The 57,671-nt window shown below is 35.9% G+C and carries 45 protein-coding genes and 3 pseudogenes (2 of these 48 running past the window's edge); 39 read left to right on the top strand and 9 right to left on the bottom strand.

Annotated features, from left to right (window positions below):
• From lepA to E8M05_RS07195, 11 genes are all read left to right on the top strand, one after another.
• Nucleotides 1–903, top strand: the 3' portion of a protein-coding gene (lepA, locus tag E8M05_RS07250) for a translation elongation factor 4 (protein WP_003065532.1). 933 nt of this gene lie to the left of the window's left edge; only the last 903 of its 1,836 coding nucleotides appear in the window; the start codon falls outside the window, past its left edge; the stop codon is at nt 901–903.
• Nucleotides 904–1,124: 221 nt separating this feature from the next.
• Nucleotides 1,125–2,408 carry a 3-phosphoshikimate 1-carboxyvinyltransferase gene (gene aroA / locus E8M05_RS07245; protein ID WP_041973120.1) on the top strand — a complete coding sequence of 428 codons (1,284 nt, stop codon included), beginning with the start codon at nt 1,125–1,127 and terminating at the stop codon, nt 2,406–2,408.
• The gene (locus tag E8M05_RS07240; protein WP_003065526.1) at nt 2,401–2,877 is read left to right on the top strand and encodes a shikimate kinase; all 477 of its coding nucleotides are present in this window, start codon (nt 2,401–2,403) and stop codon (nt 2,875–2,877) included. Before aroA ends, E8M05_RS07240 begins: the two co-directional genes overlap by 8 nt.
• Nucleotides 2,874–3,698: a prephenate dehydratase gene (gene pheA, locus E8M05_RS07235; RefSeq protein WP_003065525.1), complete on the top strand. Its 825-nt coding sequence runs from the start codon at nt 2,874–2,876 to the stop codon at nt 3,696–3,698. The genes E8M05_RS07240 and pheA overlap by 4 nt, the downstream gene beginning before the upstream one ends.
• Before the next feature lie 86 nt (nt 3,699–3,784).
• The gene (locus E8M05_RS07230; RefSeq protein WP_003065523.1) at nt 3,785–5,227 is read left to right on the top strand and encodes an LCP family protein; all 1,443 of its coding nucleotides are present in this window, start codon (nt 3,785–3,787) and stop codon (nt 5,225–5,227) included.
• Nucleotides 5,228–5,336: 109 nt separating this feature from the next.
• Complete coding sequence (gene rlmD, locus E8M05_RS07225; RefSeq protein ID WP_003065521.1) at nt 5,337–6,707, top strand: 23S rRNA (uracil(1939)-C(5))-methyltransferase RlmD; 1,371 nt, start codon at nt 5,337–5,339, stop codon at nt 6,705–6,707.
• A 630-nt stretch (nt 6,708–7,337) separates the two neighbouring features.
• Nucleotides 7,338–7,856 (top strand): ClbS/DfsB family four-helix bundle protein, encoded by a 519-nt coding sequence (locus E8M05_RS07220; protein WP_003065519.1) that lies wholly within the window; start codon nt 7,338–7,340, stop codon nt 7,854–7,856.
• Between the two features lie 647 nt (nt 7,857–8,503).
• Entirely contained in the window at nt 8,504–8,731 is a 228-nt protein-coding gene (locus E8M05_RS07210; protein ID WP_003065516.1) for a hypothetical protein, read from the top strand.
• Between the two features lies 1 nt (nt 8,732).
• Nucleotides 8,733–9,560, top strand: coding sequence for a MurR/RpiR family transcriptional regulator (locus E8M05_RS07205; RefSeq protein WP_003065514.1), 828 nt, complete (start codon nt 8,733–8,735; stop codon nt 9,558–9,560).
• Nucleotides 9,561–9,702: 142 nt separating this feature from the next.
• Nucleotides 9,703–11,583, top strand: a complete 1,881-nt coding sequence (locus E8M05_RS07200) for a beta-glucoside-specific PTS transporter subunit IIABC (protein ID WP_003065512.1) — start codon at nt 9,703–9,705, stop codon at nt 11,581–11,583.
• Between the two features lie 5 nt (nt 11,584–11,588).
• Nucleotides 11,589–12,989 (top strand): 6-phospho-beta-glucosidase, encoded by a 1,401-nt coding sequence (locus E8M05_RS07195; protein WP_003065510.1) that lies wholly within the window; start codon nt 11,589–11,591, stop codon nt 12,987–12,989.
• 124 nt (nt 12,990–13,113) lie between these two features.
• Here E8M05_RS07195 and E8M05_RS07190 read toward each other — a convergent pair.
• Both E8M05_RS07190 and E8M05_RS07185 read right to left on the bottom strand, forming a co-directional pair.
• Nucleotides 13,114–13,404, bottom strand: a pseudogene (locus E8M05_RS07190) (DUF5960 family protein).
• Nucleotides 13,391–13,684 (bottom strand): annotated as a pseudogene (locus E8M05_RS07185) (hypothetical protein). The pseudogenes E8M05_RS07190 and E8M05_RS07185 overlap by 14 nt, the downstream one beginning before the upstream one ends.
• Nucleotides 13,685–14,361: 677 nt before the next feature.
• On the opposite strand from E8M05_RS07185, the gene E8M05_RS07180 reads away from it, so the two are divergent.
• The 5 genes from E8M05_RS07180 (at nt 14,362) to E8M05_RS07160 (ending at nt 18,907) form a co-directional block, all read left to right on the top strand.
• Nucleotides 14,362–16,008, top strand: coding sequence for a peptide ABC transporter substrate-binding protein (locus tag E8M05_RS07180; RefSeq protein WP_003065508.1), 1,647 nt, complete (start codon nt 14,362–14,364; stop codon nt 16,006–16,008).
• 124 nt (nt 16,009–16,132) lie between these two features.
• Entirely contained in the window at nt 16,133–16,861 is a 729-nt protein-coding gene (locus tag E8M05_RS07175; RefSeq protein WP_003065506.1) for a pseudouridine synthase, read from the top strand.
• Nucleotides 16,862–16,942: 81 nt separating this feature from the next.
• The gene (locus E8M05_RS07170; protein ID WP_003065505.1) at nt 16,943–17,071 is read left to right on the top strand and encodes a DUF4044 domain-containing protein; all 129 of its coding nucleotides are present in this window, start codon (nt 16,943–16,945) and stop codon (nt 17,069–17,071) included.
• Nucleotides 17,072–17,156: 85 nt separating this feature from the next.
• Complete coding sequence (gene obgE / locus E8M05_RS07165; protein ID WP_003065504.1) at nt 17,157–18,470, top strand: GTPase ObgE; 1,314 nt, start codon at nt 17,157–17,159, stop codon at nt 18,468–18,470.
• A 254-nt stretch (nt 18,471–18,724) separates the two neighbouring features.
• Nucleotides 18,725–18,907, top strand: coding sequence for a hypothetical protein (locus E8M05_RS07160; protein WP_003065502.1), 183 nt, complete (start codon nt 18,725–18,727; stop codon nt 18,905–18,907).
• A gap of 127 nt (nt 18,908–19,034) precedes the next feature.
• Here the strand turns inward: E8M05_RS07160 and E8M05_RS07155 are convergent, their stop codons facing one another.
• The 3 genes from E8M05_RS07155 to E8M05_RS07145 form a co-directional block, all read right to left on the bottom strand.
• On the bottom strand, nt 19,035–20,537 hold the full coding sequence (locus E8M05_RS07155) for an ATP-binding cassette domain-containing protein (protein WP_003065499.1): 1,503 nt from the start codon (nt 20,535–20,537) through the stop codon (nt 19,035–19,037).
• Nucleotides 20,538–21,063: 526 nt separating this feature from the next.
• Entirely contained in the window at nt 21,064–21,804 is a 741-nt protein-coding gene (locus E8M05_RS07150) for an amino acid ABC transporter ATP-binding protein (RefSeq protein WP_003065497.1), read from the bottom strand.
• Nucleotides 21,804–24,023 carry an ABC transporter substrate-binding protein/permease gene (locus tag E8M05_RS07145; protein ID WP_003065495.1) on the bottom strand — a complete coding sequence of 740 codons (2,220 nt, stop codon included), beginning with the start codon at nt 24,021–24,023 and terminating at the stop codon, nt 21,804–21,806. The genes E8M05_RS07150 and E8M05_RS07145 overlap by 1 nt, the downstream gene beginning before the upstream one ends.
• A 188-nt stretch (nt 24,024–24,211) precedes the next feature.
• Between E8M05_RS07145 and uvrB the strand changes: the two genes are divergently transcribed.
• Nucleotides 24,212–26,203 (top strand): excinuclease ABC subunit UvrB, encoded by a 1,992-nt coding sequence (gene uvrB, locus E8M05_RS07140; RefSeq protein WP_003065493.1) that lies wholly within the window; start codon nt 24,212–24,214, stop codon nt 26,201–26,203.
• A 90-nt stretch (nt 26,204–26,293) separates the two neighbouring features.
• Nucleotides 26,294–26,758 (top strand): 8-oxo-dGTP diphosphatase, encoded by a 465-nt coding sequence (locus tag E8M05_RS07135; RefSeq protein WP_003065491.1) that lies wholly within the window; start codon nt 26,294–26,296, stop codon nt 26,756–26,758.
• Between the two features lie 113 nt (nt 26,759–26,871).
• Here E8M05_RS07135 and E8M05_RS07130 read toward each other — a convergent pair whose 3' ends face one another.
• From E8M05_RS07130 to E8M05_RS07120, 3 genes are all read right to left on the bottom strand, one after another.
• Nucleotides 26,872–27,708, bottom strand: a complete 837-nt coding sequence (locus E8M05_RS07130) for a sugar ABC transporter permease (protein ID WP_003065489.1) — start codon at nt 27,706–27,708, stop codon at nt 26,872–26,874.
• A complete protein-coding gene (locus E8M05_RS07125) occupies nt 27,708–29,075 on the bottom strand; it encodes a carbohydrate ABC transporter permease (protein WP_003065484.1) in 1,368 nt (455 codons plus the stop codon). Before E8M05_RS07125 ends, E8M05_RS07130 begins: the two co-directional genes overlap by 1 nt.
• A gap of 129 nt (nt 29,076–29,204) precedes the next feature.
• On the bottom strand, nt 29,205–30,461 hold the full coding sequence (locus E8M05_RS07120; RefSeq protein ID WP_003065481.1) for an extracellular solute-binding protein: 1,257 nt from the start codon (nt 30,459–30,461) through the stop codon (nt 29,205–29,207).
• 309 nt (nt 30,462–30,770) lie between these two features.
• Here E8M05_RS07120 and E8M05_RS07115 point away from each other — a divergent pair, with 309 nt between their 5' ends.
• The 8 genes and pseudogenes from E8M05_RS07115 (at nt 30,771) to rpsU (ending at nt 40,442) form a co-directional block, all read left to right on the top strand.
• A complete protein-coding gene (locus E8M05_RS07115; RefSeq protein WP_003065478.1) occupies nt 30,771–31,796 on the top strand; it encodes a LacI family DNA-binding transcriptional regulator in 1,026 nt (341 codons plus the stop codon).
• A gap of 165 nt (nt 31,797–31,961) precedes the next feature.
• Entirely contained in the window at nt 31,962–33,503 is a 1,542-nt protein-coding gene (gene malQ / locus E8M05_RS07110; protein ID WP_003065475.1) for a 4-alpha-glucanotransferase, read from the top strand.
• A complete protein-coding gene (gene glgP, locus E8M05_RS07105) occupies nt 33,493–35,757 on the top strand; it encodes a glycogen/starch/alpha-glucan family phosphorylase (RefSeq protein ID WP_003065473.1) in 2,265 nt (754 codons plus the stop codon). The genes malQ and glgP overlap by 11 nt, the downstream gene beginning before the upstream one ends.
• Nucleotides 35,758–35,925: 168 nt before the next feature.
• Nucleotides 35,926–36,756, top strand: coding sequence for an ABC transporter substrate-binding protein (locus E8M05_RS07100; RefSeq protein WP_231557394.1), 831 nt, complete (start codon nt 35,926–35,928; stop codon nt 36,754–36,756).
• Between the two features lie 11 nt (nt 36,757–36,767).
• Nucleotides 36,768–37,582 (top strand): annotated as a pseudogene (locus tag E8M05_RS07095) (transporter substrate-binding domain-containing protein).
• 85 nt (nt 37,583–37,667) lie between these two features.
• Nucleotides 37,668–38,780 carry an aminotransferase gene (locus E8M05_RS07090; protein WP_003065464.1) on the top strand — a complete coding sequence of 371 codons (1,113 nt, stop codon included), beginning with the start codon at nt 37,668–37,670 and terminating at the stop codon, nt 38,778–38,780.
• 115 nt (nt 38,781–38,895) lie between these two features.
• Nucleotides 38,896–39,717, top strand: coding sequence for an ABC transporter substrate-binding protein (locus tag E8M05_RS07085; protein ID WP_003065462.1), 822 nt, complete (start codon nt 38,896–38,898; stop codon nt 39,715–39,717).
• A gap of 548 nt (nt 39,718–40,265) precedes the next feature.
• Nucleotides 40,266–40,442, top strand: coding sequence for a 30S ribosomal protein S21 (rpsU, locus tag E8M05_RS07080; protein WP_000048058.1), 177 nt, complete (start codon nt 40,266–40,268; stop codon nt 40,440–40,442).
• Between the two features lie 62 nt (nt 40,443–40,504).
• On the opposite strand, the gene mscL is transcribed toward rpsU, so the two are convergent.
• Nucleotides 40,505–40,882, bottom strand: a complete 378-nt coding sequence (mscL, locus tag E8M05_RS07075) for a large conductance mechanosensitive channel protein MscL (protein WP_003065458.1) — start codon at nt 40,880–40,882, stop codon at nt 40,505–40,507.
• A 317-nt stretch (nt 40,883–41,199) separates the two neighbouring features.
• Here mscL and dnaG point away from each other — a divergent pair, with 317 nt between their 5' ends.
• From dnaG to E8M05_RS07005, 13 genes are all read left to right on the top strand, one after another.
• Nucleotides 41,200–43,008, top strand: coding sequence for a DNA primase (gene dnaG, locus E8M05_RS07070; RefSeq protein ID WP_041973164.1), 1,809 nt, complete (start codon nt 41,200–41,202; stop codon nt 43,006–43,008).
• Nucleotides 43,009–43,016: 8 nt separating this feature from the next.
• Nucleotides 43,017–44,126, top strand: a complete 1,110-nt coding sequence (rpoD, locus tag E8M05_RS07065; protein WP_003065454.1) for an RNA polymerase sigma factor RpoD — start codon at nt 43,017–43,019, stop codon at nt 44,124–44,126.
• A 22-nt stretch (nt 44,127–44,148) separates the two neighbouring features.
• A complete protein-coding gene (locus E8M05_RS07060) occupies nt 44,149–44,484 on the top strand; it encodes a metal-sulfur cluster assembly factor (protein WP_003065452.1) in 336 nt (111 codons plus the stop codon).
• 310 nt (nt 44,485–44,794) lie between these two features.
• Nucleotides 44,795–45,649 (top strand): dTDP-4-dehydrorhamnose reductase, encoded by an 855-nt coding sequence (gene rfbD / locus E8M05_RS07050; RefSeq protein ID WP_003065451.1) that lies wholly within the window; start codon nt 44,795–44,797, stop codon nt 45,647–45,649.
• A 210-nt stretch (nt 45,650–45,859) separates the two neighbouring features.
• Nucleotides 45,860–47,014, top strand: a complete 1,155-nt coding sequence (cps2T, locus tag E8M05_RS07045) for a beta 1-4 rhamnosyltransferase Cps2T (protein WP_041973126.1) — start codon at nt 45,860–45,862, stop codon at nt 47,012–47,014.
• Nucleotides 47,004–47,939, top strand: a complete 936-nt coding sequence (locus tag E8M05_RS07040) for a glycosyltransferase family 2 protein (RefSeq protein WP_003065447.1) — start codon at nt 47,004–47,006, stop codon at nt 47,937–47,939. Before cps2T ends, E8M05_RS07040 begins: the two co-directional genes overlap by 11 nt.
• On the top strand, nt 47,936–48,742 hold the full coding sequence (locus E8M05_RS07035) for an ABC transporter permease (RefSeq protein ID WP_013852021.1): 807 nt from the start codon (nt 47,936–47,938) through the stop codon (nt 48,740–48,742). The genes E8M05_RS07040 and E8M05_RS07035 overlap by 4 nt, the downstream gene beginning before the upstream one ends.
• Entirely contained in the window at nt 48,742–49,941 is a 1,200-nt protein-coding gene (locus E8M05_RS07030; protein ID WP_041973129.1) for an ABC transporter ATP-binding protein, read from the top strand. The genes E8M05_RS07035 and E8M05_RS07030 overlap by 1 nt, the downstream gene beginning before the upstream one ends.
• Complete coding sequence (locus E8M05_RS07025; RefSeq protein WP_003065443.1) at nt 49,938–51,284, top strand: glycosyltransferase family 2 protein; 1,347 nt, start codon at nt 49,938–49,940, stop codon at nt 51,282–51,284. Before E8M05_RS07030 ends, E8M05_RS07025 begins: the two co-directional genes overlap by 4 nt.
• Complete coding sequence (locus tag E8M05_RS07020; protein WP_003065441.1) at nt 51,281–53,041, top strand: rhamnan synthesis F family protein; 1,761 nt, start codon at nt 51,281–51,283, stop codon at nt 53,039–53,041. The genes E8M05_RS07025 and E8M05_RS07020 overlap by 4 nt, the downstream gene beginning before the upstream one ends.
• Nucleotides 53,038–55,506 carry an LTA synthase family protein gene (locus E8M05_RS07015; protein WP_052454797.1) on the top strand — a complete coding sequence of 823 codons (2,469 nt, stop codon included), beginning with the start codon at nt 53,038–53,040 and terminating at the stop codon, nt 55,504–55,506. The genes E8M05_RS07020 and E8M05_RS07015 overlap by 4 nt, the downstream gene beginning before the upstream one ends.
• Before the next feature lie 19 nt (nt 55,507–55,525).
• Nucleotides 55,526–56,995 (top strand): glucosyltransferase domain-containing protein, encoded by a 1,470-nt coding sequence (locus E8M05_RS07010; protein ID WP_003065435.1) that lies wholly within the window; start codon nt 55,526–55,528, stop codon nt 56,993–56,995.
• A gap of 118 nt (nt 56,996–57,113) precedes the next feature.
• Nucleotides 57,114–57,671, top strand: partial view of a glycosyltransferase family 2 protein gene (locus E8M05_RS07005; RefSeq protein WP_003065433.1) — the 5' portion only. It continues 369 nt past the right edge of the window; the window shows 558 of its 927 coding nt (coding positions 1–558); it begins with the start codon at nt 57,114–57,116; its stop codon lies beyond the right edge, outside the window.

The raw sequence follows: 57,671 nt of genomic DNA, 5'->3' as shown, positions 1-57,671 counted from the left end.
GAATCAAATAAATACAATGACCTCCGTGAAGCACTTGAAAAATTACAATTGAACGATGCTAGTCTCCAATTCGAGCCTGAAACATCACAAGCTCTTGGCTTTGGTTTCCGTTGTGGTTTCCTTGGTTTGCTTCACATGGACGTTATCCAAGAACGTTTGGAACGTGAATTCAACATTGATTTGATTATGACAGCACCATCCGTTGTTTACCATGTTAACACGACTGATGGCGAAATGCTTGAGGTGTCAAATCCGTCTGAATTCCCAGACCCAACTAAGGTTGCAAGTATAGAAGAACCATATGTGAAAGCACAAATCATGGTTCCGCAAGAATTTGTCGGAGCAGTCATGGAACTTGCCCAACGCAAACGTGGCGACTTCGTGACAATGGATTACATTGATGAAAATCGTGTCAATGTCATTTACCAGATTCCGCTGGCTGAAATTGTCTTTGATTTCTTTGATAAATTGAAATCATCAACACGTGGTTATGCAAGTTTTGATTACGAAATTTCAGAATACCGTAAATCAAAATTGGTTAAAATGGATATTCTCCTTAACGGTGATAAAGTTGATGCGCTCAGCTTCATTGTTCACAACGAATTTGCTTATGAACGTGGTAAATTAATCGTTGAAAAACTCAAGAAAATCATTCCACGTCAACAATTCGAAGTGCCAATTCAAGCAGCTATCGGTCAAAAAATCGTTGCACGCTCAGATATTAAAGCTCTTCGTAAAAATGTGCTTGCCAAGTGTTACGGTGGTGACGTTTCTCGTAAACGTAAATTGCTTGAAAAACAAAAAGCAGGTAAAAAACGTATGAAAGCTATCGGTTCTGTTGAAGTGCCACAAGAAGCCTTCTTGTCAGTACTTTCAATGGATGACGATAACAGTAAAAAATAAAATGATTAAACAGCTGAAACCTTTTCTTTCAGTTGTTTTTTTGAGAAATTTTAATGCTTCGAGCTAAAGTGAGAAAGAGGTTGGGGGGCGAAATGTCTTTGTTTTGAGATAGTTTCATAATGAATTTGCAAGCTTTTGTTAAGAGTAATTTTAGAGAACTGTTCAAATTTTCAGTTATTTTATGGTACAATAGAATTAAAACTATACCATGGGAGAGTTGTATGAAATTACTGACAAATGTGTCACAATTAAAAGGAACTTTGCGAGTTCCTGGAGATAAGTCAATCAGTCACCGTTCAATTATGTTCGGCAGTCTTGCCAAGGGAACAACAACTGTTCATGATATTTTGCGTGGTGAAGATGTGCTGTCAACAATGCAAGTATTTCGTGATTTAGGGGTTGATATCCAAGACGACGGTAACATCGTAACCATTACAGGTGTTGGCTTTGACGGGCTTAAGGCTCCAAAAAATAAACTAGATATGGGAAATTCAGGAACATCAATCCGCTTGATTTCTGGCGTGTTAGCAGGGCAAGATTTTACGGTTGAAATGTTTGGTGATGACAGTTTGTCAAAACGCCCAATGGACCGCGTGACCATTCCGCTTCGTCAAATGGGAGTTGAAGTGTCAGGGCAAACAGACCGTGATTTGCCACCGCTTACGATGCGTGGTAGCAAAGCACTTAAACCGATTCATTATCAACTTCCTATGGCGTCTGCTCAAGTGAAGTCAGCACTTATTTTTGCAGCTTTGCAAGCTGACGGTGAGTCTGTCATCATTGAAAAAGAAAAAACACGCAATCACACAGAGGATATGATTGTTCAGTTTGGTGGCGCAATTGACGTTAATGGCAAAGAAATTCGCATCAAAGGTGGTCAAGAATTTACTGGTCAAGATGTGGTTGTCCCAGGTGATATTTCATCAGCGGCTTTCTGGTTAGTCGCAGGGCTCATTGTTCCAAATGCTAAAGTAACCCTTGAAAATGTCGGTATCAATGAAACACGTACTGGTATCATTGATGTTATCAAGGAAATGGGGGGCAAAATGACCATTTTAAACGTTGATGAGATTGCTAAATCAGCAACGATTACCGTTGAAACATCTGAACTTCACGGCGTTGAAATTGGTGGCGAAATCATTCCGCGTTTGATTGATGAATTACCAATTATCGCTCTTCTTGCCACACAAGCTAATGGTACAACGATTATTCGTGATGCAGAAGAGTTGAAAGTGAAGGAAACAGACCGTATTCAGGTGGTTGTGGATGCTCTTAATGCAATGGGTGCTGACATTACGCCAACAGATGACGGTATGATTGTCAAAGGAAAAACACCTCTCCATGGCTCTAAAGTCAGTACTTTCGGTGACCACCGTATCGGTATGATGACTGCTGTTGCTGCGCTTTTGGTGTCCGACGGAGACGTTGAACTAGAACGAGCAGAAGCGATTAATACAAGCTACCCAAGCTTCTTTAATGATTTGGAGGTACTCTCACGTGGCTAGAATTATTATTGGTTTTATGGGGTCTGGGAAATCAACGATTTCATCATTGTTAGATGAAAATTACATTGATATGGATGCTTTGATTACAGAGCATATCGGCATGTCAATCGCAGACTTTTTCGCTAAAGAGGGTGAAGCTAAATTCCGTGAAATTGAGTCACAAGTGCTTGCGGAATTGGCTGATTCTGACCAAGTCATTTCAACTGGTGGCGGCGTTGTCATCAATCCGATTAACAGAGAGATTTTAGCAAGAAATCCAGAAACGATTTACCTAAAATCAGACTTTGAAACGCTTTATGACCGCATTGAGCATGATACGGAAAATGTTCGTCCTTTGTTTGTCAACAATAGCAAGGAAGCTTTCAAAGAAATATTTGACGGTCGCCAAGAAATGTATGAAGCAGCAGCTAATCGTATTATTGAAGTGGCTGATAAAACACCTGAAGAAATTGTTGAGGAAATCGGATGACAGTTGGCTATTTAGGACCAAGTGGTTCTTTTACACATAATGTTGCTGTTAAGGCATTTCCAGAAGCTAATCGCATGCCTTTTGCAAATATCACCGAAGTTATCAAATCTTATGAAGAAGGTTTTGTGGATTATGCCATTATCCCTGTTGAAAATTCAATCGAGGGTTCAGTGCATGAAACGTTGGATTACCTTTTTCATCAAGCTGAAATTGAGGCGATTGCAGAAATCATTCAACCGATTAAACAACAGCTTTTAGCAACAACACAAACAAAGAAAATTGAAAAGATTTTTTCACACCCGCAAGCTATTGCTCAAGGGAAAAAATACATTAAAGCACATTATCCAGCAGCAAAAATTGAGATGACGGCTAGTACGGCTTATGCCGCACGTTTCATTGCTGAACATCCAGAGGAAAACTTTGCTGCCATTGCGCCAGTAGCTGCCGCAAAAGAATATGGTTTGGAAATTATTGCCCAAGATATTCAAGAAATGGATGAAAACTACACGCGCTTTTGGGTACTAGGGCATCAAAAACGGTCGTTTGATTGGGCAAAACTCAATCAAAAAGTTTCATTGGCATTGACCTTGCCAGATAACTTGCCTGGTGCGCTTTATAAAGCATTATCTGTTTTTGCTTGGCGTGGCATTGATTTGACTAAAATTGAAAGTCGCCCTCTAAAAACAGCTTTGGGAGAATATTTTTTCATCGTTGATGTTGAAAATAAAAATGATACACTAGTGTCATTTGCGCTAGAAGAATTGAACGTTCTTGGCATTGACTATAAAATCCTCGGACGTTATGATGTTTACAAACTGTAAAATCCTCTGATTTTTGATATTTAGGAATTGTTAAGCGCTTGTGCTGGCTCTAGTCTGATGAAAATGGGAAAGATATGGTATGAGATATGGCAAGAAATAATTTAAGTCGGCATGAAGAGTTAAGATATGAGTATCTTTTAAAGAATCTTGAGTATTTAAGTTTGCGTGAAAAGCAAGAATTTAACTATCTTTACAATAAAAAACAAGCTGGTGAGGTCAACGAGCCACCACGCTCTCAGCCGTCGTCTGCCTATAATGACAATTACTACGATGATTATTATGACGATGCTTATGATAATCAAGTGGATTATTATGATGACGATAACTGGACATCTCAAGGGCTTCCCAAATACCCAGAAGAAAAAAAGCAGTCGAAACGTTCCTTTAGAAGAACGAGCGAGCAGCAGGCAGAGATTCTTCCAACTTATCAAGACAATTATGAGAATTATAATGAGGCATTTTATCAAGAATCTGAACCTGTAACGCCTAAAAAAGCAAAGAAACCCAAAAAGAAGCGTCGCAAAATTCGTATTAAGCATCTGTTGAAACTTCTTGGTTTCTTGGTGATTCTTGTCATGGCAGGGATGATTTACATGTTTTTCAAAGGTGTTAATGATGTTTCAAGTGGTGAGACAAATTACACGGCGGCTGTGACAGAAACATTCAATGGTGAAGATAGCGATGACGGTACTAATATTCTCATATTAGGAAGTGACCAGCGGGTTACACAAGGATCTTCGGATGCCAGAACCGATACGATTATGGTGATGAATATTGGCAACAGCGACGGAAAAATTAAGTTAGTCAGCTTTATGCGCGATACCTTAGTTAATATTGATGGTGTTAGCTACAATGACTATTCAAATGACCAAAAATTAAATGTTGCTTTTAATATAGGAGAGCAGGATAATAACCAAGGTGCAGAACTCATGCGACAGACGTTGAAAGATAATTTTGATATTAACATCAAATATTATGTCATGGTTGACTTTGCAACCTTTGCAGAAGCCATTGATACCTTATTTCCAAATGGCGTTGAAATAGACGCCAAATTTGGTACGGTTGATGGTCAAGCAGTTTCGTCTGTTGAAGTTCCTGATGATCTCAATATGCAGGCTGACGGTACTGTTCCAAATCAAACGATTGAAGTTAGAACACAAAAAATGGATGGTCGGACTTTGCTCAATTATGCTCGTTTCCGTAAAGATGATGACGGTGATTATGGACGTACTCAACGCCAACAACAAGTTATTTCTGCCATTATCAACCAGATTAAAGATCCAACAAAACTTTTTACAGGTTCAGCTGCAATTGGTAAAATCTATGCTTTGACCTCAACGAACGTTTCTTATTCATTTCTTTTGAAAGAAGGTTTATCTGTTATCACGAGTGGTCAAGAAGGTATCGAGCAAACAACCATTCCAGCCGAAGGTGACTGGACAGATGACTACGATATGTATGGCGGCTTAGGAATTGCCATTGATTTTGATAAATATCAAGAAGAGTTAAAAGAACTTGGTTTGCGGTAGGAAGAGATATGATATAATAGAGAGGCAGTTAAGCTTCTCTATTTTTATTATGGAGAAAAGCGACCGAGAAATAGAACATTGCCAATTTAGAATTGGCTGAAAGGAAATTATGTTAAGTAAAAATGCTATTGTAGATGCTGAAATCACGGATTTATCACACGAAGGAGCAGGTGTTGCCAAGGTTGACGGTTTCGTCTTTTTTGTTGAAAATGCACTTCCAGGTGAGAAAATCAAAATGCGCGTCTTGAAAGTGAAAAAGAACATCGGATTTGGTAAAGTTGAGGAGTATGTGACAATCTCTGAACACCGCAATCAAGATTTGAATGTGGATTATTTGCGTACAGGAATTGCGGATTTTGGGCATCTTGCGTATGCTGAACAGTTAAAATTTAAACGCAAACAAGTAATGGATAATCTCTATAAAACAGCTGGTATTTCAGATGTCGAGGTGTCAGAAACACTTGGTATGGCGCACCCATACGCTTATCGCAATAAAGCACAAGTGCCTGTTCGTCGTGTTAATGGTCAGTTGGAGACAGGATTTTTCCGTAAACATTCTCATGATTTGATGCCGATTTCTGATTATTATATTCAAAATAAAGAAATTGACCGTTTGATTAATTTTACACGTGATTTGCTTCGCCGTTTTGACCTTAAACCTTATGATGAAAAAGAACAAACTGGATTGATTCGTAATTTGGTTGTTCGTCGTGGGCATTATTCTGGTGAAATGATGCTGGTCTTTGTGACAACACGCCCAAAAATCTTCCGTATTGAGCAAATCATTGAGAAAATTGTGGCAGAATTTCCAGCGGTTAAGTCAATCGTTCAAAATATTAACGATAAAAATACCAATGCGATTTTCGGTAAAGAGTTTAAGACATTGTATGGCAAAGATACGATTGTTGACAGCATGCTTGGCAATCAATATGAAATTTCTGCTCGTTCATTCTATCAAGTCAATACTGAAATGGCTGAAAAGCTTTACCAAACTGCCATTGATTTTTCAGACTTGACACCTAAAGATATTGTCATTGATGCTTACTCTGGTATTGGAACAATTGGGCTTTCATTTGCCAAAAATGTTAAAGCCGTTTACGGCGTCGAAGTGATTGAAGAAGCTGTGGAGGATGCTAAAAGAAATGCTGCGCTAAACAGTATTACCAATGCGCATTATATCGCTGATCCGGCAGAACATGCTATGGCAACTTGGAGCAAAGACGGTATCAAACCAAGTGTGATTTTGGTTGATCCACCACGCAAAGGCTTGACAGAAAACTTTATCAAAGCCAGCGTTGCCATGCAGCCAGAAAAAATCACTTATATCTCATGTAACCCAGCAACTATGGCGCGTGACATCAAGCTCTATCAAGAACTCGGCTACAAACTCATAAAAGTACAACCAGTTGATTTGTTCCCGAATACGCATCACGTTGAGGCAGTATCACTGCTTGTACGAGTTGGTGGAACAGCGAAGTAGAAGCAGATTGTTCTGCCCATGCGATAATTGTCGTAGAATGAGGAGTTAACGACGAAATGAGACGGTAACAGCGAACCGTTGAGTGCGTAGCTCTACTTGTAAAATTCTAGAAACCTTTGAATGAAAGGGATAATGAAAAGCCTTGGTTGCAAGGTTTTTTGTCGTATGGAGAAGAAGTATCAGAGTAAGAATCCAAGTAGAGTGTCTTGATGTGATAGCGTGATAGGTTATCAATCTATTTCCACAAACCCTGAGAGTATGGACTTGTTTCCACAGAAGAGGAGTTTGTGGAAATGAACATATCCCTTACATTATTACCTAGATGGTCGTTGAAGTTTGAGTTCTATATATTGATACTACATATTTTAAAGTTAGTATTTTTAAATCAGTAAAATAATATCCTTATTTTAAAATTTAGAGAAAAGTAATATAATAGTAGAAAAGAAGAGAGTTCGTGGATGTTAATAAATATAATCTTGTTTACAATCAGAATATTGCCGAGAATAGTCACTGTCTTTTAAAAGCTTTATTCGTAAAAGGTATAGAAATATAATATTTTTTGAAGAGGTAAAGGAAAAAATAAGATCTGTTTAATTTAGGGTACTGATAAATCAGGATGGAGGTGTTTTTTTGAGAACATATGAAAATAAAGAGGAGCTAAAAAAAGAAATAAGTAAAGCATTTGAGAAATATATTTTGGAATTTGATAATATCCCAGAAAGCCTGAAAGATAAAAGAATTACTGAAGTTGATAGAACTCCAGCCGAAAACCTTTCGTATCAGGTTGGATGGACAAGTTTGGTTCTTAAATGGGAAGAAGATGAAAGAAAGGGGCACCAAGTAAAAACACCATCGGATGAATTTAAATGGAATCAACTTGGTGAGTTATATCAGTGGTTCACGGATACTTACGCTCATTTATCTCTGCAGGAGTTGAAAGCAAAATTAAATGAAAATATTAATTCTATCTATGCAATGATTGATTCGTTGAGTGAGGAGGAATTATTTGAACCGCATATGAGAAAGTGGGCCGATGAAGCGACTAAAACAGCGACTTGGGAAGTGTATAAGTTTATTCATGTAAATACTGTTGCACCTTTTGGAACTTTCCGAACTAAAATCAGAAAATGGAAGAAAATAGTATTATAAATTATATTTTTTAACTTTAAAAAATTTCATAAAAATGGTTACCAAAGGCGATAAAAGAAAAAACTATCGTCTTTTTTTTTATAAATTATTAGAACGATTAAAAATCAGAGGAATAATTTCATTCCCCACCAAACCTCCACCAAAGTTTAGGTTTTGGTAGGAAGTTGCTTAATTTTGTAAAAGCAATCCATCTAACGCTCTAGTTAAATGTTTATAAAAAGAAGCAAAAAGCAATTTCATTTTACTTGAGAGAAGGATTTTTAATTATTTCTGAGAATATAGATGATAATACTCAGGAATTAGAATTGTCTATAACATGGACTAATTTGTAATGGAGAATGAGGAATGTCAAAAGACATTAATAGTAGACTGTACATTTAAGAAGTTTTTGAAAGGTTTTACCAAATTTATGCTTCTGCACGTCAAGAAGTATTAGATTTAGTTAATTTATCAGGTACTTTTATTCCGCTTAATATCGATTCCGATAGAGAGGGATTACTTGACTATTAGATTCTTGTGGCAGAAATTGCAGGGATAATAGTTGGTTTTACTGTATTTACAGTAGATAATTAGCATGGCTATATGTAGATAGGAAATTTATTCGACAAGGGATTGGGACAAGGTTAGTTGATGGTGCTTTCAAGCAGATGAATAATACTATTTCAATTGAAGTTTTAGCAGGAAGTATTCTTGAGCTTACATTTTACAAAAAATTCGAATTTGAAATTGTAAATATAAAGACAGGTCGAATGCCAGGAAATGAAGAGTTTTCAGTTTCCGTAAATGATTTGAGGAGCAGAGTTAGTAAGTCTGAACATATTTTTGTTTTTATATGCTATAATCATCATAGAGCAGTTAATAAGAAACGAGAATAATATGTTAGTTGATAAATTACAAGAGCAGTCTGATTTGACTCCTCAAGAGCAAGTGGTTGCGTCCTTTATTTTGGAGAACATGAAAATGATTCCCTCCTTTTCTGCTCAAGGATTGGCAGGAAAATCATTTACTAGTAAGGCAACGGTTGTTCGTCTGTGTCAAAAACTAGGTTTTTCTGGGTTCCAAGAGTTCAAATTACAATTGTTAGCAGAATGGCATGAAAAGCAACGACTTGATGCATTATTGTCAGAGGAGCCAATTTCTTCCCATACAAATTTTGAGGATCTCCTAGATATTCTTCCGCAGATTTATGATAAAGCTTTAACCAATACTAGATTTACTTTAAGAAAGCAACAACTTCCAAAACTTATAAATTTTATTGAAAAATCGGATCAGATAATTTTTTTAGGGACTGGTATTTCGTATATCTCAGCACAAGCTGCTGCATTTAAGTTTTCAAATTTAGGGCTACAAGCAACCGCTATGGAATCTCTTAATAAGCATTTTCTTGCACTCAATAAAGATAAGAAAACAGTATTTTTCCTTATCAGCTTTACTGGAAAAAACGAGTCCATTCTTCAGATGGCACGTTATTTAAAACAGGAAGGGTTTTGTCCCATTGTTGGATTAGTTGGTCCTTATTATGAACAATTAAAACCTTACTGTCATGAGATTATAGAATTGCCTAATCGTGAAAGCTTGATTGGTTTGGATGTTGTCAGTAGTAATATCAGCTTGACGTATATTATCGATCTTCTATTTTCAATGTATCTAGCCAAAACATATGATAAACAAGTCAAAGTAAACCTATCTAATCGACCAAAATAAACCACATTGAACCTTTGTTACAGAAAACAAAGGTTTTTTTAAATGATTACTGGACCATTTGACCAAAATATTGAAATAAAATTGTAAGCGTTATCTGAAGTTGTTATACTAGCTCTGTCAAAAAGACATTAGGGAGGAAAATATGAAAAAATATCAAGCCTTAGCACAAGATATTGTTGAGCATATCGGTGGAAAAGATAATGTCACAGGACTTGTTCACTGTATCACACGCCTACGCTTTAATTTAGTTGATGAATCAAAAGCAGATGATGATTATCTAAAGGCACTAGATGGCGTTGTAACTGTCATGAAAAGTGGAGGACAGTATCAAGTTGTTATCGGTAACCATGTTGCAGATGTCTATGAAGAAGTTCTGCCTTTGCTGAATATTACAGATTCTAAAGTAAGTGGTCAGCCAGTAAATGTAAAATTATTCGACAGAATGATCGATACGATTTCTGGAATTTTTCAGCCAGTTCTAGGCATTATGGCTGCTTGTGGAATGGTTAAAGGTTTCAATACCTTGTTTGTTACCTTAGGTTTATATGAAAATACTAGTGGTGTCTATCAGATTTTAAATGCTGTTGGAGATGCTATGTTTACCTTTATGCCTCTGTTTCTAGGATATACGGCGGCGAAAAAATTTAAGTTGAAACCAATGCTTGGTTTAGCAATTGGAGCGGCTCTCTGTTATCCAGCGATTCAAGCAAGTAGTTTATCCGCAAATTCAGAAGCTTTGTTTACTCTATTTGAAGGTAGCGTTCTAGCATCACCAGTCTATATCAATTTTCTTGGCATCCCAGTAATTGCGATTGATTATACAGGAACAGTTATTCCTGTTATTCTAGCAGTTTGGTTTGCTTCAAAATGTGAATGGGTATATAATCGTCTCATTCCAGACTTGGTGAAATTCTTCTTTGTGCCAATGTTGACGATGTTAACCGTTATTCCAGTGACTTTATTGGTATTGGGTCCTCTGGCAACATTTGGTTCAACCTTAATTTCTCAATTTACCCTTGCTGTGCGTGACATCAGTCCACTTTTAGCAGGTGCGTTAGTAGGGGCAACTTGGCAAATTCTAATCATTTTTGGTCTTCATTGGGGCTTTATTCCAGTGTATATTAATAACGTGATGACATTGGGTTATGATAATGTCATGATGCCATTCTTTGCTTGTACCTTTGCAACATCGGCGGTAGTGTTGGGCATTTATTGCAAGACTAAAAATCAGAAATTAAAAGAGATGGCTATTCCTAACTTTATATCAGGAATTTTTGGTATTACGGAACCAGCTATTTACGGGATGTTGTTACCATTAAAAAAACCATTTATTATCAGCTGTATCGCAGGAGGAATTGGTGGTGCTTTCTATGGACATTTCAATTTTAGAAAATTTATCATGGGTGGTATGGGAATTTTCGAATTGCCTAATATGATGAATCCAGATGGAAGCATGGGGAATATTATTGTTGCTTTTGTAGGGATTCTTATCTCGATGGTTGTCGGGTTGATCTTAACTTTAATGTTCTATAAAGAAGATGAATTAGTGCAGAATGAGTCAGAAGAAAAAGATACTATTCTTTTAAGCCCTTTAGAGGGAGAAGTTGTTCCACTAGAAAGTATTGAAGACCAAACTTTTGCTTCTGGAATGCTGGGAAAAGGTTTAGCAATCATTCCAAGTCAAGGAACTTTAAAATCTCCTGTTGATGGTGAGATTATAGCATTATTTCCAACTGGCCATGCCATAGGATTAAAGAGCGATAGTGGAATTGAAATTTTGATTCATATTGGAATGGATACTGTGCAGTTAAATGGTAGAGGCTTTTCAACTAAAGTGACTGCTGGTGAACACGTTCAAAAAGGTCAAGTATTAATAGAATTTGATCAGAAACTTATTCAATCGGAAGGCTACTCGCTGGTAACACCAGTGCTAGTTACAAATTGGGAAGAGTTTTCTGATATGACGATTGAGAATCAACAGGATATCGCATTTGGTCAAAAGATGATCTCTGTTAGAAAGTAGATAGTATGGACAATGAATTTTTATGGGGAGTAGCAACAGCTGCCAATCAATGTGAAGGTGGTATAGAACAACGAGGTAAGGCATTAGTTGATGTTATTCCATTTGGAGAGCAGCGTTTTGGTGTCATGAAAGGTGAAATCTGTCATAACACCCTTCAGAATGATACCTATTTTCCTGGAAGGCAAGCAATCAATATGGCAGAGAACTACGATACAGACATTGATTTATTAATAGAATTAGGAATAAATGCTTATCGGTTATCCTTTTCATGGTCACGTATTTTTCCAAAAGGTAATGAAGATAAACCGAATCCTAGTGGTTTAGCTTTCTATGATAAGATTATTAATAAGCTTTTAGACAATAGTATTGAGCCGATAGTAACTATTTGTCATTTCGACTTACCTCTTTATCTGGTAGAAGAATTTGGCGGATGGGGAGATAGGCAGGTTGTTGATTATTATTTGAATTACTGTGAAGTCTTATTCCAGCATTTTAAAGGACGCATCAAGTATTGGATAACCTTTAATGAAATCAATATGATTTTACATTTACCATTCTTAGCCGCAGGTTTGTATGTATCAGATAAATCTTACCCTCTGGAGTACATTTATCAAGCAGCACACCATCAGTTAATTGCCTCAGCTAAAGCGACTAAGTTATCTCATGAAATTTCAAAAGAGAATAACATTGGTTGTATGCTAGCAGCTGGAAAGGTTTATTCCTATTCAGCAAATCCAGAAGATGTTTGGTTAGCTTTGGAAAAAGATAGGGAAAACTATTTCTTTACAGATGTTCAAGTCAGGGGAGAGTATCCTACTTATGCACAAAAGTTTTTCAAAAGGAATGACATCAATTTGTTGATTCCTGAGGAGGATTTACTATTACTAAAAGAATACACGGTAGATTATATCAGTTTATCTTATTACAATAGTCGTTGCGTATCAGCTGATGCTTCTTTAGCAACGAATTCGGGGAATTTATTCGCATCTGTTTCAAATCCTTTTTTGGAGACGAGTCAGTGGGGATGGCCAATCGATCCGTTGGGTTTTAGAATCACATTGAATGAATTATATGATCGTTATCAAAAACCTTTGTTCGTTGTAGAAAATGGTTTGGGTGCGATTGATTCTTTGGATGAACATAATGAGATTGATGATACCTATCGTATTAACTATTTATCAGATCATATTACTGCCCTATTAAAGGCAAAAGATGAGGATGGTATTCCTATATTAGGTTATACGATGTGGTCTGGGATTGATATCATTAGTGCAACAGGAGGACAAATGTCGAAACGATACGGTTTGATATATGTAGATATGGATGATCAAGGACAAGGAACCTTGAAACGAATACCAAAAGCTTCTTATCGTTGGTATCGAGAAATGATTAGAGAGAACCGTTAGATAGATAATTAAACCAGCCGAGCAATTCCTTTAGTTGCTTGGTTGTTTCAATTTTAAAGATAAAAATAACCAATAGACCACCGTGTGTTGTTTGGCACGCATGTTAGTATGAGTGAGACTAAAATTAGTCATTATGTATGTTTGTTGTTTGCTTATAGGTATAGCGGCAAATAAGCTGATTTTCATATAAGGTATTTACCTCAAATATAAGTAAGTGATATTGGTTATCCCTAGATTTTTCTTTTTTAGGACAAAGTAATTCTTACGAGATGTTACTATTGTTTTGAGGATATCAGCGGTAGGAAAGTCAATGGAATGTTCATATTGGAGTAGCAGTAGAAGTTACATCCAAAATCTTGGTAGCTCTTACTGTATCCACTTGAGGGTGGTCACGCTGAAACTTAATTTGATTCATAGAGTATCTTTTCGACAAGTTCAATACTAATAATATCTTTCAATTTCAAATCGATATGACCTGTTTGAATTTTTATCAAAATGAAATCTTTTTGTCAGATGTGATATTGTGTCAGTGTAGGAAATACGTTTGTTTTTTTAATTACATGGATGCGTGTGGTCAGTTACTCAGCGTATAGTTCACTGAGGAGTAACAAATGCCTCTCTAGTGACAAACCTGACATGTAAGCTACTTTGTTTGCATCATTAGTAAGTGCTGAAGTATGATGCAGATAGCATATATGGCTTTTTACTTTGGGTGGGGAAGTATTAGAGAAAGAATATTTATTGGGGGTGGGAGTGTAGGTTTGATAGCAGGAGGATTATTTCCCTATTTTTCATTTTAAAACAAAAATTTTCAAATTTTGAAAATAGATTGAAAGCGCAGTTATATTACGTTCTCATGTATTCAAAACTAGGGAAATTTATATAGGAGGTGCTCTAGATGAGCAACAATAAAGAAACAGCGAAGCAAATTATTCAAATAATTATATCAATCTCTTTTTCTATGCTAAACTAAAGAGATGGAGGTGAGCTTAGGTTTTTACAGATTAAAGACTGTCTTTTGCAAAGTAGCCAAGCAACTATTTCGCAAAAACAAAACGTTGTCATCAATCTAGAGTACTCTTTTCCCCCTCATTTGTAAGATTTTGAGAACGAGAGTCGAAATGAAACTGATTTTTGATATTAACTTTTCTGATATTATTTGTATGATGAAACAAAAAAACACTTGAAATATTCAAGGTTTTAATATTTATTAAAAATAAAAACGTTAAAAGTGTGTAAAATGAGTAAAAAATAAATGAAACTAAGTTTTTTGGAAAAATTAATTAATTTACAAATTTTCTGTATTTTTAGAAAATAGTATGTTATAATAGTTAACATACCAAAAGAAAGTTTATGGTAGGAGGATCCCATTATGGAGATTAAAAAATGGAAACGTGTAGGTCTAGGAGCTGTGACCTTGTTATCAACAGTTGTTTTAGCAGCTTGTGGCAATAGCAGTAGTTCATCAGCTTCTTCAAGTGATGAAATCAATTGGTTTATTCCAACTGAAATTAGTACCTTGGATATTTCAAAAGTTACAGATACTTATTCATCAATTGCAATTGGTAACTCAGGAAGTAACCTTCTTCGTCGTGATGAAGATGGTGAGTTACAACCTGATTTGGCTGAAAAAGTAGAAGTATCTGATGATGGCTTGACTTATACAGCAACACTTCGCGATGATCTTAAATGGTCAGATGGAAGTGATTTGACAGCAGAAGACTTTGTCTATAGTTGGCAACGTATTGTTGCCCCAGCAACGGCTTCAGAGTACGCTTACCTTGTATCAGATGCACACGTCTTGAATGCTGAAGAAGTTATTGCAGGAACTAAAAGTGTTGATGAATTGGGTGTCAAAGCTGACGGAAATAAACTTATTTTCACTTTATCTGCTCCGTCACCACAGTTTATGAGCTTGCTTTCATTTGCAAACTTCATGCCACAAAGTAAAGACTTTGTTGAAGAAGCAGGTGATGATTACGGAACAACTTCTGAAAAATCATTGTATTCTGGACCATATACCGTTGAAGATTGGAACGGTACAAACGGAACGTTTACTCTTGTGAAAAACAAATACTATTGGGATGCTAAAGATGTTAAGACTAAGAAAGTAAACATCCAAACGATTAAGAAACCAGATACAGCTGTGCAAATGTATAAAGATGGTGATCTTGATTATGCAAACATCTCAAATACTGAAGCAACATACAAAGCTAATAAAAATCGTGATGATGTTGTTGATGTTCCAGAAGCTACAACAGCCTACATGGTTTATAACCAAACAGGTACTGTGACTGCTTTGAACAACACTAAAATTCGTCAAGCCCTTAACTTGGCAACTGATCGTGAAGGAATTGTCAAAGCTGCGATAGATACTGGTTCAACAGTTGCGACAGCTCTTGCGCCTACGGGTCTTGAAACATTGCCAGATGGTGCTGATTTGGCTGAATACGTTTCTCCAGGTTATAGCTATGATGAAGAAGCAGCAGCTAAACTCTTCAAAGAAGGTTTGGCAGAACTTGGTACTGATTCAGTTACATTGACAATCACGGCTGATTCAGATGCACCAGTTGCAAAAGCTGCAGTTGACTATATCAAAGAAACTTGGGAAAATACTCTTTCAGGTTTGACAGTCGAAGAAAAATTCGTTACTTTCAAACAACGTCTTGAAGATACTAAAAACCAGAACTTTGATGTAGCTCTTGTGCTTTGGGGTGGTGACTATCCAGAAGGTTCTACTTTCTATGGTCTGTTCACTACTAACTCATCTTACAACTACGGTAAATTCTCAAATGCAGATTATGATGCGGCTTACCAAAAAGCAATCACAACAGATGCTTTAGACCCAGCGGCTGCTGCAGACGATTATAAAGCCGCTGAAAAAGCACTTTATGACAATGCGCTTTATAACCCAATCTATTTCCGTAGTGGTAAAGGACTTCAAAATCCAGACCTTAAAGGACTTGTTCGTAGCTCAACTGGTTTATCAGTAGATTTTACTTACGCATATAAAGAATAAATCCAATCAAATTAATGTAAAACAAGGTTCGGGCATTGCCCGCCTTGTTTTCTTTGTGCCTTGAAAAATGATACAATAGATAGGAAATCGTTTAAAAAATGTAAGAATAGGTAAAGGAAAGAAGATGCGTTTAGATAAATTTTTGGTAGAAGCAGGCATAGGATCGCGGACGGAAGTCAAACAACTGCTAAAGAAAAAACAAGTGCTTGTTAATGGCAAAGTAGAAATATCACCTAAAACACAGATTGATGAGAAGGCCGATCAGATTAGGTGTCAGGGGCAGACTCTTTCTTATGAAAAATACGTTTATTATATGTTGAATAAACCAAAAGGTGTGATTTCAGCAACGGAGGATAATCATCATAAAACCGTCTTAGATTTACTCGATAAGACAGCTTGGGATAAGGAAACCTTTCCAGTTGGGCGTTTGGATATTGATACGCATGGGCTTTTACTATTAACTAATAACGGTAAGTTAGCGCATGCCATGCTATCTCCTAAAAAACATGTTGATAAAACTTACCGAGCCAAAGTTGCTGGTCTGATGACGACTACTGATGTGGCAGCTTTTGCCAATGGTATTGACTTGAAAGATTTCACTTGTCAGCCAGCGCAGTTGGTGATTCTTGAAATAAATGAAGCAGAAAGAACAAGTGTTGTTGAAATTACCATTAAAGAGGGAAAATTCCACCAAATCAAACGCATGGTACAGGCTTGTGGCAAAAAAGTGACAGATCTTCAACGTCTCAGCATGGGGCCACTTCAATTGGATAAGCAATTGGCTCTTGGAGAGTGGCGTCGATTAACAGATGATGAGTTAGCAAGCCTTGAAGAATTTGATGTTGAATTGTAAATTTCTGCAGTAGTTATTTGATTATTTGGGGCAATCATGTTAAGATAATAGTAATAAATTCAATGAGCGAGGTGTATTAAAGTGGCATTTGGTGAAAACGGACCACGTAAAAAAACAGCGTTTGAAAAACTGACTTTAGTAGTTGTTATCTTAATGGTTCTAGTAACCGTAGGTGGTCTTATTGCGACTGCAATTGGTTCAATTATTTAAAGAACGCTGAAGAGGCGTTTTTTTATGCTTTAACCCATCAAACTTTAAAGTAATTTTTACAATAATGAAAGAATAGGAATTAATAATGAGTATGTTTTTAGATACTGCCAAAATTAGCGTAAAAGCTGGTCGTGGTGGTGACGGAATGGTTGCCTTTCGTCGTGAAAAATACGTCCCTAACGGTGGACCTTGGGGCGGTGATGGCGGTAAAGGTGGTTCAGTCATCTTTAAAGTTGACGAAGGGCTTCGTACCTTGATGGACTTCCGTTATAATCGTATTTTTAAAGCCAAATCTGGTGAAAAAGGGATGACAAAGGGAATGCACGGACGTGGTGCGGAGGACCTTATTGTCCGGGTCCCACAAGGGACAACTGTTCGTGATGCGGAAACCAATAAAGTGATTACTGACCTTGTTGAGAATGGTCAAGAATTCGTTGTTGCTCGTGGCGGACGTGGTGGACGTGGTAATATTCGCTTTGCGACACCACGTAACCCAGCACCTGAAATCGCTGAAAATGGTGAACCTGGTGAGGAACGTAACCTTCAATTAGAATTAAAAATCTTGGCTGACGTTGGTTTGGTTGGATTCCCATCAGTTGGTAAATCAACATTGTTGAGTGTTGTGACAGCTGCTAAACCTAAAATTGGTGCTTACCACTTTACAACAATCGTGCCTAATCTTGGAATGGTTCGTACCAAATCAGGTGATAGCTTTGCTATGGCTGACCTTCCAGGGTTGATTGAGGGCGCTTCACAAGGTGTTGGACTAGGTACACAATTCCTTCGCCATATTGAGCGTACACGCGTTATCTTACACGTGATTGATATGTCAGCTAGTGAAGGTCGTGACCCGTATGAAGATTATGTTTCTATTAATAATGAGCTTGAAACCTATAATCTTCGTTTGATGGAACGTCCACAAATCATTGTTGCAAATAAGATGGATATGCCAGAAGCGGAAGAAAACTTGAAAATTTTCAAAGAAAAATTGACAGCGAATTATGATGATTTTGAAGAGATGCCAATGATTTTCCCAATTTCAAGCTTGGCACATCAAGGACTAGAAAATCTAATGGAAGCGACAGCAGAATTACTTGCTAAGACAGATGAATTCTTGCTTTACACTGATGATGACATGATTGACGAAGAAGTTTATTATGGCTTTGCTCCAGATGAACGTCCATTTGAAATTTCACGTGATGACGATGCTGCTTGGGTATTGTCAGGTGAAAAACTTGAAAAACTCTTTGTCATGACGAATATGGAACGTGATGAATCCGTTATGAAATTTGCTCGCCAATTGCGTGGTATGGGGGTTGATGAAGCCCTTCGTGAACGCGGAGCTAAAGACGGAGACATTGTCCGAATCGGAAACTTCGAATTCGAATTTGTGGATTAACCTGCCACTTGTCGTTGATAGCTTAGCTATCTAACGACAAGACAGCAAGCTCTATATGGAGCTTGCCTAGGCATCTTACTAGTTCGAAAATGGTTCATTATCGAAACCATTTTCGAACTAGTAACTTATGTTCCAACGACGTGTTTGATTGCTGTGCTGCTTTGCTTAAATTGGAAGAATTATAAATTTTAAAGATTAATAGGAATTGTGATGATTCACAATTGAGCTTATATTACATTTTACTGGAGGTTCTTATGGGTGATAAACCGATATCTTTTCGAGATAAAGATGGTAATTTTGTATCAGCAGCCGATGTTTGGAATGCTGAAAAGCTAGAAGAACTTTTCAATACCCTTAATCCAAATCGACGTTTGCGCTTGGAGCGTGAAAAATTAGCTAAAGAAAAAGCAGATGAAGCCAAGGATCAAGAATCATAATACTCGCCTTACTTACCTGCATAAAACTCGTTTTTCAATCTCTAAGCTTGTGAAAAAACTGTCCACTGGACTTAACTCGCTTTTCAATTTCTAGACTCGTGAAAAAACTGTCCAGTGGACAGTTTTTTTAATATTTTTGAAGTTCTTTGTCAGTTAATTGATAACGCAGATTAGCAATGTCGTCAATGAATTTTCTATCGTGAGAAACACTGATAATACAGCCGTTAAAATTTCTTAAAAGTTCTCTGATTAATGGCTGACTAGTTGGTGAAAAATGCCTTGTCGGCTCATCAAGAATTAAGATATGATTTTGGGCTAAAACCATACGTGCTAAGAATAGTTTTGCTTTTTGCCCACCTGAAAGTTCAAGGACAGAGTGTTCGATTTCTTGTCTTGTAAATTGAAGGCTGGCAAGGAGTGTTCGAGCTTTTTCGCTGTCTGATACCTGTGTTAAAAATGTTAGAGCGGTCATTTCTTTGCTAAAAACACTATCGTAATCTTGTGGCATATAACCGATTGAAAAATGATTTTTATCTAGCTCTTGGTAAATTTGTGTGAGCAGACGTGTTTTTCCGATACCGTTTCGCCCAGTAATCACCAGTTTATCTTGACCTAAAATGGTTAAACTGACTTTTTGGCCAGTTGATAAATCATGATTGTCCCAAGACAGAAGTTTTTTCTTGTTATCGAGAGGGATAATATCATCGAAAAATAGTTTTATACTATCCATTTCTTCAGGAAAATTGACCATTTTTTCTTCTTCTTCTTTGGCATACCGTTTTTCAAGAGATAAGACATTTTTCATCTTTTTAGCCGCTAATCTCCCCATAGTGCTATCATGAGTATTTCGCACATTGTATTCTGCCGCCTGATGAAGCCGTTGTATTTTAGCATCTCTTTTAGCTTTTATACGGCGGTCGTTTTTGGCTTGTTCCAATTGTTTGGTGTAAGCTTTGTGACGATAAGTCATATAATCTGTGTAACTTTCTGAAAAATAGCTTGCGCGAGCAACTTGACGACGCTTTATTAACTCAAGGTGTAGAATAGCAGTAGCAGTTTTTTCTAGCAGAGCTTCATCATGAGAGATAAAAATAATTGTTTTGTCAGATGATTGAATGAATGCTTGTAAAGTATTAATTGCCTGTGCATCAAGGTCGCTAGAGGGTTCATCTAGTAAGAGTAAATCATTGGTTTCACCAACCAGTTTAGCAAGTTGTAACTTTAATTTTTCTCCACCAGATAAACTTTTCAAACTCTGATTTCTATTTTCTAAGAATTGAATATCCAAATCTAATCGCGCAGCCATTTGGTAAAAAGCATTGAAATCGAAACTAACATAATCTAAATTATCATAAAGAAATTCTGAAACTGTCATCTTTTCTTGTTTTTGTGACAAAGCTTGTGGTAAATATCCAATTTTGGGAAAATGATTATCAATTTTTCCCTCGAGAATACAGTAGTTAGTCATTAATTGCGGAGACAAAATAGCCTTTAAAAGTGTTGACTTCCCAGTACCCTCTTCGCCAATAATAGCTAATTTATCCCCAGAATTGACGATTACATTTAAATCAGAAATAAGCTGTGTTAAGTCTTTAAGATGTGTAATTGTTAAATGATTAATTTGTAGCATAAGAACCTCGCTTTCAATAAAAAACTCTCTACCAAATCAAGTAGAGAGTGAGGCTTTCTATTAATAAAACAAAATAGCACTAATAAAGGCAGAAAATAGCCATCTATTAGCTGAGGAAGTTTATTAAAGAGCACACTAAAAACAAAACTTGATATGGTAGTATCAAAAATTCTGTTCTTAGTTGTTCATTGCTCCTTTTCCTCCTAAATGTTAATTTGATATTAGTTTATCAAAAGGTGCTATAAAAGTCAAAGGTTATAGTAGGTAGTGTTAGCTAAGTGCTGTAATACCTAGCGTAGAAACTTAACAGCTTTAACTTAACCTAGTGAGAAATCTAGTTACCTACGATTTAGTAGGTAACGTAAAAGGTCGAGATGCTTTAGCATCCGACCAATATAAAAAGATTATGACGCAAAACGAGTAGGTTAATATTGAACCTACTCGTTTGCTAATAAGTGAGTTAGCTAAGTGTTATAGCACTTAGCGTAGAAAACAACAGCTTTAGCTGTCAAGTTTTCTTACTCAGTTACACATTCAAGACTTTATCAAGGAAGTCCTTTAGGCGTGGGTGTTGTGGGTTGTCGAAGATTTGTTCTGGTGTGCCGTCTTCGAGGAATTCACCGCCGTCAGTAAAGATAACGCGGTTGGCAACTTTACGAGCAAATCCCATTTCGTGAGTGACGATTAACATTGTCATGCCTTGTTCTGCAAGATTTTTCATAACGTTAAGAACATCTCCGACCATTTCTGGGTCAAGTGCAGAAGTAGGCTCGTCAAAAAGCATGATATCAGGATTCATGGCTAAACTGCGAGCGATAGCCACACGTTGTTTTTGTCCCCCTGATAAGCTTTCGGGTTTTGCGTCACGTTTATCAGCTAAGCCGACTTGGTCAAGAAGTTCCATGGCATGTTTTTCTGCCTCTTCTTTGCTTTCCTTACCTAGTTCGATAGGCGCAAAGGTAATGTTTTCAAGAACTGTCATGTGTGGGAAAAGGTTAAAGTGTTGGAATACCATTCCAATATCCTCACGAACTTTATCGACATCAGTTTTTGGGTCAGAAAGTTCATAACCATCAACGATAACTTTCCCACTTGTGATTGTTTCAAGTAAGTTGAGGGTACGTAGGAATGTTGATTTTCCTGAACCTGAAGGACCAATAATACAAACAACATCACCTTCGTGGAACTGAGTTGTGATTCCTTTTAAGACCTCATTATTTCCATAAGATTTGTGCAAATCTTGTACATCAATTTTTAATTCTGCCATTATTTAAGCCTCTTTTCTAGACGTTTTGCTAAACGTGTCAAAAGGGTAATCATTACAAGGTAGATAACTGCTAGGATAGCATACACACGGAAAGATTGGTAGTTACGAGCAATGATAATTTTACCAGTTTGGAAGAGTTCAACAAGACCAATTGCTGATACGATAGTTGTATCTTTCAATGAAATAACGAATTGGTTGATGAAGTTTGGTAGCATTAGGCGAATAGCTTGTGGCAAGATGATTTTTTGCATTGTCTTACCATATGAAATACCCAAGCTACGGCTGGCTTCCATTTGACCTTGAGGAACAGCCTCAATACCACCACGTACGATTTCTGCAATGTAAGCACCGCCGTTAAGCGAAAGCGCAATAGTAGCTGCAACGAAATCGTTAATTGGACTTTGTCTGCCAGTGATGGATTCGAGAAGGTTTGGAATTCCCCAGAAGATAAAGGCAGCTACAATCATCAATGGGATACCACGTACGATGTCAACAAAGACAGCTGAAATAGTACGAAGAACTTTGTTTGGCGCAACAGCCATCATACCAAAGATAATACCAATAACCATAGCAATTGCAAATGAAATCAGTGTTAAGCTAAGTGTTTTTCCTAAACCTGCAAGTAATTGCGAATAGTTATTTTTGAGGAGTCCCCAGATTGTTGTTTCATCAACAGTTGATGAACTTGAGCTTGAACTATCACTTGTATCAAGGTATTTATTGACGATTTCGTCGTATTCGCCAGATTCAACCAAGGCAGCAAGACCGTTGTTGAACATTTCAATCAATTCTGGGTTAGAACCTTTGCTAACGGCAAATCCGTATTCACCGGATTTTTCCCCAGCGATAGGTGTTTCAAAGTCGCGTCCTTGTTGGATAGCGTAGAGGAGAACGGCTTCATCATCCATTAAGGCATCAATAGAACCAGAGTTCAAGCTGTCATACATTGTTGAGGCTTCGTCAAAAGCTTTCAAGGTATAACCGTATTCGTCAGCGTGTTCAGATAACCATGTGTAAGATGATGTTCCGTTTTTAGCTCCGACAGTTAAGCCTTTTAAATCACTATAACTTTTAACGCTGCTACCAGATTTTACAGCAAGTAAGATATTTGAAGTGTAGTAAGCATCAGAGAAATCAAAAATTTCCTTACGAGCGTCTGTGATTGACATACCTGCTATGACCGCATCCGCTTGTCCAGCTTGAACCGCGTTAAGCGCAGCATCAAAACCAGGGTTAGAAATTTCAACGTTGAAACCTTGTTGTTCAGCGATAGCTTTAATCAATTCAACGTCGATACCTTCATATTCACCAGAATCATTTTGGTATTCAAATGGTGCGAAAGAAGAGTCCATGACGATTTTGTAAGTACTTTTAACGGGTGTAGCTTTAGCAGAAGCGTCTCCAGTTAATGTTAAGGTACTTGAAGCGGCTGAACTATTAGATGATGAGCTTGTTGAAGAAGATGTATATGAATCACCTAACCATTTTTGCATGATTTGGTCATAAGTACCGTCTTCTTTCATAGCAGCAAGGGCTTCGTTGAATTCATCAATCAAATATTCGTAGCTGCTTCCTTTTTTAACAGCAAAAGCGAAGCTTCCGATTGATTCTGCATCGATATTGATTTCATATGATTTTCCTTGATTGATAGCGTATTGAACAACTGGTGTGTCGTCCATCGCTGCATCAATAGAACCAGAATCAAGGCTGTTATTCATCAAATCGCTAGTATCAAATGTTTTGACAGTATAGTCATATTTATCAGCATGTTCGTCAAGCCAAGTTTGGGCAGCAGTACCATTTTTAACACCGACAGTTTTACCTTTTAATTGGCTATATTTTGAAATGGCTGTGTTACCACTTTTGGTGTAGATAACGATTGAAGTATCATAATAGGTATCAGAGAAAGTAAAGACTTTCTTACGTGCGTCAGTAACGGTTGTTCCTGCCATAAGAGCATCAGCTTGTCCCGCTTGAACAGCGTTTACTGCAGCATCAAAACCAGGGTAAGTTTGTTCGTAGTCCCATCCCTCGCGTTTAGCGACTTCTTTGATGATATCAACATCAATCCCTTTATAAGTTTGGTCTGAATCTTTAAATTCGAATGGGGCATAAGCTGTATCAGATACAATGCTAATTGTGTCTGCTTGAGCTTTGACACCAAACACAAAGAATACAGAGAATATTGCTAGCATAAGAGCTTTCAATTTGTGCTTCATGTTAGTCTCCTTTTGGTTAGAATAGTATTATTATACCAAAATTCAGACATTAAGGCAAATTTAAGAAACATGTGATGTTAGAAAATCTTACATGAAATACTATGATTTTAGCAATAATAGTCTAAAAATCCCTTTTTTACTGACTTGTGTTACAATAAGAGTAACAAATTTCAGTTTTGAGGATTATCATGATAGATAGAGTAGAGAACAATCAATTTAAATTAGTATCAAAATACCAACCGTCTGGAGACCAACCAGAAGCTATTGAGGCTTTGGTGGATAATATTGAAGGTGGGGAAAAAGCTCAAATTCTTCTTGGAGCAACAGGAACTGGTAAGACTTATACGATGAGTCAAGTTATTGCTAAGGTCAACAAACCAACGTTGGTCATTGCTCATAATAAAACTTTGGCTGGGCAACTTTATGGGGAATTTAAAGAATTTTTCCCAGACAATGCTGTTGAATATTTTGTGTCTTATTATGATTACTATCAACCAGAAGCTTATGTGCCTTCTAGCGATACTTATATTGAAAAAGATAGCTCGGTAAATGATGAAATCGATAAATTACGCCATTCAGCAACATCAGCCCTACTAGAACGTAATGACGTTATCGTAGTAGCGTCGGTATCGTGTATCTATGGTTTGGGGTCACCAAAAGAATATGCTGATAGTGTGGTTAGTTTGCGACCTGGGCAAGAAATATCACGTGACCAATTGTTAAACGATTTGGTTGACATTCAATTTGAACGAAATGACATTGATTTTCAACGTGGCCGTTTTCGTGTGCGTGGCGACGTTGTCGAAATTTTCCCAGCCAGTCGTGATGAGCATGCTTTTCGTGTGGAATTTTTTGGTGACGAAATTGACCGTATTCGAGAAATCGAAAGTTTGACAGGTAAAGTTCTTGGTGAGGTGGAACATTTAGCGATTTTCCCTGCTACACACTTCATGACCAATGAGGAACATATGGAGCACGCCATTCACAACATTTTGGAAGAAATGGAAGAGCAGGTCAAGCAGTTTGAGGCAGAAGGAAAGTTGATAGAAGCGCAGCGTATTCGCCAAAGAACAGAATACGATGTTGAAATGCTTCGTGAAATGGGCTATACAAATGGTGTCGAAAATTATTCGCGTCATATGGACGGTCGTTCAGAAGGGGAGCCACCGTTTACCTTACTTGATTTCTTTCCAGAAGATTTCCTTATTATGGTTGATGAAAGTCACATGACCATGGGTCAAATCAAAGGAATGTATAACGGAGACCGTTCGCGTAAGGAAATGCTGGTTAATTATGGTTTTCGTTTACCAAGTGCGCTTGATAATCGTCCCTTGCGCCGTGAAGAATTTGAAAGTCATGTTCACCAAATTGTTTACGTGTCAGCCACCCCAGGGGATTACGAGCTGGAACAAACTGATACTGTTGTTGAACAAATCATTCGTCCAACTGGTTTACTTGACCCTGAAGTGGAAGTGCGTCCAACCATGGGACAAATGGATGATTTGCTCGGTGAAATCAATAGACGTGCTGAAAAAGGCGAACGCACTTTCATTACAACATTAACTAAGAAAATGGCAGAAGATTTGACCGATTACCTCAAAGAAATGGGTGTCAAAGTCAAGTATATGCATTCAGATATTAAAACGTTGGAACGTACGGAGATTATTCGTGATTTGCGTCTAGGTGTTTTTGATGTCTTGATTGGGATTAATTTGCTTCGTGAAGGAATTGACGTCCCAGAAGTAAGTTTGGTTGCCATTCTTGATGCGGACAAGGAAGGATTCTTGCGCAATGAACGTGGTCTTATTCAAACGATTGGGCGTGCAGCGCGAAACAGCGAGGGGCATGTTATCATGTATGCTGATAAGATTACAGAATCCATGCAAAAAGCCATGGACGAAACTGCGCGTCGTCGTGAAATTCAAATGCGTTACAATGAAGAACATGGTATTATTCCGCAAACAATCAAAAAAGATATTCGCGATTTGATTGCCATTTCGAAAAGTTCTGATACAGATGTCACAGAAGATATTCCAGACTACAATGCTATGACGAAAGCAGAACGTCAAGAGACCATTAAGAAACTTCAAAAACAAATGCAAGAAGCAGCAGAAATGCTCGATTTTGAACTTGCTGCCCAATTGCGTGATATGGTATTAGAATTGAAAGCCTTGGATTAGAATTGAGATTCATGTAAAAGTTCACTTTAGAACACCCTAAAAACAATTAATATTAAGTATTAGCGTAGAGAATAGAATTCGGAGGAAAATATGTCACGTGCACAGAGTGTGATTTTAACAAATATGTGCTTAATTGAGGATGGTCAGGGAAATGTTGTCATGCAGATTCGTGACCCAAAACGTTATCGTTGGTCTGGTTATGCGCTTCCTGGAGGGCATATTGAGCCACACGAAGGTTTGGTTGAGTCTGTTATTCGTGAAGTTAAGGAAGAAACTGGTTTGACGATTAACGATCCACAATTAGTAGGAATGAAACATTGGTACACTAAAGAAGATGAACGCTACCTTGTTTTCTTATATCGAGCTTCTGACTACGTCGGTGATATTCATTCGACTGACGAGGGCGAAATTAAATGGATTCCTCGCAAGGAATTACCAAAACTAGATTTAGCTTATGATATGCTCAATTTGCTTCGCGTTTTCGAGGAAGATGACCTCAACGAACTCTTTTACCGTGAACGTTTGAAAGATGATTTCTTACGCGAATTTTGGTAAGAAACAAAATTTTCTACTACAATTAATAATGTAGTAAAAATAAAACAGCTTGGAAGAATCGTTCTAAGCTGTTTTTGATAATTAATTTAGAAGGGGAAATGCTAGGTTTTAGATTATTTAACAGAACCGCCTGTAATACCTTCCACGTAGTATTTTTGCATAAACATGAAGAGTAATGTGATTGGAATGGCGATAATAACTGAACCTGCTGTAAATGACATGAACCAATCATTGATGGTATCTTGTTGCAACATTGAGAAGAGTCCAATGGCAACGGTGTATTTACTTGTCGCATCTCCTAAGATAACCTTAGCAAAGATGAAGTCAATCCAAGGTCCGATGAAAGCCATAAGCGCTGTATAAACGATAATTGGTTTTGAAAGAGGAAGTGTGATTTTAAAGAAAATATCAGCGCGTGTTGCTCCATCAATCATGGCAGATTCATCAAGTGAGTAAGGAATTGTATCAAAGAACCCTTTGGCAATATAGAAGCCTAGTGCTGCACCAGCTGAGTAAACCAAGACAAGGGCAAGAAGTGTTTGGTCAAGGTTAAAGGCTTTTAAGATGTAGTAAACGGCAATCATACTCATAAAGCCAGGGAACATATTAAGCACAAGTGCTAGTTTCAAGAAACCGTTGCGGTGTTTAAATTTGATACGACTGAGTGAGTAAGCCATAGCAACCGTGATAAAGGTTGCTATGATACAAGATGCTGTTGCAACTAGCAATGTATTTAAGAACCATTGTCCAAAAGGAAAGGCATCTGATGTGAATAATTTGATATAATTATCCAGCGTCCAAGTTTTTGGAATGAAATAGTTAACATAAGCTGTTCCTTCGCCACGGAAACTTGTAAGGACAACCCAAACAATTGGAAAGAGCCAGATGATTGATAAAACAATCAGTAAAATATAGACAAACGTCAATCTTAATCGTTTTTGGTTTTTCATTATTTCGCAACCCCTTCCTTATAAGAACTTGTTCTTGTGTAAGCTAGAAGACTGAACACGGCAGAAAGAACAAAGATGATGATACCGATAACAGAAGCAAGGTTGTAGTCTGCTGCAGTAACTGTCAAATTGTAAAGCCATGTAACAAGCAAGTCTGTGCTACCAGCTTGATAGAAATTAGAGTTAGTAGGACCACCACCAGTAAGGAGGTAGATAACGTTGAAGTTGTTGATGTTACCGATAAATTGTTGAATCAAGTTCGGCATCATAACCAGTAAAATTTGAGGAAATGTGATTGATTTGAAAATCTGGAATTTGCTTGCTCCGTCAATTTCAGCAGCTTCAATTTGCTCTTGTGGCAAGTTCATGATGATACCAGTAGCAACCAACATTGTTACAGGAATACCAACCCACATGTTAACGATGATAATTGAGAACTTGGCCCAAAGCGGATCAGATAAGAATGGCAATGGATTGGCAGCTGAGACGAGTCCGATTTTTTCAAGAATAGCATTGATTGGACCAGCATCGCTAAGCAAGTTTCTCATGATAAGAAGTGAAATGAATTGTGGCACCGCAATGATAATAACAAAGATTGTTCGCCACATTTTCTTCAATTTCAAACCTTTAGTATTGATAATAAGAGCTAAAATAATACCAAAGAAGAAGTTTGTTACTGTGGCAAATACTGCCCAAATCAAGGTCCAAGAAAGCACTGGGAAGAATGTTCCTGCCATACGACCGTTGAAGATATTACCAAAGTTAGTGAAACCAACCCAATCAAAGAGACTCTTTGGTGGTAGGTGATTGTGGTCATAACTTGTAAATGCCAAACAAATCATGTAAATCAATGGTAAGATGGTAAAGAGCAGAACACCAATCATTGGAATTGCCATCAAAGTCATGTGGAAACGACCATTAGCAAGTGTTTCAAAATCTTCTTTGAACGTTGGAATCTTTTTGTTTTCTTTATCTAGAACATAAAGATTACGCGCACTTTTTAGGTTACACCAGTAAATGTAAGCAAAGACAAGGCAGAAAATCAAGGCTGCTAAACCGAAGATTAGCATTAACATTGAGTTATCACCCTCAACAGCGACTTTCATCTTAATGCCACCAACTGTTTTCTCAACAAGTCCTTGTTCTTGCGTACCCAAAGTGATTAACCCTTGCAAACTCGGAATAATTGAAGTAACAAAAGCAATCAAAAATAGGATTTCTGAAAGTAAGAATAAACATCCCTTAATAATCTGTTTATGATAGAAATTTGAAAATCCCATAATCAGAAATGACAGTTTAGTATCAAAGCCACCTTTTTTGAAAACTTCTTTAACAGGTACACTGTCAAAATATTGTGAATTAATCATACAAAACTCCTTTTACATCATTATTGGAAGTCACTGCTAAAAGTTTTAAGCTTAAATATCTTAGCAATAACTTCTATAATGATTAACCTAAAAATAAAGTGGGGAAGTGACTCCCCACTTTAATACGTCTTACTCAGCAGCAGCTAAATCTGCGTCAAATTCTTGTAATTTAGTGAGGTAGTCACTACTTTGAATTTTACCATTATAGACATCGCTGAGAAGAGCAGCACTTTCAGTCCAGAATGTTGTCATTTGACTAAGTTTAGGTGTAACAACTGTGTAGTCAGATGATGATGCCATCTTGATGACTGCTTGTGCCAATTCGTTTGATTGAACGGTATCAGATTCTTGAACTTCTTTGTTTGCTGGGATGATGTTACGTCCTTCATAGGTAAATTGGTTTTCTTGGCTTTCAGCGCTAGTCAACATTGAAGCAAGTTTGTAAGAAGCAGCGATACGGTCTGTGTCAGAACCAGCAGGTGCTTGGTTTACAGCAAAAAGTTTAACACCAAGGAAAGCTTTTTGTTGAACAGTATTTCCACCGATTGTTACAGTAGGGTAAACAGCGATACCGAGATTTTCTTCACCGATAGCTTCTTGTGCAGCTGACAAATCCCATGGTCCTGTTTCGATCGCAGCAACGCTACCATCACCAAATTTAGACATAGCGTTTTCAGCTGTTAGGTTAACAAATCCGCTGTTTGAGTTTTGGTCTGAAATCCATTGAAGGACAGATACACCAGCTTCGTTACCCCAGTTTGTGCCATCAACTGTTTCACCGTCTTTTCCGAACAATGTGTCACCAACTGACATGAAAAGTGGGGCAGTAGCGTAAGCATTCATTGATTTGAAAGTAGCACCAAATGTAGCTTTGCTTGTAATTGTCTCATAGTTAGTAACATCCTCTTCAGAAAGTTTAGACTTATTATAGAAGAGAACTTGTGATTCAATACCGAATGGGAAGGCGTATGTTTTACCATTGTATTGAGCACCAGCAACTGCTTGGTCGGTATCGTTTTCAGCAATTTCGTTGGCATATTCTTCTGGAACTTCTTGAATAACACCAGATTCTACTAATTGACCAAGTTGGTCATGTGGGAGTGAAAAGACATCAGCAGCTTTTTCTGGGTCTTTTTTTACATTTTCTTGTGCTTTTGAATCGTTTGATTCAACAACTTTTACAGTGTAGCCAGATTCTTCTTCGAATTGTTTAACGACTTCTGAATAAGATTCTTTAGCGCCTGTTGGAACCCATAATTTAATAGTCTTGCTTGATGAAGAGCTTGAACTATTTGATGAGGAATTTGAGCAAGCGACTAATACGCTACCTGCGAGTGTAAGACCTGCACCAGCAAGGACCATTTTTTTCCATGTATTCTTCTTCATGATTTCCCCTCCTAGAGAAAGATTAGTAATATAATTGTTACACCTATATTATGCAACCGCTTGCAGATATTGTCAAGCGATTTTTTGAAAAAAATTTAGTTTTTAAACCCCAAAATGGTCATAAAAGCTTGATTTAAGCGATCTCATAACAATAAAAAATTTTTTGTCAAAAAAGTTGTAAGATATAAAGGCAAACAATTGCAGAAAATCTGCTTTTATGTATAATAGGGAGTAAAATAAGATTTTGCAAGTAAAATCTTGTCAGTACTGTAAATCTATTATAAAATGAAAAGTGAAAAGGAGACATAAATGGTTACAATAAAAGATGTAGCGGCTGAAGCTGGCGTGAATCCTTCAACAGTTAGCCGCGTTTTAAAAGATAATAAATCCATTTCTCAGAAAACAAAAGATAAAGTTCGGAAAGCGATGGCAGATCTTGGTTATGTGCCCAATGTTGCCGCGCAAATGTTAGCAAGCGGTTTAACTTATAACGTTGGTTTGATTTTTCCACCATTAATTACTCCAGATCGTTTGAATGAACCTTTCTTTATGCAAATTTTGTCAACAATTACAAGTGAAGCAAAGCTAAATGATTTTACGGTATCAATCGCAACAGGGATGACGGTTGATGAACTTGAAGAACAGGTTAAATTGATGTATCGTCAGAAGCGTGTTGATGGTTTTATTATCCTTTATTCTGACCCTGATGATCCTGTTCGTAAGTATTTAATGGACAATGACGTGCCATTTGTTATCGTAGGAGCACCAGAAGGTTTTGAAAACGACATTACTTATATTGATAATGATAACCAATTAATGGGGAAAAAAGCAGTAGAATACCTTTACCAAAAAGGACATCGTGAGATTCTTTTTGTAACAGATGATTTAAAATCTGAAGTGTCATCAGAACGTTATTTTGGTTACCTACGTGGCATGGAGAAATTAGAGCTTGATAGCAATCCTGCACTCTTATTTGACCGTAGAGATCCTATGGTATTAGAAGAACTAATTCAAAAAATCGAAGAGAGCAAAGCAACCGCTTTAATTGTTATTGCAGATACGATTTCGGTTAGAATTACGCAGTTTTTATCTTATTATCAATTGAGTGTACCTGATGATATTTCGATTATTACTTTCAATAACTCAGCATATTCAACCCTAGTTCACCCGTATTTAACAACCTTTGATATTAATGTTTCAAATCTTGGACGAATAAGTTTTAGAAGATTGGTAGAGTTGATTAAATCGCCTAAAACAGCTATTACTGAAAAAATTATTGTTCCATTTACGCTTAGAGAACGTGAAAGTGTACGCCAATTACACGTTGATGATTAACTAAAAAGGGTTTAACAGCTTTTTAGCTTTGTTTTAATACCCTATATCGCCTTATTAGCTAATAAGGTGATTTTTTTGTGAAAATTTTTCAAGAAAATAGTTGACTAATGCAAACGGTTGCGTTATAATTTGCAATGTAAAGATAGTTGATAAAGGAGAAAACGTATGAAAAAACGTGCAAGTGGTGTATTGATGCATATCACATCGCTACCTGGAAAGCAAGGGGTGGGAACATTCGGACAAGAAGCCTATGACTTTGTTGATTTCTTAGTTGAAACTGACCAAACATACTGGCAAATTTTACCACTAACAACGACAAGTTATGGTGATTCCCCTTATCAATCGTTCTCAGCTACTGCGGGAAATACGCATCTGATTGACCTTGAACTCCTTAGTGAACAAGGTTACCTTGATAAAAAAGATTTTGAAACCGTTAATTTTGGTGATGATTTAGAGTCTGTTGACTACGCTCGTATTTTTGAATTGCGCCGTCCTATTTTGGAAAAAGCAGTTAAAGCCTTCTTGAGTCAAAAGGAAAATATTGAAGCCTTAGCTGAATTTGAAAAAGATACGAGCTGGCTACAAGATTTTGCAGACTTCATAGCAATTAAAGAATTTTTTGATAACAAAGCTCTACAAGAATGGGACGATAAAGCGGTTGTTAGACGAGAAGAAAAGGCTCTTGAAACTTACCGTGCTAAATTAAAAGACGCTATTCTTTACCATAAAGTCACTCAATATTTCTTCTATCAACAATGGGCTAAACTCAAAGCTTATGCTAATGAAAATGGTATTGAAATTATTGGTGATATGCCAATTTATGTTTCAGCTGATAGTGTTGAAGTATGGACAATGCCTGAACTCTTCAAAGTAGATAGTGATAAAAATCCAATTTGCATTGCCGGTGTTCCTGCGGATGAATTCAGTGATGATGGTCAGCTCTGGGGAAATCCAATTTATGATTGGAAAAATCATGCTAAGACAAATTACGCTTGGTGGGTTTACCGTATTCAAGAAGGCTTCAAATTGTATGACCTTCTTCGTATTGACCATTTCAAAGGCTTCTCAGATTATTGGGAAATCCGTGGTGACTACGAAACAGCAAATGACGGTAGTTGGGAACCAGGTCCAGGACGTGCTTTATTTGATGTTGTCAAAGACAAACTTGGTGACCTTCCGATTATCGCTGAAAACCTTGGTTACATCGACGAAAAAGCTGAACAGTTATTGACAGATACAGCTTTCCCAGGCATGAAAATTCTTGAATTTGGCTTCTATGACACCGAAGGAAAGAGTATTGATGCTCCTCATAACTGTAATAAAAATAGCGTTGCTTATACAGGAACACACGATAATGAAGTTATCAACGGTTGGTATGACAACTTGACTGCCGAGCAAAAAGCATTTGTGAATGCTTACACTCACCGTAGTGACGATGAACCGATTACACAAGCTATGCTTCGGACATTGTTTGTGACTGTTAGTGATGTTGCGATTGCGACAATGCAAGATCTACTTGATAAACCAGCTGATAGCCGTATGAATATTCCAAATACTGTTGGTGGCAACTGGCAATGGCGTATGCTTAAAGAAGATTTGACAGATGAGCGCAAAGCTTTCTTGAAAGATATTACAGCACTTTACTGCCGCAAAAATACATTTAAAACGATAACTAAAGAAGAAAAGGCGACTAAAAATGACAACTAATTTCATAAACTATCTCCAATCAAAAGGGCAAATACTTGCTGAATTGAGCAATGAAGATATTTACGTAGCACTTTTACATTACGTTAAAGACTTGGCAGCTGAAAAACCAAAAAACACAGCAAAACGCAAAGTTTACTACATTTCTGCTGAATTCCTTATCGGAAAACTATTGTCAAACAACCTTATCAACCTTGGCATCTACAAAGATGTTAAAGCTGAATTAGCAGCAGCTGGTAAATCAATTGCCGAAGTAGAAGATGTTGAACTTGAACCATCTCTTGGTAACGGTGGACTTGGTCGTTTAGCATCATGTTTCATTGATTCGATGTCAACACTTGGTATTAACGGTGAAGGTGTTGGTCTTAACTATCACTGCGGACTTTTTAAACAAGTTTTCGTTGATAACCAACAAGAAGCAGAAGCTAACTACTGGATTGAAAAAGATTCATGGCTTGTTCCAACTGATATCAGTTATGATGTGCCATTTAAAGATTTCACACTTAAATCTCGTCTTGACCGTATCGATGTTTTGGGTTATAAACGTGACACTAAAAACTATTTGAACTTGTTTGATATTGACGGTCTTGATTATGGTTTGATTCATGATGGTATTTCATTTGATAAGACGGAAATCAGGCAAAACTTGACACTTTTCCTTTATCCAGATGATTCAGATAAGAACGGTGAATTGCTTCGTATTTACCAACAATATTTCATGGTTTCAAATGCGGCACAGTTATTGATTGATGAAGCTATCGAACGTGGGTCAAACTTGCATGACTTGGCTGATTATGCTTATGTGCAAATCAATGATACTCACCCATCAATGGTCATTCCAGAACTTATCCGTCTTTTGACTGAAAAACATGACATTGACTTTGACGAAGCTGTTTCAATCGTGAAAAATATGGTTGGTTACACTAACCACACTATCTTGGCAGAAGCGCTTGAAAAATGGCCTCTTGACTACCTTAACGAAGTTGTTCCTCATTTGGTAACAATCATTGAAAAATTGAATACATTGATTGCTAGCGAATACTCTGATCCAGCTGTTCAAATTATTGACGAAGCTGACCGTGTTCACATGGCACATATGGATATTCATTTCTCAACATCTGTCAATGGGGTAGCTGCGCTTCACACTGAAATCCTTAAAAACAGTGAGTTGAAACCGTTCTATGATATTTATCCTGAAAAATTCAACAACAAAACAAACGGTATCACATTCCGTCGCTGGCTTGAATTTGCCAACCAAGATTTGGCTGACTATATCAAAGAACTTATCGGCGATGACTACTTGACTGATGCGACTAAGCTTGAAAAATTACTTGCTTTTGCTGATGATGAAGCTGTTCATGCTGAATTGGCTGAAATCAAGCACAATAATAAACTTGCTCTTAAACGTTACCTCAAAGAAAATAAAGGTATTGAACTTGACGAAAACTCAATTATTGATACACAAATCAAACGTTTCCACGAGTACAAACGTCAACAAATGAATGCTCTTTATATTATTCATAAATACCTTGAAATTAAAAGTGGTAACTTACCAGAACGTAAGATTACTGTTATCTTTGGTGGTAAAGCAGCACCTGCTTACATCATTGCCCAAGATATCATTCACTTGATTCTTTGCTTGTCAGAAGTGATTAACAACGACCCAGAAGTTAACCAATACCTAAATGTTCACTTGGTTGAAAACTATAACGTTACCGTTGCTGAACACTTAATTCCTGCGACAGATATTTCTGAACAAATCTCTCTAGCATCAAAAGAAGCTTCAGGGACTGGTAATATGAAATTCATGCTCAACGGTGCATTGACTCTTGGTACAATGGACGGTGCCAATGTTGAAATTGCTGAATTAGCAGGAATGGATAATATTTATACATTTGGTAAAGATTCTGATACTATCATTGATCTTTATGCAACGGAAGGTTATATATCAACTGATTACTATGAAAATGACCCAGTTATCAAAGAAGCTGTTGACTTCATCGTTAGTGATGAATTAGTGAAATATGGTAATGCAGAACGTCTTGAGCGTCTTTACAATGAATTGATTAACAAAGACTGGTTCATGACTTTGATTGACCTTAAAGAATACATTGCTGTTAAAGAACAAATGCTTGCTGATTACGAAGACCAAAAAGTTTGGATGACAAAAGTCGTTAAAAATATTGCCAAAGCTGGTTTCTTCTCATCAGACCGTACAATTGAACAATACAACGGCGAAATCTGGCACAGCAACTAAGACAATAACGCGCAATGTGAAAATACAAAAAAGGCTGATTTCTCAGCCTTTTTGCTATTCTATACAGAAATAATGTAAAAATGTTGAATTTTTATAAATTTACAGGTTGACAAATGTATAAATATTAAATATAATGTATTTATATCAAAAAGAAAAGAGAAAATGATTATGAAGGTAAGTAAATTATTTGGTGGTTTAGCAGTAGCGGCGGCTTCGCTTTTCCTATTGTCAGCTTGTGGTTCTAGCAGTTCAGAAGATACATCAGTATCAGATATCAAAGACAAAGGAACACTTGTTGTTGCGTTGAACCCAGAGTTCGCTCCGTTTGAATTTAAAACATTGGTGGACGGCAAAGATACTATTGTTGGGGCTGATGTTGAGATTGCTAAAGCTATTGCAGAAGAACTTGGTGTGGATGTCAAATTTTCATCAATGTCATTTAATAACGTTCTTGCGAGTCTTCAATCTGGCAAAGCAGACATTGCCATCTCAGGAATTTCAGCAACAGAAGAACGTAAGAAAGCTTATGATTTCTCAGATCCTTATTATGAAGCTGAGAATGTTGTTCTTATCAGAAAAACAGATGTTGATAAATATACAGATACAGACTCTTTAGACGGTCTATCAGTTGGTACTCAAAAAGGAAGTATCCAAGAAACAGTTGCTTCTGAACAATTAGCAGGTGCAAAAGTCGTTTCATTGACACAAAACAGTGAAATGATTAACGAATTAAAAAATTCACAAATTGAAGCAGTTGTCCTTGAAAAACCAATTGCCGAAGGTTATGTGGCAAATAACAGTGACCTTACTATTGCAGGTATCACGTTAACGTCAGATGATGCTGATGCCTACGCTGTTGCTCTTCCTAAAGGCAGTACAAAATTAACTAAGAAAGTTAATAAAGTTATCAAGGAATTAAAAGAATCTGGAAAAATTAATCAGTTCATTCAAAATGCTTATGAATTATCAGTAAGTGACTCTAGTGATTCTGACGACTAAGAAGATGCTGTATGAAAAATTTTTTTAGGGGATTTATCTTATTTGTAACACTAGGAGGTTTGTCAGCTTGTTCATCTTCGACAGGTATCAGCCAATTCAGTATTTAAAATAAAGGAAAAATTGTGATTGCAACAGAGTCAGAATTCGCACCGTTTGAATTTAAAATACTAATCGATGCCAAAGATAGTTTTGTTGGTGCCGATATTGAACTGGAAAATGCTATCGCTGATACTCTTGGTGTAGATGTAGATTTTTCGCTAATGTCATTTAACAATGTATTGGCTTCGGTGACTTCTGGGAAAGCAGATATTGCAATCGCAAGAGTTTCAGTAACGGACGAACGTAAGAAAGCTTATGATTTTTCGGACGCTTACTATGAGGCTGAAAATGTTGTCATCATCAAAAAATCGGACGAGGCAACCTATACCACACTTGAAAGTTTGGCAGGAAAAGCAGTTGGTGCGCAAAAAGGTTCAATCCAAGAAAACATTGCGAAAGACCAATTGCCAGATTCGAGCCTCGTTTCCTTAACATCAAACGGCGAAATGATTAATGAATTGAAAAATAATCAGCTTCAAGCAGTTGTTTTGGGGAAAGCTATTGCTGAAGGCTACGTTTTACAAAATGATGATTTGATGATTGCAGATATGACCTTGGAATCAAACGATATAGATGCTTATGCGGTCGCATTGCCGAAGGAACAGGCCAAGATTTAATTGATACCGTCAATAACGTTGTCAAAAAAGTCGAAGGTTCTGGTGATTTTGATGCTTGGCTTGAAAAAGTAGCGACTTACACACAAAGTAGTTCAAGTTCAGATGAATAATGTCAAGACTGAGAGTTTTTTACTCCCAGTTTTTATGTCATCATGGTAAAATGATGATAGTAATAGAAAGTTCGTGAGGTTTGAGATGAAATTACCACGTTTTGGCGTTGAAGAATGGCTCAATGTCCATGAAAAGGAAGCAGTCTATGATATTGCAGGCGTTTCGATTGAGGCGCTAACCTTGCAGGAATTATTTGAATTGACTGGCGTTTCGCAAGAAGAATTTTACCAAGAATTATTAACTAAAAAGTTAAATTATGGTTGGATTGAAGGCTCACCTGACTTTAAAAAAGCAGTTAGTAATCTCTACCATTCTGTATCAGAAAGTCAGATTCTTCAGACGAATGGGGCGACGGGAGCGAACATGTTGGTTTTATATGGATTGATTGAACCGAAAGACCATGTGATTTCTATCTATCCAACTTACCAGCAGTTGTACGATATTCCGAAATCATTGGGAGCCGAAGTTGACCTTTGGCAAGTCAAAGAGGAAAATGATTGGTTGCCTGATTTAGATGAGTTGCGCCAGTTGATTCGCCCAAATACTAAAATGATTTGCATTAATAATGCCAACAATCCAACAGGAGCTGTTATGGACGATGAGTATCTGCAGGAGTTAGTTGCGATTGCTAAATCGTGTGGTGCTTATATTTTGGCAGATGAGGTTTATTGTTCGTTTACGACTAAAAGAGTTTCCTCTATTGTAGATTTATATGATAAGGGAATCTCGGTTAATAGTCTCTCAAAAACATTTTCACTACCTGGCATTCGTGTTGGTTGGGTAGCAGCTTGTGGTGAGGTGACTGATATTTTACGAGGGTATCGAGATTACACCATGATTTGTGCGGGTATTTTTGATGATATGGTAGCTAGTTTAGCGCTCAAACATAGGGAAGCTATTTTGGCACGAAATCGCCATATTATCAGAGAAAATTTGGCAATTCTTGACCAATGGATTGCCTCAGAACCCAAAGCGTCTTACATTCGTCCTGCTGAAGTGCCGACATCTTTTGTTAAGCTTGATGTTAATGTTCCAATCGAAGCATTTTGCTTAACGTTATTGCAAAAATATGGTGTTCTATTGGTTCCAGGAAATCGTTTTGACAGAGAAGGCTATGTTCGTTTAGGCTATTCTTGCCAGCAAGAAACACTAAAACAAGGCTTGCAGTTATTATCTGCATGTTTGAAAGAATTTTAAGGAAATGCCGTAAAATACGAGCAATTCACAAAATGAATTTTTATTCAAAAAATCGTTGACGTATTGCAAAAAAATAGCTAAAATAGAGATAAGTTTAAGAGAAAAGAGAATAAATATGAAAATCAAAAAAATATTTTTAGGGATTCTTGCGCTTATTTCTGTGCTGACGTTAGCTGCTTGTGGCTCGTCATCAAATGAAAATTTACAAGAAAAAATTGTCAAAAAAGGAAAATTAGTCGTGGCTATCAGCCCAGACTACGCCCCGTTTGAGTTCAAGGCTTTGGTTGATGGCAAAGATACCATTGTTGGTGCTGATGTGGAATTGGCACAAGCTATTGCTGATGAACTTGGTGTCGAGTTAGAACTATCATCAATGAGTTTTGATAATGTTCTTTCAAGTCTTCAAACAGGAAAAGCTGACATGGCAATCTCTGGTTTGTCTTATACTGAAGAACGTGCCAAAGTCTATGACTTTTCAGATGCCTATTATGAGACTGAAAATGCTATCTTAGTTAAAGCGAGTGATGCTGATACTTATACATCAGTTGACAGTTTGTCAGGTTTAAAAGTGGCAGTTCAAAAAGGAACGATTGAAGAAGGTTTGGCAAAAGATCAACTATCAGATTCTAACATTGTTTCGTTAACAGCTATGGGCGAAGCTATTAATGAATTAAAATCTGGTCAAGTTCAAGCTGTCGATTTGGAAAAACCAGTCGCAGAAGGTTACCTTTCACAAAATTCTGACTTAGCCCTAGCAAGCTTTGCTCTTGAAACAGGCGAAGGTGATGCCAAAGCAGTAGCTATGCCAAAAGATAGCGGCGAATTGGTAAAAACGGTTAACAAAGTCATCAAAAAATTAGCCAAAGAAGATAAATACAAACAATTCATTTCAGATGCAGCTCAACTCACAGGTGATGCGGTTGATGAAGACGAATAAGAAAGGGAGTGAGACAGAAATCAGTAGTTTCGTAGAAACTTGATTTTCAGCAAGTCTTAATTTCTTATTGCTGAGTAAAACAATTCATTGAATTGTTTTACTCTCACCCTCCGAATAGCTTAAAAGGGTGGGGAAACTTTTGAGGTGGAAGATAAAGTCAAGTGAAGCTTGACATCCAAAAAGAGGGTTATAAAAGCTGATTTGTCAGCGTGTTAGAATCTACTTAGTCGCTGCGCTTTGCAATTGTGACTCAATAATAGAGGAGGGTGGGAACTTTTTGTCTCAACCTCTTTTATATCCCTCCCCCCAAAAAAACGACCACCATTGGCAGTCGTCTTTTAGGAGATTATGAAAAAGAAAAGTTTTAGAATTGTTAATATATGGCGAGAAAGCCTTAAAAAATCATAAGCATGGTGAAAATTTTACCGAAAATATTTTTTAAAATTTTTATGGTATTTTAATGCGTGTAAGGATTGACTTTTTTTGATAAATTGGGTATCCTATTAGGGAACGTGTAAATGTTACAATATCTTGAGGAGGTGAAACATATGTCAAAAACAGTAGTACGTAAAAACGAATCGCTTGACGATGCACTTCGTCGTTTCAAACGTTCTGTGACTAAAGCTGGGACTCTTCAAGAATCACGTAAGCGTGAATTCTACGAAAAACCTTCTGTAAAACGTAAACGCAAATCAGAAGCAGCTCGCAAACGTAAAAAATTCTAATTAAATTTAGATACAAGAAAAGAGGCGCCAAGCGTCTCTTTTTATTACTCTAGATTGAAAAATTATTTTTCTTTCAACAAATCGCGGATTTCTGTAAGAAGTTCTTCTTGTGTAGGTGCAGTTTCTTCTTCCACTTCATCGTATTTTTTACCAAAATCAGAAGCAGCCTTAGCGGCTTTGACGATGAAGAAGAGGGTTGTACCAACAATTAGAAAATTAATAATAGCGCTTAAGAAACTACCATAGGCAACACCATGCCAAGAAAGCTCTGCAATTTTTTCCACACCAGCAGCTTTCAAAGCAGGGTTAAGAAAAAGTGGAGTGATAACATCTTCAACAAGCGATGTTACAATAGCGTTGAAAGCTGCACCAATAACAACAGCGACAGCAAGGTCAAGGACATTGGCCTTGAATAAAAACTTTTTGAGTTCTTTAATCATAGAAAACCTCCTAAATGAAACATTAACAGCATTATTCTATCAAAAAAAGTATACAAAAAGCAGTTATTTGTCTGGAAATTTGAATAAATCTATTATTTATTTAGAGAAATATTCAAAAATGATATTCTTATTCATTAAATACTAATTTTGAGCACTTCAGTAAAAATACTTTTTATACTGGAAATAGTTTTGTTGAAATGAAAATATCAAGAAACTAAAGTGAAAAAAGATTTCGATTTTCTAAAATCATTGCAACTATTCGGAGCTTTAGATTTACAAATGCTGCTCAAAATGTTATAATGAAATACAAAACTAAAATGGGGTTAGTGCGTGGAGGTGATCTTTTGGCAATTGACAAAGAATTAATTTCCGAGATAAAAAATAGCGTTAATATTGTTGATGTTATTGGCGAGGTGGTTAGTCTTACACGTGCTGGTCGCAACTATATTGGGCTTTGTCCATTTCACAAGGAAAAAACGCCATCTTTTAATGTCATAGAAGACAAGCAATTTTTTCATTGTTTTGGTTGCGGAAAATCTGGTGATGTTTATAAGTTTTTGGAAGAATATCGTCAGGTTAGCTTTTTAGAAAGTGTTCATCTGGTAGCTGAGCGCGCTGGAATCTCTTTGAAAATTGATGTTCAACAGACGCAAACAAAGCCACAAAGTCCTAATCAGATATTGATTGACATTCATAAAGATGCGGCTAAGTTTTACAATGCTGTTTTAAAGACAACAAAAGAAGGGCAAGAAGCAAAAAGATATCTAGCGCAACGTGGTTTGACAGATGAGCTGATTGATTATTTTAATATTGGATTGTCGCCAAACGAACCTGATTTTTTATATCAATCTCTAGCGAAACGCTATGATGAGAATGTTTTGATGGGTTCAGGTCTTTTTAATTTGTCCGAAAGAACAAATCATGTTTATGATGCTTTTCAAAATCGGATTATGTTTCCGTTGACCGATGACAGTGGCCAGATTGTTGCATTTTCGGGACGGATTTGGACCAAAGAGGACCTTGAAAATAAGCAAGCAAAGTATAAGAATACTCGTTCTACAGCGCTGTTCAATAAGTCGTATGAACTTTATCATTTAGATAAAGCTCGTCCAGTAATGTCGAAAAAACATGAAGTCTATTTGATGGAAGGTTTTATGGACGTTATTGCTGCCTACCGTGCTGGTATTGAAAATGCTGTCGCTTCTATGGGAACGGCATTGACCCCAGATCATGTTAGACATCTGAAGCGTTACACCAAAAAAGTGATTTTGACTTATGATGGTGATAACGCTGGTCAAAATGCGATTGCCAAGTCTTTGGAACTTCTAAAAGACTTTAATGTTGAGATTGTGCGTGTTCCTGAGCAAATGGATCCTGATGAATTTATCAAAAAAAATTCACCACAAGCTTTGGCAAATTTGCTTGAGAATAACAGGATAAGTAGTACAGAATTTTTTATTCATTATTTGAAACCTGAAAATAACGATAATCTCCAAGCTGAGATTGCTTATGTCGAGCAAATTTCAAAAATTATTGCGCAATCGCCGTCAATTACAGCACAAAATTCGTATATTAATATGGTCGCTGATTTATTGCCTGACTTTGATTACTATCAAGTCGAGCAATCGGTAAATAGTGAACGTCTGCAAAATCGCTCAAATATGCAAGCAGAAGTAGTTAAGCAACGAGCGACTGTTGTAGAATTACCTATGTCTAAGAATATATCTGCAATTATCAAAGCAGAAAGTCAGTTAATGCACCGACTTTTGACACACGATTATCTCCTCAATGAATTTAGAAATCGTGGCGAATTTATCTTTGATACCCAAGAGTTGCAAGCTTTGTATGATTTATTAGTGCAGCAAGGTGAGGTGAATTCCTATGATTTGGCGCAACTTGATGACCAAACGTGCCAGATGTATTATCGCGTGTTGGAGGAAAATTTACCAGACGAAATTGCGAATAATGAAATAGAGGAAATTATTGACAAGCGTGATCAGCTTCTTCAAGAAAGAGATTTGCAAAAGCAAAGTAAACTCATTCGTGAGTCTAGCAATCTTGGAGATGTCGATGCAGCTTTAGCGGCTTTGGAAAATCTCATTGCCCAAAAAAGAAATATGGAATAGAGGAAAATATGGCAAAAGAAAAAGAAATTACAACCTTTAATGTTCAAGTTGCAGAATTTATTCGTAATCACAAAAAGAACGGCACTGCCGTCGATGATGAAGTAACTGAAAAATTAGTTATTCCATTTTCATTAGATGCCGATCAAATAGATGACCTTTTGGAACGTTTGACAGATGGTGGTATTTCAATTACGGACAAAGAAGGAAATCCATCAACAAAATACATCGTTGAAGAACCAAAACCAGAAGAATTGACAGACGAAGAATTGCTTGGTAGTAATTCCGCCAAGGTTAATGATCCAGTTCGTATGTACCTCAAAGAAATTGGTGTTGTGCCATTGCTCACTAGCGAGGAAGAAAAAGAATTGGCTGTTGCCGTTGCTACTGGTGACCTTCAAGCAAAACAACGTTTGGCTGAAGCTAACTTGCGTTTGGTTGTTTCAATTGCAAAACGTTACGTTGGGCGGGGTATGCAATTTCTTGACCTTATTCAAGAAGGAAACATGGGATTGATGAAAGCTGTTGATAAATTTGACTACTCAAAAGGATTCAAATTCTCGACCTATGCAACATGGTGGATTCGTCAGGCTATCACACGTGCTATTGCTGACCAAGCTCGTACGATTCGTATTCCTGTTCACATGGTTGAAACTATTAATAAACTTGTTCGTGAACAACGTAATCTCCTTCAAGAACTTGGTCAAGACCCAACACCTGAACAAATTGCGGAGCGTATGGATATGACACCTGACAAAGTTCGTGAAATTTTGAAAATTGCTCAAGAACCTGTTTCATTGGAAACACCAATTGGTGAAGAAGATGACAGTCATCTTGGTGATTTCATTGAAGATGAAGTTATTGAAAATCCAGTAGATTACACAACTCGTGTCGTGCTTCGTGAACAATTGGACGAAGTTTTGGATACGTTGACAGACCGTGAAGAGAATGTTTTACGTTTGCGTTTTGGTCTTGATGATGGTAAAATGCGTACATTAGAAGATGTTGGTAAAGTTTTCAATGTGACGCGTGAACGTATTCGTCAAATTGAAGCCAAAGCTCTTCGTAAACTACGCCACCCAAGCCGTAGTAAACAACTCCGTGATTTTATCGAAGATTAATTATTAATTGTGAGGTTCGCTTGTGTCAGGACAAAAATATACTGAAGAAGAAGTAGCAAAAATTAAAGACCGTATTCTTGAAGCTTTGGAAATGGTTATTGACCCAGAATTGGGCATTGATATTGTCAATCTAGGTCTTGTTTATGAAATACGTTTTGAGCAAAATGGTCATACTGAAATTGATATGACATTGACGACAATGGGGTGTCCACTCGCTGACCTTCTTACAGATCAAATTCATGATGTGATGCGTGAAATTCCAGAGGTAACAAATACCGAAGTGAAGTTGGTTTGGTACCCAGCTTGGACGGTAGATAAGATGAGCCGCTACGCTCGCATTGCTTTAGGGATTAGATAACTATTAACAAACAGTAAAAGACCGGCAATCGTTAGATTGTTGGTCTTTTTTATAAATAAATATAATTTTTTATTGAATATGAATTAGTGGAAATTCGGATGTTTATTGGTATCATATCGAAAATATGCCTAGTAATACAAACTTTAATAATGTTCTTAAAATGAAAGAGCAAACAGCTATTTCGTGTGGAAAACATGATTCTGAAAAAGAAAAATATAATTAAGGAGGAGTGAAGCTATCCTCTTTTTCTAGTGCTTTTTCTGAAAAAATAGTGTAAAATATTAGGGAATGAATTTAAAGGAGTTCTAACATGATTTTAGTTACAGGTGCCAATGGGCAATTAGGAACAGAATTACGCTATTTATTAGATGAACGTGGTGAAGAGTACGTGGCGGTTGATGTTGCGGAAATGGACATCACAAACGCTGAAAAAGTTGATGAAGTATTTGCGCAAGTAAAACCCACACTTGTTTACCATTGCGCGGCTTATACAGCCGTTGATGCTGCCGAAGATGAAGGTAAAGAACTTGACTATGCTATCAACGTAACAGGTACAGAAATTGTTGCCAAAGCAGCTGCTAAATATGGTGCAACTCTTGTTTACATTTCAACTGACTACGTTTTTGACGGAAAGAAACCAGTTGGTCAAGAATGGGAAGTTGATGATACACCAGACCCTCAAACAGAATACGGACGTACAAAACGTCTTGGTGAAGAAGCTGTTGAAAAATACACTGATAGATTCTACATCATCCGTACAGCTTGGGTATTTGGTAATTATGGTAAGAACTTTGTTTTCACAATGCAAAACCTTGCCAAAACACATGATACATTAACTGTTGTCAATGACCAACATGGTCGTCCAACATGGACTCGTACTTTAGCTGAATTTATGACTTATTTGACAGAAAATCAAAAAGAGTTTGGTTATTATCATTTGTCAAATGATGCTGCCGAAGATACAACTTGGTATGATTTCGCAGTGGAAATCTTGAAAGATACTGACGTTGTGGTGAAACCAGTTGATTCAAGTCAGTTCCCAGCTAAAGCAAAACGCCCACTTAACTCAACAATGAGCCTTGCTAAAGCTAAAGCAACTGGTTTTGTTATCCCAACATGGCAAGAAGCTTTGCAGGAATTTTACAAACAAGACGTTAAAAAATAATAATTGTTCATCGCAGTTCCAAAACATGATTATGGGGTTAGGAGATTTTCTAACCTCATTTTTGATTGTGACGCCCTAGCTGCTTTTGCAGTATTAAAAATTGTACAATTAATCACATTCTGTTGCTTTGACTTTCCTTTTTTCTTTCGCCAGCTTATGTAAATTATGGTATAATAAAAGCGATTGTATTTTAGAATGGAGAAGTGTGCCATGCAACATGTATTCATCATCGGAAGTCGTGGATTACCAGCAAAATACGGTGGTTTCGAGACTTTTGTTGAGGAGTTGGTAAAAAATAAGCAGAGCGCAGACATTGTTTATCATGTGGCTTGTTTGAGTGACGATAAGCATCAAACGCACTTTAGCTATGAAGGCGCGGATTGCTTTACCATCAAGGCACCTAAGATTGGTCCTGCTCGGGTCATCGCTTATGATATGATGGCTATTAAGTATGGACTTCAAATGGTAAAAAAAGAGCGTATTGAACACCCTATTTTTTATATTTTGGGAAATACGATTGGTGCTTTTATCGTGCCCTTTGCTAAGAAAATTCACGCTGTCGGTGGTAAAGTTTTTGTCAATCCCGATGGTTTGGAATGGAAACGATCTAAATGGTCAAAACCTGTTCAAGCTTATTTAAAATATGCTGAAAAATCAATGGCTAAAACGGCTGATTTGGTGATTTCAGATAATGTCGGTATTGAAACTTATATTCAGGAGTCTTATCCAGAAGCTAAGACACGATTTATTGCTTATGGAACCGACTTGACAAAGTCAAGTTTGACTGCTGATGATTATAAGGTTAGAAAATGCTTTGAAAACTGGCAAACAAAGGAAAATGGCTATTACTTGATTGTCGGACGATTTGTTCCAGAAAATAACTACGAAACAGCAATCCGAGAATTTATGAAATCAAATACTAAGCGTGATTTGATTATCATTTGTAACCATAAGAACAACCCTTATTTTGACAAATTGAAACGGTTGACAAATTTTGAAAGAGATAAACGTGTGAAGTTTGTTGGAACAGTTTATGACCGTGATTTGTTAAATTATATCCGAGAAAATGCATTTTCCTACATTCATGGACATGAAGTTGGAGGAACAAATCCAGGTCTGCTTGAAGCTCTAGGACATACTAAACTTAATCTTGTCCTTGATGTTGATTTCAATAAATCAGTAGCTGATGCAAGTGCTTTTTATTGGAATAAAACCTCTGGTAATTTATCATGTTTGATAAATGATGCAGATGGTCATTATGATTTTACAGAATATGGAAACCGTGCCCGTGCGATTGTTAAACAAAATTACACATGGGAAAAAATAGTAGGAGAGTATGAGGAACTGTTTTTAAATGAAAATTAATATTCTCATGTCCACCTACAATGGTGAACAATTTTTGGCTGAGCAGATTAAAAGTATTCAAAAACAAATAGTCAAAGACTGGACATTATATATCCGAGACGACGGCTCTAGCGACCGCACACCAGAAATTATTCAGCAATATGCTCAAAAGGATTCACGTATTGTCTTTATCAATGCTGATAATCGTGAAAATTTTGGTGTCATTAAAAACTTTTATACGCTTTTAAAACATAGCAAAGCTGACTATTATTTCTTTTCTGACCAAGATGATATTTGGTTGGAAGATAAATTAGCAGTGACTTTAGCTGAAGCTGAAAAATATAGCAATGACAAACCGTTACTCGTTTATACGGATTTAAAAATTGTTGATAGAGAGCTAAACGTTTTGCATGAAAGCATGATTAAAACACAGTCTGACCATGCCAATACTACACTAGTTCAAGAATTAACCGAAAATACGGTAACTGGTGGAACAGCGATGATCAATCATGCTCTTGCCGAGCTTTGGACAACAACGGATAATCTCTTAATGCATGACTGGTATTTAGCATTGATTGCTAGTGCCTTGGGACATTTGGTTTACCTCGATTACCCAACAGAATTGTATCGTCAGCATGACGCTAATGTTCTTGGAGCAAGAACATGGTCCAAACGGATGAAAAACTGGTTAAAACCACATAAACTCGTTGAAAAATATTGGTGGTTAATTGATGCCAGTCAAACACAAGCGCGTTTTCTGCTAGACTTAAATTTATCACCAGAAAACAGAGAAATAGTTGAAAACTTTACAACTATTATGGATAAATCATTGTCTCATCGTATTCACACTTTAAACAAATATGGCTTACGTAAGAACAGAAACTTCCATACGCTTGTCTTTAAAACACTAATTATTACCAAATTTGGTTATAGGAGAAATAAATGAAATTCTTTAGTAAAGAAAATAAAATCTTATTAAAAGAGATGGTAAAAACAGATTTTAAACTTCGTTACCAAGGAAGTTTAATTGGGCACTTATGGTCAATCTTAAAACCATTGATGCTCTTCACAATCATGTACTTGGTATTCGTTCAGTTCTTGCGATTCGATGATGGAACACCACACTATGCAATTAGTTTGTTAATTGGTATGGTGACATGGAACTTCTTTTCTGAAGCAACCAATATGGGGATGATGTCTATTGTATCTCGAGGTGATTTATTACGTAAATTAAACTTTTCCAAAGAGATTATTGTTATTTCATCAGTAGTAGGAGCAGCGATTAATTATGGTATTAACCTGATTGTTGTATTTGTTTTTGCATTAGTCAATGGGGTGACAGTCTCTTTCGGTTGGTTAACTATCTTCCCTCTCTTTATAGAGTTATTCCTATTTTCAGCGGGTATCGCCTTTGTACTTGCTACTCTATTTGTGAAATATAGAGATATTGGTCCTATCTGGGAAGTAGTGATGCAAGCTGGTATGTATGCGACACCGATTATTTATTCACTTACATTTATTTTGCAACGTGGTCAAGTCACAGTTGCAAAATTGATGATGCTAAATCCATTAGCACAAATTATTCAAGATATGCGTCACTTTATCATATTTTCAGGAAGTATGCGTGGCTGGGATTTGATTGGCCATAAATTTATCGCTATTATTCCTTATGTCCTTCCACTCTTTGTATTTGGAATTGGTTATTATATTTTCCATAAAAATGCTAAAAAATTCGCGGAGATTTTATAATGTCAGATAAAAAAATAGCAGTAAAAGTTGATCATGTTAGTAAATATTTTAAATTGCCGACAGAAGCAACTCAAAGCTTACGTACAAATCTAGTTAATTATTTTAAAGGTATAAAAGGATATCGAGAACAACATGTCTTAAAGGATATTGACTTTGAAGTAGAAGAAGGAGATTTCTTTGGGATTGTTGGACGAAATGGTTCAGGGAAATCAACTCTTTTGAAAATTATTTCTCAAATTTACGTTCCTGAACAAGGGAAAGTTACTGTAAATGGTAAAATGGTATCTTTCATTGAACTTGGTGTTGGATTTAATCCAGAACTAACAGGACGTGAAAATGTTTATATGAACGGTGCCATGCTTGGATTTACAACTGAAGAAGTAGATGCTATGTATGATGATATTGTTGAGTTTGCGGAACTTGAAGATTTCATGAATCAAAAACTTAAGAACTATTCAAGTGGGATGCAAGTTCGTCTAGCCTTTTCAGTAGCTATTAAGGCTCAAGGTGACGTACTTATCCTTGATGAAGTCCTTGCAGTTGGTGATGAAGCTTTCCAACGTAAATGTAATGATTATTTCCTAGAGAGAAAAACGAGCGGAAAAACTACTATTTTAGTTACCCATGACATGGGTGCTGTTAAGAAATATTGTAATAAAGCTATTTTGATTGAGGATGGTTATATCAAAGCACAAGGTGAGCCAGACGAGGTAGCTAACCAATATAGCTATGATAATGCTAATACTGAAAAAAATGACGATGGAAAAACTGTTGAAAAATTAGTTGTTGATAACCTAGAAGTTAATCTACTTTCTTCTGGTCAAACTACACCAGATAAGCCAATTGAGTTCAGTATCAGTTATAATGTTCTCGAAGACTTAGAGACATATGTAGCATTTTCACTTACAGATATTGACCGTAATATTTGGATTTATAACGATAATTCTATGGAATACCTTTCAAGTGGAAAAGGTTATAAACATGCTACGTATTCTTGTTTATTAAATAATGTAAACAATCTAAAATTAAAACTTGAGGTTTCTATAAGAGATAAAAATGGTAAAATGTTAGCTTTTGCTAACTCAAGTAATACAAATGTTATTCTTGTTAGTCGTAATGATTTAGCACTAGATGATAAATCAGGTAGGGATTCGGCTACAGGTTTAATTCAAAGAAATGGCACTTGGAAATTTAAATGATGGATGCTTTAGTTAGTATTGTTGTAACTTGTTACAACCACGAATCTTATGTAAAAGATTGTCTTGAGAGTATATTTCAACAGACATATAAAAATATTGAGCTATTGGTTTTTAATGATGGGTCATTAGACGATTCTGATACTGTTATTAAAGATACGCTAAGTTTGAGTCCTTTTGAAAATACTCAGTATTTTTACCATGAGAATAAAGGAGTCGTTCTTACCAGAAATATTGCTTTAGAGTATGTTTCAGGAGATTACCTTGTTTTTGTTGATAGTGATGATACTTTAAAAAAGGATTATATTCGTTTATTAGTTGAAACTGCAGAAAAAGAAAATGCGGATATAGTTTATTCTGCACTCTATGAATTGAATTCTGGAGAGGTTGTTTTACCTATTAAAGAGTATGATTTACAAGAAATGTTTATTGGTAATTTCATACATGCTTCAAGTTTAATAAGAACATCAGCGATTGGAAATATTAAATTTGATGAGCAGTTGAATCGTGAAAAATTAGAGGACTACGACTTCTATTTAAATCTGGTGACAAGCAAGGAATTAAAAGTAGTTCCTTGTTATGAAACTGGATTAAATTATCGTATGTCATTTGATTCAAGAAGTAACCATCAAAATCTAAAGTCATATTACAAAACGTATGGATATATAATTGGGAAATATCTGACTCGATTCCCTAATTATGTAAAAGAAGCATTAGATTATCATTTTGAGCGCTTAACGAGTTTAGATATTGAACACTCTATTAAAGAAGAAAAAATATCGATTTATTTTTCTGAGAATGAAGCATTTTCGGATATTCCAGATTATCAGAATCAAATACAATTTCAAGATGAAATTGAAATTCCTGTAGTAAAAGGTAAGAATTATATCAGAATAAGACCTTCTAATATTCCAAGTTTCTATGAATTTTTTGTTTTAAAATCGAAGGAATATCAGACTGAGATTCTTCCAATAATGTCAAATGGTTTAATCGATGAAAATAGTGTAGTTTTTGAGGCTTTCTATCCTTTCCTTGATTATCAATTTACTCTTTCAGAAGGTGATAAGCTAGTGTTGAGCTATAAACGCTATAATATCAATGACATTGTTGCTAAAGATTATATTGGAAAATTGCTTGCGAAGCAAAAATATAATCGCTTACAAACTATTCTATCGTATGAGCAGAAACAAAGACAACTTGAAAGTGAACTTAATCAAAAAACACAGGAATTTGATGACTTAAGTAAGGAGTATAACACTTTACTATCTAACTATCGTTCTATAACAAACTCAATATGGTGGAAAATACCAACTAAAATTATTAATTTCTTTAGGAGAAAAAAATGAAACGCTTACTCTTATATGTTCATTTCAATAAATATAATAAAATTAGTGAGCATGTCTATTATCAACTAGAACATATGCACCCTCTCTTTTCAAAAGTAATCTTTATTTCAAATAGTCAACTTGATGAGGGTGAAGTTGGTAAATTACGTCAAAGTCAATTAATTGATGCTTTTATACAACGTGAAAATATTGGATACGATTTTGCAGCATGGCATGATGGTATGGCTTTTGAAGGTTTTGAAAACTTAAAAGCTTATGATTCAGTAACTGCAATGAATGATACTTGCTTTGGACCACTTTGGGATATGGCTCCTGTATATGATAAGTATGAATCAGATGAAAAAGTTGACTTTTGGGGAATGACAAATCATAGAGCGATTGATGCGGGTCATATTTATATTGATGAACATTTACAATCATATTTTATGTCTTTTAAGAAAAGTATTGTAATTTCTGAAGTTTTTCAAGAGTTTTGGAAGTCTGTTGAAGCATATACAGATGTTCAAAAAGTTATTGATAATTATGAAACGAAATATACTAAGCGTTTTGTTGATGCTGGTTTTCGTTATGCTTCTGTATTGAATACAGTACCAATTGCAGATAATTTTTTCCATTCTAATTTTACAATTCATTATCCACATGTACTTTTAGATAATCATGTTCCGTTTATAAAAATAAAAACTTTTGATTTGATACAACATTTAGCGCCTTATTTGTTGAAAGAAATTGAAAAAGTCTCTAATTATCCAACGAAATTAATTTTAGATCATATGTCGGATATAAGTCTTCCTACCCCACCTTATTTGTTAGATCGTAAAGTACTTAAGGTAGTTGAAAAAGAATATTCAAATACTAAAAAAGTAGCAGTTCATCTTCATACTTTTTACGTTGATTTGTTAGAGGAATTTTTAAATCAATTTGAGAATTTCCATTTTGACTATGACTTGTTTTTGACAACTGATACAGAAGCTAAAAAAGCAGAGATTGAGTCTATCCTTGAGAAAAATGGTAAAACAGCTCAAGTCTTTCTAACAGGAAATCGGGGTCGTGATATTATTCCAATGTTAAAATTGAAAGAAGAATTATCTTCATATGATTATATTGGGCATTTTCATACTAAAAAATCTCCAGAATATCCTTATTGGGTAGGGGATTCATGGAGAAATGAACTTTATCAGATGTTAATTCAATCTGCTGATAATGTCTTAGCTAATCTAGAAAATAACGATAATCTTGGACTTGTTATTGCTGATATCCCATCCTTCTTTAGATATACTAAAATAGTTGATCCTTGGAACGAAAATCGATTTGCTGATGGCATGAATGAACTTTGGGAACGTATGAATCTCGGGCGACAAATTGATTTTAATAACTTGAGTACGTTTATCATGAGCTATGGAACTTTTATTTGGTTCAAACATGATACACTTAAACCACTATTTGATTTAGAGTTGACGGACGATGAAATACCATCAGAACCAATTCCACAACATACAATTTTGCATTCAATTGAACGTATCCTAGTTTATCTTGCATGGGCAAATAATTATGATTATGCCATTGCTAAAAACGATATCTATATAACACCATTTGTGGATAATGTGGTGTTTAATATTCGTCCGAATACAATGCCTAACACCTACGTGAACTTTGACAACATTGGTGGTATTAAAGGAGCGCTTAAGTATATTTACCGTGGTCCAGGTAGTGCTATTAAATATATTGTCAAGAGGATGGTACTGAAATTTAAATCATGATGAAAAAGTTTTTGAAAAGTTTTGATTGGGTTAATCTTCTAAGGATAGTTTTATTAATTATTTTTCTATTTTACATCAATTTTTATTTAGTAAATTCTTATGTACTTAAAGGGGCAATAAGTGATTTGTCTTTAGGGTTTCAATCCAGCTTACATTTTAGCCTGATTGCCTATATTTTATCTATTGTGGGGATAAGTTTTTACCTTGTTAAGGATCTGAGTAAAACATTCTTTATAAAGTTAGTTTCTGGATATTTTATTTATCAGATTGTTTCCTATTTTATTTTAGTAACAAGAAATTTAAATAATGAAAAGTTTAAAGTATGGGATTTGATTAAAAATCATTTTTTCCAACCGAATTTTCTTGTTACACTTTTGATTATTATAGGTATTTCAGGAGTACTATATTTTTTAATTCAAAAAAATAGGTATCTTGCATTTATTGAAGATTATCTTCAGGATTATGATTCTAAAAACACAATTCTTTTTGGATTTTTAGCATCTTTTGTCGTTAATGATAGACAGATGCTAAAGATTTTCAAAGAATTAGTATACTCTTATCTTTCTGATAATGATTATGTTCACTTTATAATTCACTTGTCTAGCAATCTTGCTTTAACTTTAATGGTTATGGGAGTAGTGTCTTATTTTGTGATTAATGCTTATCAAGCAATTGTTACAAATTCTCCTACTCCATCATTGATGATAACTGTAAGCTTTGCATTAGCAACTATTTTTAATTATACGTTACAGCTAGGAGTTAGAAGTGATGAAACATTACTAGATAAATTTATTTTTCCAGGAGCAACAGCTTATCAAATTATTGCTTTAACATATCTCTTTTTAATTATCTATCTTGTATTTAATCGCTTTTTATCTGCAACTTTCCTTATTATTGTAACTGGAGTGATTATATCTGTTGTTAATAATATTAAGGAAGGTCTGCGAAGTGAGCCTCTTCTTATTACAGACTTTGTTTGGTTAAAAGAGATTTCGTTGTTAACTAGTTTTGTCGATAAAAGTGTTATTATTTATATTGTGCTTGGTGTCATTGCAACACTTGGTGTCTATATTCTGTTAAGGAAACGTATTTTACCTGGAAAAATTTTTAACATTAAAAGATTACGATTCTCCTTCTTAGGAGTGTTAATTGGTCTTGGAGTTTTCAATTTTATTGTCTTTAGAAATGAAACAGATTCTAAAATTATTGATAATATCCCCGTTGTTTCCAAGGTTAATAATTGGGTTGATATTAATTGGATGGGATTTTCGACTAATGCTAGCTATAAATCGTTGACATATGTTTGGACAAAGCAATTAACCAAATCGGTAATGGAAACTCCTGATGGGTATAGCGAAGAGAAAATTAAAGAGCTTGCGGAAAAGTATCGCAATGAAGCTTTAATAATTAATGCTTCTAGAGCTAATAAAATTGAAGACCAAACAGTCATCTTTATTTTAAGTGAAAGTTTTTCAGACCCGAGTCGTGTTCCAGGTGTTACTTTATCTGAAAATGTTATTCCAAATATTACCCAAATAAAAGATGAATATACAAGTGGTTTGATGATATCAGATTTTTATGGTGGTGGTACAGCTAACATGGAAATTCAGGCTTTGACAGGTTTATCCTATTCTAATTTATCGCCTAGCGTTTCTGTTATGAATACTGAGGTGCTTCCTAAAATGTCGTATATTCCTTCTATAAGTGATAGTTATACTGATGACGAAAAAATTGCAGTACATCTTCATAATGGCGCAAATTATTCTCGAAATATTGTTTATAAAGATTTAGGATTTGACACTTTTATAGCTTTGGATGGTACTGACGATAAGCCGACACAATTAGAGTATCTCAGTTCAGGGGCTAGAGATAGCTCAACTTACTATGCTGTCACAAGTAACTTATCATCAGATACAAGCCAATTTTTCTCAGTTATCACCATGCAAAACCATATTCCTTGGGAAGCAGAGGAGCCAGCAGAGATTACTGCTTATGGAGAAGGATTATCAGATGAGGAGAATGAAAGTTTAACTAGCTATGCTAGACTTTTAAACATTACTGATTCAGCAACTGCCGACTTTCTTAACGAGTTATCTGGTTATGACAAAAAAATAACGGTTGTTTTTTATGGTGATCATTTGCCAGGATTGTATCCTGCAAGCATATTCTCAAGTAATCCTTTAAATCAATATGAAACTGATTATTTTATTTGGAGTAACTATGAAACAGAAAAACTATCTTATCCATCTGTTAATTCAAGTGATTTCCCAGCACTTGTACTAAAACAAACAGATTCAAAAGTTTCTCCTTACTATGCTTTATTAACTGATATTCTAGAAGCTGAAAATCAATCTTCTGACGATTTAGAAGCTTTATCAATGGATTTACAGATGTTGCAGTATGACCTTACATTAGGAAATAGTTATATAACAAAAGTGGATGAGAAATTTTTTGAGACTGAATAATTAAACTACTGGAGTTTTTATGAAAAATAAAGTTAATGATTTTGTTAATTTGAATAAGCAAAAAATATTTATAATTTTTGTATTGTATTGCGTTTCTGCTTGTTCAATAGGTGTAGTTAATTATCCTTATATAGATGATATTGCTCGACGTATTGAAGGAGTTGGAAACTTTGCAGCTCATTACTCACGCTATTTAAGTGAATTTGCTTCGTATATCGTTCAAGGAAGTCATCATTTAACAGATACAGGTTTGACCACTTTTGTGGTAAGTGCAATTATTTTAACACTTACAAGCGTAGTCGTTTTATATGTTATGTTTGATGGCGAGCAAATTTCGTGGGTTTCAGCAATGGGTTCAGTTTTTATAGGTATAAATCCATGGTTTTTGGAACCAATTAGTTTTAGATTTGACGCACCTTATATTTGTCTTTCTGTATTGGTATCAGTTATTCCATTTCTTTTCTTTTATTCAAAAAAAAGAAACTATTTTCTTTTATCAATTATTGGAATTTTTTTGATGTGTAATTCTTATCAAGGCTCTTCAGGAATTTATATTATAATGTTATTAACATTACTTTATCGTGATTTTTTGAAGGGCGTTGAGATATCCGAACTCTTAAAAAAACTTTTAATAAGTGCTTTAGCCTATGTGATTTCAATGGGAGTATACCTCTTAGAAACGAAATTGAACCCCGAATTAGCATTACGTGGTGATACAACTAGTATAGCACCTTTGAAGGCTATGCCAGCTGCAGTTTTTAATAATCTTAGAGTGTATTTTATAACTTTAAAAAGCCAAAGTACCAATGCTTGGTTATATCTTGCTATTGTATTATTTATAATGTTTTTTGTTTATATGACGTATAGTAGCAAGATTAATAAATTAATATCAAGTATTTTTGGAATTATATATCTTGCTCTTGGTTCTATTTTGAGTTTTGGAGTTTATATGTTCTTTTCAACTCCACTTGCAGACGATCGCCCCAGATATGAATATGGTTTTGCATATTTTATTGCTATTATCATGATTCTGTTAGGAAGTTATTCTAGCAATAAGGTGATTGATTATGTTAAAGGTTTAGTAGTAGTTTTATTAGTGTATTACTCTGTATCGTTTGCATTTATATATGCCAGTGCCTTAGATAATCAGAAAGAAGCATTTGAAGATAGTGCAGTTATGTTAGCCGAAGATTTAAATGATTATGTTACAGCTGATAATCAAACAGTATATATTAGTTCAATGTTTAAGGATTCTCCAGCTTATCTTAATACTCTAAAAACATATCCTATACTGGATGATTTAATTCCAAGTAATGCTAGTCTTTATTGGCCAAATCTACTATGGTTTAATACTTTGACAAATTTAAATGTCAATCTAGTTGGTTTTGATTTTAATACAATTGATATGAACACTTTGGAGTTGCTCGAGTCAAATAAATTATGGGATATTTACCAATTGAACGGGGAAATTTATGTCTATACTAAATAGTATTGAAAATAGTTAGCTACTTGTTATAGTGTAATTTTATTTACCGTTGGACTATTGCTATATATTCTGTTGTAAGTTATTCATAAATTCACAGTTTGCATATCTTAGAGAGGTTATTATGAAAAAACTATCTATCGTTGTTCCTTGTTACAATGAGCAAGAAACAATTTACCCATTTTTGGAAGAAACTCAAAAAGTCGAGCAAAAGTTAAAAAATCATTTGGTATTTGATTATATTTTTGTTAATGACGGTTCAAAAGATGAGACATTGAACGTATTGCGTGATGTTGCAAGTCGTTTTCCTAACGTTCATTATCTATCTTTCTCACGTAACTTTGGGAAAGAAGCAGGGCTTTTAGCAGGGCTTGAGGCAGCTGATGGTGATTTAATTACTGTTATGGATGCGGACTTACAAGATCCACCTGAGCTTTTGATTAATATGTATCAGAAGATTTTAGAAGGCTATGATGTTGTTGGAACACGTCGCGCCGACCGTAAAGGTGAACCAGTCATTCGTTCTTTCTTTTCTAAGATGTTTTATAAAATAATAAATGCTGTTTCAGATACTGAGATGGTAGACGGTGCGCGTGATTTCCGTCTGATGACTAGACAAGTTGTTGATAGCATTTTAGAACTTGGTGAAGTCAATCGTTTTTCAAAGGGAATTTTCTCATGG

Source organism: Streptococcus pasteurianus (assembly GCF_004843545.1).
In the GTDB taxonomy this organism is placed as follows: Bacteria; Bacillota; Bacilli; order Lactobacillales; family Streptococcaceae; genus Streptococcus; species Streptococcus pasteurianus.
This window is presented reverse-complemented; position numbering and strand designations above follow the sequence as displayed.

Bases quoted from the DNA above. Each gene is read 5' to 3' on its own strand.
- E8M05_RS07195 (WP_003065510.1), top strand. From the start codon at position 11,589: ATGGACAATGAATTTTTATGGGGAGTAGCAACAGCTGCCAATCAATGT.
- rfbD (WP_003065451.1), top strand. From the start codon at position 44,795: ATGATTTTAGTTACAGGTGCCAATGGGCAATTAGGAACAGAATTACGC.
- E8M05_RS07115 (WP_003065478.1), top strand. From the start codon at position 30,771: ATGGTTACAATAAAAGATGTAGCGGCTGAAGCTGGCGTGAATCCTTCA.
- E8M05_RS07125 (WP_003065484.1), bottom strand. From the start codon at position 29,075: ATGATTAATTCACAATATTTTGACAGTGTACCTGTTAAAGAAGTTTTC.
- obgE (WP_003065504.1), top strand. From the start codon at position 17,157: ATGAGTATGTTTTTAGATACTGCCAAAATTAGCGTAAAAGCTGGTCGT.
- E8M05_RS07020 (WP_003065441.1), top strand. From the start codon at position 51,281: ATGAAACGCTTACTCTTATATGTTCATTTCAATAAATATAATAAAATT.
- pheA (WP_003065525.1), top strand. From the start codon at position 2,874: ATGACAGTTGGCTATTTAGGACCAAGTGGTTCTTTTACACATAATGTT.
- malQ (WP_003065475.1), top strand. From the start codon at position 31,962: ATGAAAAAACGTGCAAGTGGTGTATTGATGCATATCACATCGCTACCT.
- E8M05_RS07010 (WP_003065435.1), top strand. From the start codon at position 55,526: ATGAAAAATAAAGTTAATGATTTTGTTAATTTGAATAAGCAAAAAATA.
- E8M05_RS07210 (WP_003065516.1), top strand. From the start codon at position 8,504: ATGAATAATACTATTTCAATTGAAGTTTTAGCAGGAAGTATTCTTGAG.
- rpsU (WP_000048058.1), top strand. From the start codon at position 40,266: ATGTCAAAAACAGTAGTACGTAAAAACGAATCGCTTGACGATGCACTT.
- uvrB (WP_003065493.1), top strand. From the start codon at position 24,212: ATGATAGATAGAGTAGAGAACAATCAATTTAAATTAGTATCAAAATAC.
- E8M05_RS07180 (WP_003065508.1), top strand. From the start codon at position 14,362: ATGGAGATTAAAAAATGGAAACGTGTAGGTCTAGGAGCTGTGACCTTG.
- E8M05_RS07135 (WP_003065491.1), top strand. From the start codon at position 26,294: ATGTCACGTGCACAGAGTGTGATTTTAACAAATATGTGCTTAATTGAG.
- E8M05_RS07130 (WP_003065489.1), bottom strand. From the start codon at position 27,708: ATGAAAAACCAAAAACGATTAAGATTGACGTTTGTCTATATTTTACTG.
- E8M05_RS07035 (WP_013852021.1), top strand. From the start codon at position 47,936: ATGAAATTCTTTAGTAAAGAAAATAAAATCTTATTAAAAGAGATGGTA.
- rlmD (WP_003065521.1), top strand. From the start codon at position 5,337: ATGTTAAGTAAAAATGCTATTGTAGATGCTGAAATCACGGATTTATCA.
- E8M05_RS07160 (WP_003065502.1), top strand. From the start codon at position 18,725: ATGGGTGATAAACCGATATCTTTTCGAGATAAAGATGGTAATTTTGTA.
- E8M05_RS07175 (WP_003065506.1), top strand. From the start codon at position 16,133: ATGCGTTTAGATAAATTTTTGGTAGAAGCAGGCATAGGATCGCGGACG.
- E8M05_RS07090 (WP_003065464.1), top strand. From the start codon at position 37,668: ATGAAATTACCACGTTTTGGCGTTGAAGAATGGCTCAATGTCCATGAA.
- E8M05_RS07120 (WP_003065481.1), bottom strand. From the start codon at position 30,461: ATGAAGAAGAATACATGGAAAAAAATGGTCCTTGCTGGTGCAGGTCTT.
- glgP (WP_003065473.1), top strand. From the start codon at position 33,493: ATGACAACTAATTTCATAAACTATCTCCAATCAAAAGGGCAAATACTT.
- E8M05_RS07015 (WP_052454797.1), top strand. From the start codon at position 53,038: ATGATGAAAAAGTTTTTGAAAAGTTTTGATTGGGTTAATCTTCTAAGG.
- E8M05_RS07085 (WP_003065462.1), top strand. From the start codon at position 38,896: ATGAAAATCAAAAAAATATTTTTAGGGATTCTTGCGCTTATTTCTGTG.
- E8M05_RS07145 (WP_003065495.1), bottom strand. From the start codon at position 24,023: ATGAAGCACAAATTGAAAGCTCTTATGCTAGCAATATTCTCTGTATTC.
- aroA (WP_041973120.1), top strand. From the start codon at position 1,125: ATGAAATTACTGACAAATGTGTCACAATTAAAAGGAACTTTGCGAGTT.
- cps2T (WP_041973126.1), top strand. From the start codon at position 45,860: ATGCAACATGTATTCATCATCGGAAGTCGTGGATTACCAGCAAAATAC.
- E8M05_RS07150 (WP_003065497.1), bottom strand. From the start codon at position 21,804: ATGGCAGAATTAAAAATTGATGTACAAGATTTGCACAAATCTTATGGA.
- mscL (WP_003065458.1), bottom strand. From the start codon at position 40,882: ATGATTAAAGAACTCAAAAAGTTTTTATTCAAGGCCAATGTCCTTGAC.
- E8M05_RS07205 (WP_003065514.1), top strand. From the start codon at position 8,733: ATGTTAGTTGATAAATTACAAGAGCAGTCTGATTTGACTCCTCAAGAG.
- E8M05_RS07030 (WP_041973129.1), top strand. From the start codon at position 48,742: ATGTCAGATAAAAAAATAGCAGTAAAAGTTGATCATGTTAGTAAATAT.
- E8M05_RS07040 (WP_003065447.1), top strand. From the start codon at position 47,004: ATGAAAATTAATATTCTCATGTCCACCTACAATGGTGAACAATTTTTG.
- E8M05_RS07200 (WP_003065512.1), top strand. From the start codon at position 9,703: ATGAAAAAATATCAAGCCTTAGCACAAGATATTGTTGAGCATATCGGT.
- rpoD (WP_003065454.1), top strand. From the start codon at position 43,017: ATGGCAAAAGAAAAAGAAATTACAACCTTTAATGTTCAAGTTGCAGAA.
- E8M05_RS07100 (WP_231557394.1), top strand. From the start codon at position 35,926: ATGAAGGTAAGTAAATTATTTGGTGGTTTAGCAGTAGCGGCGGCTTCG.
- dnaG (WP_041973164.1), top strand. From the start codon at position 41,200: ATGGGGTTAGTGCGTGGAGGTGATCTTTTGGCAATTGACAAAGAATTA.
- E8M05_RS07025 (WP_003065443.1), top strand. From the start codon at position 49,938: ATGATGGATGCTTTAGTTAGTATTGTTGTAACTTGTTACAACCACGAA.
- E8M05_RS07230 (WP_003065523.1), top strand. From the start codon at position 3,785: ATGGCAAGAAATAATTTAAGTCGGCATGAAGAGTTAAGATATGAGTAT.
- E8M05_RS07155 (WP_003065499.1), bottom strand. From the start codon at position 20,537: ATGCTACAAATTAATCATTTAACAATTACACATCTTAAAGACTTAACA.